At 45.2% G+C, this 57671-nt stretch carries 60 protein-coding genes and 3 pseudogenes (2 of these 63 running past the window's edge); 2 read left to right on the top strand and 61 right to left on the bottom strand.

The window, feature by feature from the left end:
* Nucleotides 1–234, bottom strand: the beginning of a protein-coding gene (locus tag VZF35_RS15720) for a sugar ABC transporter substrate-binding protein (RefSeq protein ID WP_407306306.1). It extends 1146 nt beyond the left edge of the window; only the first 234 of its 1380 coding nucleotides appear in the window; its start codon is at nucleotides 232–234; its stop codon lies beyond the left edge, outside the window.
* A gap of 133 nt (nucleotides 235–367) precedes the next feature.
* Between VZF35_RS15720 and VZF35_RS15715 the strand changes: the two genes are divergently transcribed.
* Nucleotides 368–1210 (top strand): HDOD domain-containing protein, encoded by an 843-nt coding sequence (locus VZF35_RS15715; RefSeq protein WP_407306304.1) that lies wholly within the window; start codon nucleotides 368–370, stop codon nucleotides 1208–1210.
* 20 nt (nucleotides 1211–1230) lie between these two features.
* Here VZF35_RS15715 and VZF35_RS15710 read toward each other — a convergent pair whose 3' ends face one another.
* The 20 genes and pseudogenes from VZF35_RS15710 to fabZ form a co-directional block, all read right to left on the bottom strand.
* A complete protein-coding gene (locus VZF35_RS15710; protein WP_407306302.1) occupies nucleotides 1231–2262 on the bottom strand; it encodes a hypothetical protein in 1032 nt (343 codons plus the stop codon).
* Nucleotides 2263–2406: 144 nt separating this feature from the next.
* Complete coding sequence (locus tag VZF35_RS15705; RefSeq protein WP_407306300.1) at nucleotides 2407–3588, bottom strand: S41 family peptidase; 1182 nt, start codon at nucleotides 3586–3588, stop codon at nucleotides 2407–2409.
* Between the two features lie 71 nt (nucleotides 3589–3659).
* Nucleotides 3660–4806 (bottom strand): annotated as a pseudogene (locus VZF35_RS15700) (murein hydrolase activator EnvC family protein).
* Nucleotides 4807–4975: 169 nt separating this feature from the next.
* Nucleotides 4976–5866, bottom strand: coding sequence for a permease-like cell division protein FtsX (ftsX, locus tag VZF35_RS15695; protein WP_407306298.1), 891 nt, complete (start codon nucleotides 5864–5866; stop codon nucleotides 4976–4978).
* Entirely contained in the window at nucleotides 5856–6542 is a 687-nt protein-coding gene (ftsE, locus tag VZF35_RS15690; protein WP_407306297.1) for a cell division ATP-binding protein FtsE, read from the bottom strand. Before ftsE ends, ftsX begins: the two co-directional genes overlap by 11 nt.
* 277 nt (nucleotides 6543–6819) lie before the next feature.
* Entirely contained in the window at nucleotides 6820–7758 is a 939-nt protein-coding gene (locus tag VZF35_RS15685; RefSeq protein WP_407306295.1) for a transketolase family protein, read from the bottom strand.
* Nucleotides 7751–8581: a transketolase gene (locus VZF35_RS15680; RefSeq protein WP_407306292.1), complete on the bottom strand. Its 831-nt coding sequence runs from the start codon at nucleotides 8579–8581 to the stop codon at nucleotides 7751–7753. The genes VZF35_RS15685 and VZF35_RS15680 overlap by 8 nt, the downstream gene beginning before the upstream one ends.
* Before the next feature lie 40 nt (nucleotides 8582–8621).
* A protein-coding gene (prfB, locus tag VZF35_RS15675) for a peptide chain release factor 2 (RefSeq protein WP_407306290.1) occupies nucleotides 8622–9726 on the bottom strand; the annotation gives its coding sequence in 2 pieces (ribosomal slippage) (nucleotides 8622–9656 and nucleotides 9658–9726; 1104 coding nt in all).
* A gap of 65 nt (nucleotides 9727–9791) precedes the next feature.
* The gene (secA, locus tag VZF35_RS15670; RefSeq protein ID WP_407306288.1) at nucleotides 9792–12296 is read right to left on the bottom strand and encodes a preprotein translocase subunit SecA; all 2505 of its coding nucleotides are present in this window, start codon (nucleotides 12294–12296) and stop codon (nucleotides 9792–9794) included.
* Between the two features lie 238 nt (nucleotides 12297–12534).
* Nucleotides 12535–13065, bottom strand: coding sequence for a ribosome hibernation-promoting factor, HPF/YfiA family (hpf, locus tag VZF35_RS15665; RefSeq protein WP_407306286.1), 531 nt, complete (start codon nucleotides 13063–13065; stop codon nucleotides 12535–12537).
* 161 nt (nucleotides 13066–13226) lie between these two features.
* Nucleotides 13227–13424, bottom strand: a complete 198-nt coding sequence (locus VZF35_RS15660; protein WP_407306284.1) for a cold-shock protein — start codon at nucleotides 13422–13424, stop codon at nucleotides 13227–13229.
* Nucleotides 13425–13736: 312 nt separating this feature from the next.
* Nucleotides 13737–14456, bottom strand: a complete 720-nt coding sequence (locus VZF35_RS15655) for an amino acid ABC transporter ATP-binding protein (protein WP_407306282.1) — start codon at nucleotides 14454–14456, stop codon at nucleotides 13737–13739.
* A complete protein-coding gene (locus VZF35_RS15650) occupies nucleotides 14443–15120 on the bottom strand; it encodes an amino acid ABC transporter permease (protein ID WP_407306279.1) in 678 nt (225 codons plus the stop codon). The genes VZF35_RS15655 and VZF35_RS15650 overlap by 14 nt, the downstream gene beginning before the upstream one ends.
* 326 nt (nucleotides 15121–15446) lie before the next feature.
* Nucleotides 15447–16253 carry a basic amino acid ABC transporter substrate-binding protein gene (locus VZF35_RS15645; RefSeq protein WP_407306277.1) on the bottom strand — a complete coding sequence of 269 codons (807 nt, stop codon included), beginning with the start codon at nucleotides 16251–16253 and terminating at the stop codon, nucleotides 15447–15449.
* Nucleotides 16254–16659: 406 nt separating this feature from the next.
* On the bottom strand, nucleotides 16660–16962 hold the full coding sequence (locus VZF35_RS15640) for a zinc-ribbon domain containing protein (protein ID WP_407306275.1): 303 nt from the start codon (nucleotides 16960–16962) through the stop codon (nucleotides 16660–16662).
* 64 nt (nucleotides 16963–17026) lie between these two features.
* Nucleotides 17027–17767, bottom strand: coding sequence for a ComF family protein (locus VZF35_RS15635; protein ID WP_407306273.1), 741 nt, complete (start codon nucleotides 17765–17767; stop codon nucleotides 17027–17029).
* A gap of 20 nt (nucleotides 17768–17787) precedes the next feature.
* On the bottom strand, nucleotides 17788–19488 hold the full coding sequence (locus VZF35_RS15630; RefSeq protein ID WP_407306271.1) for a DEAD/DEAH box helicase family protein: 1701 nt from the start codon (nucleotides 19486–19488) through the stop codon (nucleotides 17788–17790).
* Between the two features lie 44 nt (nucleotides 19489–19532).
* On the bottom strand, nucleotides 19533–19904 hold the full coding sequence (locus VZF35_RS15625; RefSeq protein WP_407306269.1) for a hypothetical protein: 372 nt from the start codon (nucleotides 19902–19904) through the stop codon (nucleotides 19533–19535).
* A 24-nt stretch (nucleotides 19905–19928) separates the two neighbouring features.
* Nucleotides 19929–21749: an O-antigen ligase domain-containing protein gene (locus tag VZF35_RS15620; protein ID WP_407306267.1), complete on the bottom strand. Its 1821-nt coding sequence runs from the start codon at nucleotides 21747–21749 to the stop codon at nucleotides 19929–19931.
* Nucleotides 21746–22183, bottom strand: a complete 438-nt coding sequence (gene fabZ / locus VZF35_RS15615; protein ID WP_407306265.1) for a 3-hydroxyacyl-ACP dehydratase FabZ — start codon at nucleotides 22181–22183, stop codon at nucleotides 21746–21748. Before fabZ ends, VZF35_RS15620 begins: the two co-directional genes overlap by 4 nt.
* Nucleotides 22184–22341: 158 nt before the next feature.
* Here fabZ and VZF35_RS15610 point away from each other — a divergent pair, with 158 nt between their 5' ends.
* The gene (locus VZF35_RS15610) at nucleotides 22342–23445 is read left to right on the top strand and encodes a glycosyltransferase (protein ID WP_407306262.1); all 1104 of its coding nucleotides are present in this window, start codon (nucleotides 22342–22344) and stop codon (nucleotides 23443–23445) included.
* 92 nt (nucleotides 23446–23537) lie between these two features.
* Here the strand turns inward: VZF35_RS15610 and VZF35_RS15605 are convergent, their stop codons facing one another.
* From VZF35_RS15605 to argS, 40 genes and pseudogenes are all read right to left on the bottom strand, one after another.
* The gene (locus VZF35_RS15605) at nucleotides 23538–24266 is read right to left on the bottom strand and encodes a WecB/TagA/CpsF family glycosyltransferase (RefSeq protein WP_407306260.1); all 729 of its coding nucleotides are present in this window, start codon (nucleotides 24264–24266) and stop codon (nucleotides 23538–23540) included.
* Between the two features lie 254 nt (nucleotides 24267–24520).
* Complete coding sequence (gene mreB / locus VZF35_RS15600) at nucleotides 24521–25504, bottom strand: rod shape-determining protein MreB (protein ID WP_308892800.1); 984 nt, start codon at nucleotides 25502–25504, stop codon at nucleotides 24521–24523.
* A gap of 202 nt (nucleotides 25505–25706) precedes the next feature.
* Nucleotides 25707–25955 carry a sporulation transcriptional regulator SpoIIID gene (spoIIID, locus tag VZF35_RS15595; RefSeq protein WP_009619498.1) on the bottom strand — a complete coding sequence of 83 codons (249 nt, stop codon included), beginning with the start codon at nucleotides 25953–25955 and terminating at the stop codon, nucleotides 25707–25709.
* A gap of 136 nt (nucleotides 25956–26091) precedes the next feature.
* Nucleotides 26092–26757 (bottom strand): murein hydrolase activator EnvC family protein, encoded by a 666-nt coding sequence (locus VZF35_RS15590; RefSeq protein ID WP_407306257.1) that lies wholly within the window; start codon nucleotides 26755–26757, stop codon nucleotides 26092–26094.
* An 80-nt stretch (nucleotides 26758–26837) separates the two neighbouring features.
* Nucleotides 26838–27773 carry a stage II sporulation protein D gene (gene spoIID, locus VZF35_RS15585; RefSeq protein WP_407306255.1) on the bottom strand — a complete coding sequence of 312 codons (936 nt, stop codon included), beginning with the start codon at nucleotides 27771–27773 and terminating at the stop codon, nucleotides 26838–26840.
* Between the two features lie 264 nt (nucleotides 27774–28037).
* Nucleotides 28038–29288, bottom strand: coding sequence for a UDP-N-acetylglucosamine 1-carboxyvinyltransferase (gene murA / locus VZF35_RS15580; protein ID WP_407306253.1), 1251 nt, complete (start codon nucleotides 29286–29288; stop codon nucleotides 28038–28040).
* A gap of 113 nt (nucleotides 29289–29401) precedes the next feature.
* Nucleotides 29402–30061 carry a YwmB family TATA-box binding protein gene (locus VZF35_RS15575; RefSeq protein WP_407306251.1) on the bottom strand — a complete coding sequence of 220 codons (660 nt, stop codon included), beginning with the start codon at nucleotides 30059–30061 and terminating at the stop codon, nucleotides 29402–29404.
* 534 nt (nucleotides 30062–30595) lie between these two features.
* Nucleotides 30596–31002: pseudogene (locus VZF35_RS15570) on the bottom strand (F0F1 ATP synthase subunit epsilon).
* 3 nt (nucleotides 31003–31005) lie between these two features.
* On the bottom strand, nucleotides 31006–32403 hold the full coding sequence (atpD, locus tag VZF35_RS15565; RefSeq protein ID WP_407306249.1) for a F0F1 ATP synthase subunit beta: 1398 nt from the start codon (nucleotides 32401–32403) through the stop codon (nucleotides 31006–31008).
* A 38-nt stretch (nucleotides 32404–32441) separates the two neighbouring features.
* A complete protein-coding gene (atpG, locus tag VZF35_RS15560) occupies nucleotides 32442–33287 on the bottom strand; it encodes an ATP synthase F1 subunit gamma (RefSeq protein WP_407306247.1) in 846 nt (281 codons plus the stop codon).
* A gap of 24 nt (nucleotides 33288–33311) precedes the next feature.
* Nucleotides 33312–34820, bottom strand: a complete 1509-nt coding sequence (gene atpA / locus VZF35_RS15555; RefSeq protein ID WP_407306245.1) for a F0F1 ATP synthase subunit alpha — start codon at nucleotides 34818–34820, stop codon at nucleotides 33312–33314.
* 4 nt (nucleotides 34821–34824) lie between these two features.
* Entirely contained in the window at nucleotides 34825–35391 is a 567-nt protein-coding gene (gene atpH, locus VZF35_RS15550) for an ATP synthase F1 subunit delta (protein WP_407306243.1), read from the bottom strand.
* Nucleotides 35388–35885, bottom strand: a complete 498-nt coding sequence (atpF, locus tag VZF35_RS15545) for a F0F1 ATP synthase subunit B (RefSeq protein WP_407306241.1) — start codon at nucleotides 35883–35885, stop codon at nucleotides 35388–35390. The genes atpH and atpF overlap by 4 nt, the downstream gene beginning before the upstream one ends.
* A gap of 111 nt (nucleotides 35886–35996) precedes the next feature.
* Complete coding sequence (gene atpE / locus VZF35_RS15540) at nucleotides 35997–36230, bottom strand: F0F1 ATP synthase subunit C (RefSeq protein WP_308892790.1); 234 nt, start codon at nucleotides 36228–36230, stop codon at nucleotides 35997–35999.
* A gap of 97 nt (nucleotides 36231–36327) precedes the next feature.
* A complete protein-coding gene (gene atpB / locus VZF35_RS15535; RefSeq protein WP_407314636.1) occupies nucleotides 36328–37050 on the bottom strand; it encodes a F0F1 ATP synthase subunit A in 723 nt (240 codons plus the stop codon).
* 385 nt (nucleotides 37051–37435) lie between these two features.
* A complete protein-coding gene (locus VZF35_RS15530; RefSeq protein ID WP_407306238.1) occupies nucleotides 37436–37666 on the bottom strand; it encodes an AtpZ/AtpI family protein in 231 nt (76 codons plus the stop codon).
* A 200-nt stretch (nucleotides 37667–37866) separates the two neighbouring features.
* Nucleotides 37867–38988: a non-hydrolyzing UDP-N-acetylglucosamine 2-epimerase gene (gene wecB / locus VZF35_RS15525; RefSeq protein WP_407306236.1), complete on the bottom strand. Its 1122-nt coding sequence runs from the start codon at nucleotides 38986–38988 to the stop codon at nucleotides 37867–37869.
* A 56-nt stretch (nucleotides 38989–39044) separates the two neighbouring features.
* On the bottom strand, nucleotides 39045–39518 hold the full coding sequence (locus VZF35_RS15520; RefSeq protein ID WP_407306234.1) for a deoxycytidylate deaminase: 474 nt from the start codon (nucleotides 39516–39518) through the stop codon (nucleotides 39045–39047).
* Complete coding sequence (gene upp / locus VZF35_RS15515; protein ID WP_407306232.1) at nucleotides 39515–40150, bottom strand: uracil phosphoribosyltransferase; 636 nt, start codon at nucleotides 40148–40150, stop codon at nucleotides 39515–39517. Before upp ends, VZF35_RS15520 begins: the two co-directional genes overlap by 4 nt.
* A 17-nt stretch (nucleotides 40151–40167) precedes the next feature.
* Nucleotides 40168–41424, bottom strand: coding sequence for a serine hydroxymethyltransferase (gene glyA, locus VZF35_RS15510; RefSeq protein WP_407306229.1), 1257 nt, complete (start codon nucleotides 41422–41424; stop codon nucleotides 40168–40170).
* Between the two features lie 23 nt (nucleotides 41425–41447).
* On the bottom strand, nucleotides 41448–42008 hold the full coding sequence (locus VZF35_RS15505; RefSeq protein ID WP_407306227.1) for a TIGR01440 family protein: 561 nt from the start codon (nucleotides 42006–42008) through the stop codon (nucleotides 41448–41450).
* A 29-nt stretch (nucleotides 42009–42037) separates the two neighbouring features.
* Nucleotides 42038–42487, bottom strand: a complete 450-nt coding sequence (gene rpiB, locus VZF35_RS15500; protein ID WP_407306225.1) for a ribose 5-phosphate isomerase B — start codon at nucleotides 42485–42487, stop codon at nucleotides 42038–42040.
* A 285-nt stretch (nucleotides 42488–42772) separates the two neighbouring features.
* The gene (locus VZF35_RS15495) at nucleotides 42773–43225 is read right to left on the bottom strand and encodes a low molecular weight protein arginine phosphatase (protein WP_407306223.1); all 453 of its coding nucleotides are present in this window, start codon (nucleotides 43223–43225) and stop codon (nucleotides 42773–42775) included.
* A gap of 9 nt (nucleotides 43226–43234) precedes the next feature.
* On the bottom strand, nucleotides 43235–43819 hold the full coding sequence (locus tag VZF35_RS15490) for a manganese efflux pump MntP family protein (protein WP_407306220.1): 585 nt from the start codon (nucleotides 43817–43819) through the stop codon (nucleotides 43235–43237).
* Nucleotides 43820–43882: 63 nt separating this feature from the next.
* Nucleotides 43883–44929, bottom strand: coding sequence for an L-threonylcarbamoyladenylate synthase (locus tag VZF35_RS15485; RefSeq protein ID WP_407306218.1), 1047 nt, complete (start codon nucleotides 44927–44929; stop codon nucleotides 43883–43885).
* Between the two features lie 5 nt (nucleotides 44930–44934).
* Entirely contained in the window at nucleotides 44935–45780 is an 846-nt protein-coding gene (gene prmC, locus VZF35_RS15480) for a peptide chain release factor N(5)-glutamine methyltransferase (RefSeq protein WP_407306216.1), read from the bottom strand.
* A gap of 78 nt (nucleotides 45781–45858) precedes the next feature.
* Entirely contained in the window at nucleotides 45859–46929 is a 1071-nt protein-coding gene (gene prfA / locus VZF35_RS15475; protein WP_407306214.1) for a peptide chain release factor 1, read from the bottom strand.
* Between the two features lie 17 nt (nucleotides 46930–46946).
* Nucleotides 46947–47834 (bottom strand): DUF1385 domain-containing protein, encoded by an 888-nt coding sequence (locus tag VZF35_RS15470; protein WP_407306212.1) that lies wholly within the window; start codon nucleotides 47832–47834, stop codon nucleotides 46947–46949.
* A 153-nt stretch (nucleotides 47835–47987) separates the two neighbouring features.
* Nucleotides 47988–48185 (bottom strand): 50S ribosomal protein L31, encoded by a 198-nt coding sequence (rpmE, locus tag VZF35_RS15465; RefSeq protein ID WP_407306210.1) that lies wholly within the window; start codon nucleotides 48183–48185, stop codon nucleotides 47988–47990.
* Nucleotides 48186–48352: 167 nt separating this feature from the next.
* Entirely contained in the window at nucleotides 48353–49339 is a 987-nt protein-coding gene (gene glpX / locus VZF35_RS15460; RefSeq protein ID WP_407306208.1) for a class II fructose-bisphosphatase, read from the bottom strand.
* Nucleotides 49340–49608: 269 nt separating this feature from the next.
* Nucleotides 49609–50247 (bottom strand): fructose-6-phosphate aldolase, encoded by a 639-nt coding sequence (fsa, locus tag VZF35_RS15455; RefSeq protein WP_407306206.1) that lies wholly within the window; start codon nucleotides 50245–50247, stop codon nucleotides 49609–49611.
* Nucleotides 50248–50268: 21 nt separating this feature from the next.
* Nucleotides 50269–51123, bottom strand: coding sequence for a class II fructose-1,6-bisphosphate aldolase (locus VZF35_RS15450; protein WP_407306204.1), 855 nt, complete (start codon nucleotides 51121–51123; stop codon nucleotides 50269–50271).
* Nucleotides 51114–51800: a hypothetical protein gene (locus VZF35_RS15445; protein ID WP_407306202.1), complete on the bottom strand. Its 687-nt coding sequence runs from the start codon at nucleotides 51798–51800 to the stop codon at nucleotides 51114–51116. The genes VZF35_RS15450 and VZF35_RS15445 overlap by 10 nt, the downstream gene beginning before the upstream one ends.
* Nucleotides 51801–51957: 157 nt before the next feature.
* The gene (locus tag VZF35_RS15440) at nucleotides 51958–52323 is read right to left on the bottom strand and encodes a response regulator (RefSeq protein WP_407306200.1); all 366 of its coding nucleotides are present in this window, start codon (nucleotides 52321–52323) and stop codon (nucleotides 51958–51960) included.
* Between the two features lie 18 nt (nucleotides 52324–52341).
* The gene (alr, locus tag VZF35_RS15435; protein ID WP_407306198.1) at nucleotides 52342–53553 is read right to left on the bottom strand and encodes an alanine racemase; all 1212 of its coding nucleotides are present in this window, start codon (nucleotides 53551–53553) and stop codon (nucleotides 52342–52344) included.
* Nucleotides 53554–53557: 4 nt separating this feature from the next.
* Complete coding sequence (locus VZF35_RS15430; protein WP_407306196.1) at nucleotides 53558–54640, bottom strand: lipid II:glycine glycyltransferase FemX; 1083 nt, start codon at nucleotides 54638–54640, stop codon at nucleotides 53558–53560.
* A 421-nt stretch (nucleotides 54641–55061) separates the two neighbouring features.
* Complete coding sequence (locus VZF35_RS15425; RefSeq protein ID WP_407306194.1) at nucleotides 55062–55292, bottom strand: hypothetical protein; 231 nt, start codon at nucleotides 55290–55292, stop codon at nucleotides 55062–55064.
* Between the two features lie 7 nt (nucleotides 55293–55299).
* Nucleotides 55300–56892, bottom strand: coding sequence for a CTP synthase (locus VZF35_RS15420; RefSeq protein WP_407306192.1), 1593 nt, complete (start codon nucleotides 56890–56892; stop codon nucleotides 55300–55302).
* 226 nt (nucleotides 56893–57118) lie between these two features.
* Nucleotides 57119–57562: a DNA-directed RNA polymerase subunit delta gene (rpoE, locus tag VZF35_RS15415; protein ID WP_407306189.1), complete on the bottom strand. Its 444-nt coding sequence runs from the start codon at nucleotides 57560–57562 to the stop codon at nucleotides 57119–57121.
* Nucleotides 57563–57632: 70 nt separating this feature from the next.
* A pseudogene (argS, locus tag VZF35_RS15410) lies at nucleotides 57633–57671 on the bottom strand (arginine--tRNA ligase) (it continues 1640 nt past the right edge of the window).

The raw sequence follows: 57671 nt of genomic DNA, 5'->3' as shown, positions 1-57671 counted from the left end.
TTGTACATCTTCCTTCTTGGCCAGGTCGTCGATACCTTTAGTAATAAGTAGTTTGTTGGGATCATCTTGATTTAATGAAACCGCCACAGTCACAGCTTTTCCTTTGCTGGCTGAAGAAGTTTTGTTCTTGTTGCCTAAAAGGGCTTGAAGACCACAGCCACTTACGGTTAAACTAAGACATAGACATAGGCATAAGCCACAGATAGTAACCAAGGTCCGCATTTTTTTTGCCATGGGAACGCTCCTTTCGAAGCTCCTTATTTAGTCATTAGTTTTCCCTTGTCGCCCAAAAAAATGCAGCTATTACTTCCAGTATCATCAACTTGATTCAGATCATTTAGAAATAGCTTAAAGGAGTGGTTTAAAATTGCCTATTAAATTAGAACATATTCTTAAGCGTGTTCATGCTCTTCCTTCTCTGCCAACGGCTGCGGTCAAGGTAGTTGCACTAACCAAAAATCCTACAACCACAGTTAAAGAACTAGAGACAGTTATAGGACAAGATCCTGCACTGGCTGCTGGTATGCTTAGGCAGGCTAACTCCGCCTATTACGGCTATGCGCGGCGTATCTCATCCCTCCAAGATGCTATCGTGATGTTGGGTTTTCAAGTAACTCAAGGATTAGCTATGGCCTCTGCAGTTGCTCCGATGCTTAAAACAACTCTTGTTGGCTATGACATTGATCAAGATGGACTCTGGAAACATTCCATGCTAACGGCTATGGCCGCCAAACGGCTGTGTCAATATTTGAAACTCTCCTTCGGTGAAATTGCCTTTACCACTGGTTTGCTCCATGACATTGGGAAATTAGTGATTTCCGTCTACATCCAAGAAGTGAATACCTATCTCTTGAAAAAGGTCCAAGAAGCTAAATTTTCCTATGTCGAGCTTGAAGAAAAGGTTATAGGATACAACCATGCTACGGTTGGCGGATTTTTAGCCAAGAATTGGAACCTTCCTGATGACCTTGTCGAAGGAATCTCCTTCCATCATTCTCCCTTAAACGCTCCTAACTATACCGAGTTGGCAAGCATCATTCACGTTGCCAATGGTCTCTCCAGCTTGCTTAACACCGGGGGTGGCGTCGACAGCTTTTTTAATCCCATCCAAAAAGAGATTCTAGACCGTTTAGCTTTGAAAGAAAACGACTTGGAACGTCTCCTGGCTGATATTGGAGAGTTTCTTGTAGACCCGGCAATCTTTGGGTAAAACCCAAATAAGTGTTTATCTCAAACCCATAGTTTCAAATCGCCTAAAACTTTATTGAGGACAATTTCCCGGTATTTATCCAATTGTTCAAAATCCATGGCTTCCATATAAATCCCTTTAAGTTGAGACCTATGTGTTTGCCACGATGACAATGTCTCAATTAACTTTTTGCCAAATGACCGTTCTAGACCTTGATCTCCTAAGTTATCCGGATTACCTTGCCAGATAGCTAAATGCCTTTCTGGAAAAACAATTCCAATCACTTCATCAGGGTTAAGCGGATGCAAGACGATTTCAATTAATTGCCCTAATTGTTGGGCCTCCCTTAAAACCCAGTCTAAGGCATCTAACGTCTCCTCTCCCTCAAGTCTAATTTGATCAAAATCCATCAGGAAATGGGGGGCAAGATTAAGCCACCCTTCAGACGTTAATCCGTGCAAAAAATAGGGATTAATAACGCTCTTCTGAAGAAGCCTCACAGCATTCTCAGCCAAAGGCCAAGGACCCGTGTGCTCTTTTTTTACCTTTAAGCGGGCCGAATTCCCTAGAATCCAAGACAAATCTTCCTCTTTGCGAGGTTTGGAAGCCCTTTTGACAATGAGAGAGTTTAGCTCAGCTGCCAGCTCTTCCTCAAGTGTCTGTTGAAGAGCCTGAAGCTGATCTTCAAGCTTCAAAATATGTACACGCTGTTTCTCAAGCATTTGTTCATCGCAGAAAAGATTAAAGTCAATAAATTTTTCTATGACCCCCGGAGCACGCCAGCGCTGGGGGGAGACTTCCATCACGTCCAGCATCGCCAATCCCATACGCGGCATAATAAAACCTGCCATGGAGTCAGGGTCCCGGGCTGAACGCATAAAATCAATGTCATAACCCCGATCTAACAATTCAAGGCCAATGACTTTGATTAAGGTTGATTTACCTGTCCCAAGCCCCCCCAGCAAGACGTAAGCTCTCTGCCAACTTGGCATCATATTGGGCAACAGAGAAATATATCCCCGTGTCGTTATCCCCTCGGCAAAGTAATGCCTCACACCAGTTTTATTTCCCATCCTTGCCAACCCCCGTTGTTTTTTATATCAGCGTAGTTTATGCAACTAACCGAACGAGGGTGAATCCTACGGTGAGGACTGACCAGGTTTATAAAAAACGAGGTTGTTGACAAACGTTCCAGTTTAATCAACAACCTCGTTAAATTATTTTAATTTCCCTTGTAGAGTCTGAACTGCTTTTAGAAGCTGAGGATCAAAATTCGTATCCGTCGGTGAAATAGTAGCCTGCTGACCCTTGCCAAGTTCCACCTTGACGTCTGGCTCGATGCCGATTTTATGAATTGAGAGCTTATTCGGAGTAAGATATTTGGCAGTGGTTAATTTGACGCTCGTCCCTGCATCGAGAGGGAAAATCGTTTGCACAATCCCTTTGCCAAAGGTCTTCACCCCAACCAACGTTCCCGTCTTCTCGTCTTTAATTGCCCCGGAGACAATCTCAGCAGCTGAGGCGCTTTCTTCGTTGACCAGAACGACCAAAGGCATTCCCAAATATGTCCCGGTGGCCATTTTCGTATCCACGTTTCCTTGTTTGTCTACAATATATACCACAGGACCCGAAGGAACAAAATAACTGGCAACTTGAACAGCTGCATTAAGTTCTCCGCCGTGATTGTATCGTAAGTCCAAGATAATTCCCTTAAATTTCTCAATGCTCATATTGGTTAGAGTATCTTTGAGTTCCGTTCCTGTATCTGAGGCAAATTGAGTAATGCTGATGTAAGCAATATCGGGGTGCCCGGGCAAGGCTTCTCCATCAACTGTTGGCACCGTTATGTTTTCTCTCGTTAAACTTACTGTATAAGTTTTGTTAGTGCTCTCACGGTACAAAGCTAAGACAACTTTCGTGCCAGGATCGCCGCGCATTAAACCGACTGCCTTATCTTGGTCCATACCGGCCGTGTCCGCATCATTAATCTTACTGACGACATCACCTGGCTCAATACCGGCCTTACTTGCCGGAGAATTCTTAATAGGGCGTAAAACCACAAGTTTTTTAGGATCTTTGAGACTGAGGACAATTCCTACTCCTCCGAACTTGCCCTCGAGAACTTGAAACAGTTCCTCGTTCTCTTTAGCATTCATATAGGTCGAATAGGGATCCCCTAAAATGTCGACTATTCCTTTCGTAGCCCCCTCAACCAATTGATCGGTCGATACCTTTTCTAAGTAATCGCTGCGAATTAGTTGTACGACGTGCACTAGACGCCCAACATTATCGACATTGGCGATCACGATTCCTCCGACCGTTGCTGTCACCAGCACGCAAAAAATCAGTAAAACGACCCCAACGTGTTTGCCTATTCTTTTCCAATTCCACTCCTGCACTCAAGTCAAACCCTTTCTTCAAGTCTTGCTCTATTATATGCTTATCCCCCTGCAGAAATACTGCATATCCTTTAGTTAGGGAAAAATTGCAGAGGATCCGTTGGGTTTCCGCCAACCCGTACTTCAAAATGCAGATGAGGGCCTGTGCTCCACCCAGTCGAACCTACATATCCAATGACTTGATTCGCTTTCACGGATTGACCTTCAGTGACATTTAATTTTGATTGATGTCCATAAAGTGAGGATACTGCATTGCCGTGATCAATGATGACCATATTACCATAGGCCTCATTCCATCCCGCCATAATAACTACTCCACTTCCTGCTGCGTGAATCGCTGTCCCCATTGAAGCTGCGATATCCGTTCCTGTATGTAAACTTTGTTTGTGAGTAATAGGATGAGTCCGCCAGCCATAAGGATCGCTGATCTCATAACAACCCGGAAGCGGCCAAGTGGATATAGTACCATCCCCATTATTCCGTCCAGCTTGTGCAGCCTGCAATTTGCGAATTTTATCATTCCAAGCATTGGCCTCGCTTTGCAAGCGCTCGACCTCTTCGTAAGAAGCTTGTAAGGCTTTTTGATTTTGATCCAGCGCCGACTGCTGTTGAACTTTTTTCTCATCAAGATCGGCACTGGCTTTTGCTGCCTGGATTCGAAGCTGAGCTGCTTGATCCCTGCGATTCTGCAGCTCTAGAGTTTTTTGCTCAATTTTCTCTTTTTGGTCCTGGATGTCCGTCAATAGCTTGCGGTCATTGGTTACTAATCTGTTGAAATACTCCATCCGTGTCAGAAGATCGCTGAGATCCGACGATTGAAAGAGTAGTTCTAAATAGCTGATTTGTCCACTCTCATAGATTCCCCGAGCCCTTTGTCCGAGGGCGGTGCCGTCGATCATCAAGTTCCTGCTTTTTCTGATCCAGTTCTTTCTGAGAGGCCTGAACTTGAGATTGGGCTTGGGCATAGGCAAGCTGTTTTTGGCTTAATTGGGACTGGGCCGCAGCAATTTGCGTATCGAGCAGAGTCAATTGGGCCTTTAGTTTATCAGCAGTATAAGTCAGTTTGTTCAGCTGACCCTGCGCTTGATCTTTTTGTTGAGTCACTGTTTTCTGCTGCTGAACTGCGTCAGTAAGATCGTTAGCTTGAGAGGCCACTGATGATGTTGTAAGCAGAGCGAGGCTCAGCGTCATTATTAAGATCACCTTTTGCTTAAACATACGCTCCCCTCCTAGAGTGGGATTTTCAAATCTATTGTTACAACAACATCGTCTTAACGAAAAACCTTAACGAGAAAAAACTTTCTTTATGTAATCTCAGCAGTGTCACGAGTGCTGGGAAAGGCTGATAGGCACCTTCCCAAGCACGGCGCGGCACTTTCTTTGTTATTTAGGTGCGGAGGAATTTTTGCAGGGAGACACCACTGCCCAGAGCTCCCATCGCCATTCCTGCCAACAAAAGTCCCCCCGTTACCTGGCGAAAGAGGACGGCATTGTTAACCACAGGCAGAAAGGTCAATGTAGATTGAATATAAATTATGATCCAATTGTAGCCCAAGCCAACGATAAGCGCGGCGAGTGCGCCTCCGAGAAGGCCAAGCACTAACCCTTCAATCAAAAACGGCCAACGAATAAAACCATTGCTTGCACCAACCAATTTCATGATCTGAATTTCACGTCGCTTTGAAAAAACATTCATTTTAACATTAATGGAAATAAGCACAATTGACGCTGCAGCAAAGGCTGCAACCACTCCAAAGCCAATCCACCTTAACCACTGAGTGAATTTCAAAAGTTTTTCCACATAATCCTGCCCATAGCGTACCTTATCGATCCCGGGCAACGCTGATATAGCGTCTGCTGTAGTTTTTACGTCTTGCGGATCAGTGACTTTAACCGTCAATTTATCCGGGAAAGGGTTGGTTCCCCCAAGGTCCGTCACCAAATTATTTTGAGCTCCGCCCATCGACTTACCAAAATCAGCCAAAGCCTCATCTTTCGTCACAATCGCCACAGAGGAAACTCCGGACATCCCTTGAATTTGAGTTTGCAGGGCTTGTACTTGGGAAGTCGTTGCGCTGTCTTGGACGAAGGCAGCAATTTCAAGCTGCGACTCAAAGGATTCGGCCATATTTGCAGCATTGGCCAGGAAAAATATCGAAAAGCCTAAAATTACAAGAGATACCATTACTGTCAGGACGGAGGCAATGCTTAACCACGGGTTGCGTTTCACCGAATAAACCGTGTCACGCAAAATATAACGGGCGGAATTAAGTGTCATAGCCATATCCCCCTACTTCTTCATCCCGTGCAACCCGGCCGTTTTCGATCGCTATAACACGTTTTTGCATTTTATTGACGATATTCCGAGCATGAGTAGCCATGACTATGGTCGTTCCTCGTTTATTAATATTGAAGAGCAAGTCCATAATTCCCCATGCCGTTTCCGGATCAAGGTTCCCCGTTGGTTCATCAGCCACTAACAGGGCCGGGTTATTAATAATGGCCCGCGCTACACAAACACGCTGTTGCTCCCCACCGGACAGCTCATGCGGAAAGGCGTTTTCCTTACCCGCTAACCCAACCTGCTCCAGCATGTTTCGTGTACGAGTTAGGACCTCTTTTTTGGCAACCCCAATCGCTTCAAGGGCGAAGGCCACATTTTCCTGAACTGTTTTATTCGGCAACAACTTAAAGTCTTGAAATATTACTCCAATGCTGCGCCGCAGATAAGGAACCTCCCGTTCTTTCATCCGAACTAGATTTTTACTGTTGATCTGCACTTGTCCTCGAGTTGGGATTTCATCTCTATAGAGCAACTTAATCAGTGTCGATTTACCGGCCCCACTCGGACCCACCAGAAATACAAATTCCCCTTTGCCAATTTTGAGATTGACATCCACGAGGGCTCTGGCACCGTTCGGATAAATCTTGGATACATTTCTTAATTGAATCATACTGTCCTCCTTGATTTTCTCAAGCCACGCCCTTTTTCCTATAACTCTTAGTTATTCGACACCTCTCGTGGATTTCCTGTTTGTAAATTTAGTCAAATCGAGGTTTTCTTGCTTGACTGCAGAGTAGTTTAATCGTTTCTCAAGAATGCTATATTTCAAAGGTTTCAAGCTATCAATCAACACAAATGGATTCAAATACCAAACTTTGAACATAGAAAAGGGGCGTAACAAACTAAGTAAGTTTTGTTACGCCCCTTTTCTATATAGAAGAAACTTCTTACTTTTTAGCTAAGACCTCATGAACCGCTTTAATGATACCCTCTTTCGTCAGACCATATTTCTCAAGCAGTTCATAGGGACGCCCGGACTCACCAAATGTATCTTTGAGACCGACGCGCACCATAGGAGTTGGCAGCTTTTCTCCCAGGACCTCGGCAATTGCACTGCCTAAACCGCCGATGATATTGTGCTCTTCCGCAGTTACGACAGCTTTCGTCGTTTTAGCTACTCGAAGTATTGTTTCTTCGTCGATAGGTTTCACTGAAGAAACATTAACGACACTAACACTGATTCCTTCAGAAGCTAGTAATTCTGCTGCTTCCAGAGCGATAGCCACCATCAATCCATTAGCCATGATGGCCACATCTGTGCCTTCTTTGAGTACATTGGCTTTCCCAATTTCAAAGTGGTAATCTTCACCGAAAATAACGGGCACTTCCAATCTTCCCATGCGTATATAGACCGGACCCTTGTATTCTGCAGCGGCTAAAACCATCTGGCGAGTTTCTTCTCCATCGGCAGGAACCAGGACCACCATGTTAGGAACAGCCCGCATGATCGCCACATCTTCGATCGCTTGATGGGAGCCGCCATCCTCTCCGACAGAGATTCCTGCATGGGTTGCAGCAATTTTAACATTTAATTTGGGATAAGCAATCGAATTGCGAATTTGCTCAAACGCCCGTCCTGTAGCAAAAACAGCGAAAGTGCTGGCAAAAGGAATTTTTCCTGCAGCGGCTAAACCTGCCGCAGTTCCTATAAGGTTTGCCTCAGCAATGCCCATATTAAAGAAACGTTCGGGATAGTTCTTGCCAAATTCGGCAGTCTTCGTCGACTTCGATAAATCGGCATCTAAAACAACGACATTAGGGTTTTCTTTTCCCATGACAACAAGAGCCTTGCCATAGGCGTCACGTGTTGCAATTTTATTAGCCAAGGGTTAACGCCTCCTCTCGTAATTCTTTAAGGGCTTGTTCAGCCTGCTCGGCATTCGGGGCATTGCCGTGCCAGCCTGCTTGGTCTTCCATGAAGGAAACTCCCTTGCCCTTTACAGTTTTGGCAATGAGAATCGTTGGTTTCCCTTTGATTTGCTTGGCTTCTGCAAAACCCTTTTGCAAGGCCTCGATATCATGGCCGTCGACTTCAATCACATGCCAGCAAAAAGCCCGCCATTTGTCAGCGAGTGGAGCCGTTGACATCACACTATCTGTCGTGCCATCGATCTGCAATCCGTTAAAATCCAAAATAGCCGTAAGATTGTCGAGTTTATAATGGGCGGCGGCCATGGCTGCTTCCCAGATCTGGCCTTCGGCCATCTCTCCATCCCCTAATAAGGCATAGACATGGTAGTCTCTTTTATCCAGCTTCCCAGCCAAAGCCATTCCATTGGCTGCAGAAAGCCCTTGCCCTAAGGAACCTGTCGACATATCTACGCCCGGAGTTTTTTTCATATCCGGATGTCCTTGGAGCATATGACCTGTTTGCCGAAGTCCTTGAAGTTCTTCTTTGGGGAAGTATCCCTTTTCTGCTAAAGCGGCATAAAGCACTGGAGCCGCATGTCCTTTCGACAAGACGAAGCGATCCCGATCGGCCCAATTAGGCTCTTGTGGATTTATTCTCATTTCCTGAAAGTAGAGGGTTGCCACAATATCAGCAGCGGACAGACTTCCCCCAGGATGTCCGGACTTCGCCGGCACCAACATGGAAATAATGTCTTGACGAATGACATTAGCTTTGCGTTTCAATTCAACTGTAGTCAAGTGATTCCCTCCTTTAGATCTCTGCCCTCCTGCGGCAGAACTAGTTCACGGTTTTAGTTTTCTGCAGATATGCAGCGATAAAGGGATCAATCTCCCCATCCATCACGGCTGAGACGTTCCCTGTTTCCACATTCGTTCGGTGGTCTTTAACCATGCTGTAAGGATGGAAGACATAAGAACGTATTTGGCTTCCCCAGGCGATCTCTTGTTGTTCTCCGCGAAGTTCTGAAATCTCATTCTCTTGTTCTTTGCGCTTTAATTCCAGCAATTTAGCCTGTAAAACCCGCATAGCCGCGGCACGGTTCTGTATTTGAGAACGCTCACTCTGACATTGGACTACAGTTCCAGTCGGTATATGAGTAATCCGGATGGCTGAATCGGTCTTGTTGACGTGCTGACCCCCTGCTCCGCCTGAGCGATAAGTATCCACCCTCAGATCTTCGGAATCAATCGTGATTTCGTCATCATCCGCAACTTCAGGAATCACATCGACCGAAGCAAATGAGGTATGACGACGACCGGAGGCATCAAAAGGGGAAATTCGCACGAGACGATGGACTCCTTTTTCGGACTTAGCATACCCGTAGGCATTTTCTCCGCTAAAGGACAGTGTCGCACTCTTAATGCCGGCTTCTTCGCCAGGCAGGAAATCCAAAGTCTCCACTTTGTATCCGTGATATTCTCCCCAGCGGCTATACATCCGGCAGAGCATTTGTACCCAATCCTGAGCCTCAGTACCCCCTGCACCGGCATGGAGCGTTACAATGGCATTACTTCTGTCATAGGGTCCAGACAAAAGAAGTTCTAATTCCAGCGCTTCAAATTTGCTTTGCAGTGCTTTAACGCCTTGTTCAACTTCCGGCTCAAGGCTTGAATCATCTTCTTCCGTCGCTAACTGCCAAAGTGTTTCTGTTTCTTCCAGTTCCTTTTTTAATTCATCATATAGTTTGACCTTACCTTGATGATGCGCCAAATCTTGCATAATCTTTTGGGCAAGGACAGAATCATCCCATAAATCCGGGCGATGGAACTCTGTTTCCAGAGCACTGATCTTTTCTATTCTCTGAGCGACGTCAAAGAGAAACCCTCAAATCTGCCAAGCGCACGTTTAATGTTTCCAGATTCTTTTTCCAATCAGAAAGCACTCTATTCACCCTTCCAACCTAATTTATAGTTATCTTTCTGTTGTTACTCAACAAATTTGCCCATTCTACTTTTTCTTTTCTGCTCCACAGCACTTTTTATATTTCTTACCGCTTCCACACGGGCAGAGATCATTACGTCCTATCTGTTCTCCCGTGTGCACCGGAGCACTGGGCTCCCCTTCATAACGATTCTCTACCACGTTACGCGGCTGTTCAGACACTTCTTCTCGAACTTGAGGAGTCACTCGCACAACATAACGAACAATATCGTCTTGAATTGAGTCGATCATGGCCTGGAACATTTCAAACCCTTCACGACGATACTCAACCAATGGATCTTTCTGACCATAGGCTCGCAGACCGATTCCTTCACGCAGCATGTCCATAGCATCCAGATGATCCATCCATTTGCTGTCCACCACTTGCAGCATAACAGCACGTTCAACCTCACGCATTAATTCAGAGCTAAACTGCTCTTCTCGACTTTTGTAAAGCTCTTTCGCTTTATCAAGCAACATCTCTTCAATTTCTTCGCGCGAAAGATCCGCAATCTTTTCCGGATCCAGATGAATCCCCGGCAAATAAAAATTCTCTACATAATCAGCAAGGCTGGCCAAATCCCATTCTTCTGGGAAGGGACTCTCACCGCTAAACATGGTAATACTATCTCGTACTGCTTTTTCGAGCATATCACTGATATTTTCATTGAGATTTTCACCCATTAACACGGCTCGACGCTGGGCGTAAATAACTTCGCGTTGTTGATTCATGACATCATCATAATCAAGCACGTGTTTACGAATATCAAAGTTACGATTCTCTACACGACGTTGAGCAGTTTCGATGGAGCGGGAAATCATTCGGGAGGCAATCGGCATAGAGTCATCCATCCCTAATTTATCCATGATTCCCATAATATTTTCCGCACCAAACATGCGCATCAAATCGTCTTCTAAAGAAATAAAGAATTGAGTCGAACCCGGGTCCCCTTGACGCGCCGCCCGACCTCGCAATTGGTTATCAATCCGGCGAGATTCATGCCGTTCGGTGCCAATGATGTGTAACCCCCCTAGTTCAGCAACACCCTCGCCCAAAATAATATCTGTACCCCGACCAGCCATATTGGTAGCAATCGTGACCATCCCAGGCTGTCCTGCTTCAGCGACAATCTGGGCTTCCTTTTCATGATATTTGGCATTAAGCACCTGATGGGGAATTCCTCGTCGTTCTAACATATCACTCAAATGTTCAGATTTCTCAACGGAAACCGTCCCGACTAGGAGAGGCTGGCCTTTAGCATGACGTTCAATGACGCTTTCTACAACGGCTAAAAATTTTCCTTTTTCCGTACGATAGATGACGTCCGGCTCATCCTTCCGAATCATTGGTTTATTGGTCGGGATTTCTACCACATCAAGTTTGTAAATCTTCCGAAATTCAGGTTCTTCCGTCATGGCTGTCCCTGTCATACCGGAAAGCTTACTATACATCCTGAAGTAATTCTGAAATGTAATGGTTGCTAGAGTTTGGGATTCTTTTTCGATTTTTACGCCTTCTTTAGCTTCAATCGCCTGATGTAATCCCTCACTGTAACGGCGCCCAAACATTAACCTTCCCGTAAATTCGTCAACAATGATGACCTCTCCGTCTTTGACCACGTAATCACGGTCTCGTTTGAAGAGGGTATGAGCTTTTAAAGCCTGGTTAACATGATGAGCCAACTCAGTATGAATATCTTCATACAGATTTTCCACTCCCAACATGCTCTCGACTCGACTGACCCCTTGTTCAGTTAAGGTTACCACTCGTTCTTTTTCAATGACCTTGTAGTCCTCTTCAGCTTTTAGCCGGGGAATAATCATAGCTACTCGAAAATAAAGTTCGGTAGGCTTGTCCGCCTCACCGGAAATAATCAAAGGAGTTCTTGCTTCATCAATGAGGATGGAGTCGACCTCGTCGACAATCGCATAATTTAGTTCGCGCTGAACAAGTCCATCAGGACGGGTAACCATATTGTCCCTCAAATAGTCAAAACCAAACTCGTTGTTAGTCCCGTACGTTATGTCAGCAGCATAACTGCTGCGACGCTCTTCATAATTCAAACCGTGAACGACGAGGCCGACCGTTAAGCCCAGAAAACGATGGATCTGCCCCATCCACTCGCTGTCACGTCGTGCTAAATAATCATTAACCGTTACGACATGAACACCACGCCCTGTCAGGGCATTCAAATAGGCTGGCAAAGTAGCTACAAGAGTTTTTCCTTCCCCAGTGCGCATTTCAGCGATTCGCCCATCATGAAGTACCATACCCCCAATCAACTGCACATCATAGTGCCGTTGATTAATAACTCTTCGACCAGCCTCTCTCACGACTGCAAAGGCCTCCGGCAATAAGCTATCCAAACTCTCCCCTTGATCTAAGCGTCCTCTGAACTCAAGTGTTTTGCCGCACAGCTCGTCATCACTCAGTGCTTGGATCTTCGGTTCGAAGCTATTAATCACTTCAACGCGCTTTTGATATTTCCTAATTTCTCGCGCATTATCGTCAAATAAATTCAATAAGCCCATTATATCCACCCTTCTTCAATCTTGTGTATTCATAATTTTAACATTCTAGAGAACCCACTGCAACTGAAGCGGGCGATTTAGGCATGGGATATTCTTCCATAAACATCTAAAAGGCCCGCTAAGCGGGCCTTGCGCTTGATTATTTACCTATCAGATTCTTCTTCACCTTAAAGGACTTTTGTGATTGTCGTATTATCTAAGAACAAAATAGTTTTTCTTTCATAGTAGTTTCCTCTGATTAATATTGGGGCTGAAGCAGACCATAGTCGCCATTATTGCGCAGATAAACAACATTCATTTCGTGAGTTTCTGAATTCGTAAATACAAAGAACGTGTGCCCGACCAAGTTCATCTGCATAATGGCTTCCTCGACGGACATAGGCTTCACTGGGAATTTCTTATTTCTTACGACTTCCTCACGCGGCTCTTCATTCATTACCGGAGTCTGCTTCGGTTCGTGATCCTTTAAGACCTTAGAACGCATTCTCTTATTAATTCGTGTCCGATATTTATCGATTTGGCGCTCTAGTTTTTCGACTACCATGTCGATGGAAGAATACATATCCTCAGTTTCTTCTTCTCCGCGTAAAATTATCCCATGGATCGGAGCAGTTACCTCCACACGATGTCGATCGCGCTCCACAAGCAAGGTGACTTGAACGTCCATAAACTCGTCGGAAAATTTCTCAAGTTTGCCCACCCGTTTTGTGACATATTCTTTTAGCGCATCTGTTAGTTCGATATGTTTACCCCGAATAATGATGTTCATATTTCAACCCCCTTTTTAAGATGGCATATATGTAACATTCCCGATTTCTCCAAAAAATCCTGCTAATTTAAAACTTTTACCCCGGATATTTTTCAATAACCAAAAGAGAGAATCGTTTTAAATAAAAACGATTCTTTCTACTCATCGCCTAATTCTTTTAATTAACGAACCATCACATTAGAAGCTTGTTCCCCGCGCGGTCCATTGACAACATCAAACTCAACATTCTGACCTTCTTCAAGCGTACGAAATCCTTCTCCGATTACGGATTGAAAATGGACAAAAATATCTTGGCCATTTTCCTGTTCAATGAAACCATAGCCCTTCTGTTTGTTAAACCATTTGACTTTACCTAACACAAAAAATACACCCTCCTTGATTGTTATAGCTCTAAGAAAATTTTTAGAGCTATAAACACTTACTTTAGGAGGATAACCAACTTTGAGGAAGTCTAAACGTCAAGGGAGGGACTTGTATGACACAGCGCTCAGTCTTACGACGCAGAGCAAACTAACGTTCAAGCTCCTTGTTGCTTCCGGGAACGGGGTGCCCCGTATCTGGGGTCAACTCGCTTTCACGAAGTTTGCTGGGCTGCCAGCTCGTCAGCGGCGTAACTTGCTGACGCGTGCAGAAAAGCGCTCCTCCCCCCACATGCTACCCAAAAAGCTCCTTTAAAGTATCTTACTTAAAAACGCCTGTGTTCGAGGATTCTTAGGATTAGTGAACACTTCGTTCGGCTCTCCCTCTTCCATGATGATCCCCTCATCCATGAAAATAACGCGATCTCCAACTTCACGAGCAAATCCCATCTCATGGGTCACAGCCACCATAGTCATGCCCTCACGCGCTAGATCTTTCATAACCGAAAGGACCTCTCCGACCATTTCAGGATCTAACGCCGAAGTTGTCTCATCGAAGAGCATAACTTTTGGCTTCATAGCTAAAGCCCGGGCAATAGCAACCCTTTGTTGCTGACCGCCTGAGAGACGATCTGGGTATTCATGGGCTTTATCGGAAAGACCAACTTTTGCCAGCAGCTCTAAGCCAATCTTTTCAGCTTCGGCTTTATTCATATTACGTACTTTTACAGGCGCCAAAACGACATTCTGAATCGCAGTCATGTGTGGAAATAAATTAAAACGCTGAAATACCATCCCAACTTCTCTGCGAATCGCATTGACATTCACTTCAGAATTAAGCGGGATACCATCGACGATAATTTCACCTTTGGTCGGTTCTTCCAGCTTGTTGAGGCACCGCAAGAACGTACTTTTTCCTGAACCACTGGGGCCAATGACCACCACAACCTCTTTTTCACGGATATGACAGTCTACCCCTTTAAGTACTTCAAGCTTACCATAGGATTTGTGCAAATTTTTAACGTAAATCATTTTTGCCCAGCCTCCTCTCCATATAGGCAACCCACTGAGAAATCAACTGGGTCATCACAAGATAGTACAAAGCAGCCGCAATATACATGGGAATTGGTTGGAACGTTCGTCCTGCAATAATTTTAGCACTATAAAAGAGTTCTTCGATGGCAATAATCGACAATAAGGAGGAATCTTTCAGTAAAGCGATAAACTCATTTCCTAATGGAGGAATTACACGTTTAAACGCCTGCGGAAGGATCACATAGCGCATGGCTTGAGCATGAGTCATACCCAATGAGCGAGCAGCCTCGCTTTGACCTCGATCGATTGATTGAATTCCTGCTCGAAAAATCTCCGCAATATAGGCTCCCGAATTCAGGCCCATGGCAACAATACCAGCGATATACTGATAGTTATCAGGGAGTGTTTGCCAATGAAGGAGTTTCGGGATTAAAAAGTAGACCAAAAAAATCTGAACCAATAAGGGAGTACCCCTAAAGAAATCTATATAAATAATAGCAGCTCCACGAAAAATCTTCACTCCGGATAACCTGCCCAGAGCCATAAAAAGCCCAATAACAACCCCGATGGCAACCGCCCCTGCTGTAAGTTCCAATGTGAGTAATGCAGCGCGGTTCAGTATAGGGATGCTATCAATCGCTGCCTGCCAGTTCAATCCCACAGAAAATCCTCCTTAAATATCATTTTTGTAAATTTATAATAAAGTGAGCAAAAGAAAATGGTAACAGGATTCTTCGGTTTTCGCAATCGCTGTCTAAAATTATACATACTACCTTAAATTTATACAAGCCAAAAAGCATGTAAAACATTGGTACGTGAACATGTATACAATTGACGCGACAACAGTTTAACCATTTAATATAAATTAACTTAGCTTGAGCCAAGCCTTGTGAGAACCGGATCGCTAGTTCTCACAAGGCTTGGCTGCCAAAAAAGAAGGCACTTATAAGTTAAGCGCCTTCGTCTTCTCTGGTTTTGAGTTATTTTTTAGAATTTTGGAGCATCCTGTTTGAACCACTTTTTATAGATAGCATTGTACGTGCCATCATCCATTAATTTCTTCAAGGAAGCATCCATTTTATCCGCTAACTCTTTATTTCCTAATTTCATCGCAATTCCATAAAACTCCGGATCTACATTTGCTTGAACCGCATCAATCTGAGCGTTGGCATTTTGGGTCTGGAACCAGATGACGACTGGACCATCGGCGACAACAGCATCTAATCCACCATTGAGCAAATCATTAATCGCATCTGGGGTTGTGTCATATTTCTTAGGAGTAATTCCTTTAGCCTCAACATCAAATTGACCTGTTGTGTTAAGCTGCACCCCAACTTTTTTTCCTTTTAGATCCTCTAGAGTCTTAAAATTAGATCCTTTTTTCATGGCGATATACTGCACGGCTTTAAAATACTTGTCACTAAAAGTTACGCTCTTGGCGCGGTCATCCGTGATAGTCATAGCAGAAATTACAGCATCATACTTTCCAGCTTGCAAAGCGGTAATCAAACCATCGAAAGAAGCTGTTTCAACATTGACTTTATACCCCATGTCCTTTCCAAGAGCTTGAATAAGCTCCATATCGAATCCTGTTGGTTGCTGCTTTTCATCCATAAATTCAAACGGTGCATAGGTGATATCAGATCCTACCTTCAGAACCTTCTCCGTGGGAGCAGGAGTCGTTGAAGGTGTTTGGGATGGTGCCGGCGTGCTGGAGCTTCCGCATCCTGCCAGAGCAAATAGACTTAAACTAAGTAATCCAGCCAAAATTAGACGAAACTTTGGTTTAAACATTACAATTCTCCTCCCTATTTTCCGTGCTGACATTAAATTAATTCCCTGAAGCAAGATCGAGACTAATATACATCAGCTTATCCTTGTGGTTCAATTATACATACACATGCATATTTACTCAATACCTAATTTCTTACTTCATATGTAATTATAGAGTTATTTTAAGCAGCCGTCTTAAATAATCCTGCTCCTAATTTATTTTGTTGGCAAGTTCTCCGAGTTATCCCCCAAAGTTACACACAACTAGCTGTGGATAATGTGGATAAGTGTCAGAAATACGCTTTTCCTCGTGATGTGCTTGTGGGTAACTTTATTAGCGCTTAATCACAGCTTAAAAGAAAAAAAGCACTGGTCAACTTAGTCAACCAATGCTTGTCATTTCAATTATTTAAGTTAAAATGGCGAATTAATATTGTTCGCGAGCAGGACGATGATGTTGATAGCACTCACGGCAATATACGGGGCGATCGGATGTCGGTTGGAAAGGAACTTGAGTTTCCACACCACAGTCCGCACAAACTACAGTAAACATTTCACGTGATCTGCCCTCTTGGGAATTACGGCTTGCTTTGCGTGCATTGCGGCACTCGCGGCAACGTTGTGGTTCATTTTCGAACCCTTTTTCAGCGTAAAATTCTTGTTCTCCGACTGTAAAAATGAAAGTAGCTCCGCAGTCTTTACATACTAGATCTTTGTCTTCAAAGGCCATGAAAGATATTCCCCTTACGTAAAAAAATGTAATAGGCTCTGCCCATCCACTTGTTATTATAACGCTAATCAGACGAAGGCACAAGTACTTTTTCGAGCCCGGCAGCCAGGCACAAGCCATAAATTGCTTTAGTTCCGCTTCCTCGCAATACCTCGGCCACAGCTTCTAAGGTAGAGCCTGTGGTTGTTACATCATCAACAAGCCATACATCTCGCCCTTGAAAAGAATCCTGTTCTTGGAGTACAAAAGCACCTCTTAAGTTAAGCAGTCGTTCTTGACGAGATAGTAAAACTTGAGGTGAGGTTAACGTTACTCTCTCCAAGCCTTGAAGTATCGGCAAACCCAGTTCCCAGTGCAATATCGAGGCAATAACTTCAGCCTGATTAAAGCCTCGTTCTGCCAATCGTGTTGGGTGCATTGGCACAGCTGCAACACCATCGACAGCAGGCAGTGATTTGATGGCCCAATCTGTTAAAGGCTGAGCAATTTCTCTAAGACGCCAGGGAGTTGAACCAAATTTTAGTTCTTGAATAAATTTCTTTAGACCACCTGAATAATGTCCCCAGGCAATCACTCGATCAAGCTGCTTGGGACCCTTGCCAGCCTCGCAATCCCGGCAAATTGCTTTTTCGGGCACAATTAGTTTACCACATCTCAGACAACGTCCTAATTCTGGATGAAGATATTCTCTCGTGCAGTTCGGGCAAACTGGGCCATGCTCTCCAGTACAGAGCACACAAGTGGACTCGTCCGTATACCATAATGCCCGAGCAAGTTTAGCGCCTTCTTTGGCGAGCATCATCATAAACTCACTCCTTATAGGCGTCAATCAATAAGCCCCCGTTCCAGAGCTAACCGATTTTGCGCTTCAATCCAACGAATTGCCGTCTTCATGCTCGGTGACTCCAGTTGAGACATGAAGACTACGCTCCCAACCGGGTTTTCTCGAGTTCTTCCCACCCTTCCAGCCATCTGGACCAGCGCACGTTCATCAAATATAGAATGATCGGCGGCAAGGACCACAACCTGTATCCGCTCAAGAGTTATCCCTCGTTCTAGAATGGTTGTACTGACAAAGAGATCGAATTTATTTTGACGCAGCTTTTCAAGTTTGGACAAGCGTCCTGGATCAGAACTATAACTGCCGTCAATATGCCATCCAGGAAAATATCGGCTAAAATGATTGATCCACGGCTGAATCCAGGAAATCTTAGGAACAAATACCAAGATTGGTCCCTCTTGACGTAATGCTTCAAAGCAACCTTTGTTAAGCGTGGGATTCTCTTTTAAATCGAAGGCATGGGGATATCTTTCGATGGTGGGTACAGGCAGCGGGAAGCGATGATGGCGCGCAGGAAGTTGGATAAGACGCATATCCCCTTGTTGAACCTCCTTCAACCCCTGGGCTGAGGGTGTAGCCGTCAGATAAAGCAGTTTTCCGTCGGGACGTAAGGCCTGAGTTACCCCCCACTCTAAGGCACGGCTTCCTTGATAAGGGAAGGCATCCATCTCATCGAGGAAAATGACATCAAACGCCCGCCAAAATTTTAAGACTTGATGGGTTGTCGCTAAAACCATCCCGCCGCTTTGGAATCTAATGGGAGCAGAGCCCATCAGCACTTGAATGGAAAGTCCGGGAAAGTCTCGTTTCAGCCTTGGAGCTACATCATGAATAACGTCTTGACGAGGCGCAGCAAAAAGCACTGATTTTCTTTGATTGAGTGCCCACACAGCGGCGGGAAAACACACTTCTGTCTTTCCTGAACCGCATGCCGCCCAGAGAAGTGCTTTGTTCTGAGACACATCGCTCATAAATTCCAAGACTTGTTCGCCTGCAAGCCGTTGAGCTTCGGTCAACGGCCAATGAGGATGAAAGGAGACCTCTTTATGGTCCTCAAGGAGTGTACGATGGTCACGATAAAGAACTTCCAGGGATGTGCTTGAGCCGAGGGCCTTACAACTGGGACAAGTTGCAGCCCTTCCAAAATAGCTCGGCCACTCTTCGACATCTCTTTCCCCGCAACGTTGACATTGCCAGCCTCTGCCTTGGGGTTTCACGGCAGGGACCCACTCAGCCTTCTTCCTTTCAACGTTAACATGGGCAAATCTAATAATTGTCCCCTCTTCCAGCTTAAGCTCAAAGGACAATGCTCTTAGATCCCCAAGAGAAAGTTGTCTGCCTCGAACAAGACGATCAAAGGCCTGATAATGGGGATCTGTCATTTCTACCCCTTCAGGCACCCTAAGACTTGATGAAACAATACTTTCCTCCCAAATGAGGTCCCGGCTGTACCAATTCTGTTCTCTAAGCACCCTAAGGACCTTTGTTTTGGAACGATCGCACTTATTTCCTCTAGAGCAAAGGTCGAAAAATGTCCGCCTTTGCATTTGATCTTGAAGGGCTTGAATCACTGATAGGGGCAGCGGTGTATTCAGATAGCTGACACCAGAATTTAGCTTGTCCATCTCTCGAAACGGAGAGAAGCTGACGTCGCCACCCTCATTTAACGTCAGGAAAAAGCGCATAGGAACCCTCTTTTCTTATTCTCCCCTTCGACGATTATTGCTCTCTAATCGCCACTGCCATCACCCTGTTGACTTGTATAAATTTCAATATCCGGAAACCGACGCTGCAAACAAGTTAAGTATTTCTCTCTTGGCCCTACTACCGTGCTTTGATCTATACGAACTTCAACCCAAACAGGAACTCTATATTTTTCCCTCAGATGAGGAAACCTTTTCTGAAGGTCTCCGAAATCCTTCTCAAGTTCATTCTCTCCTGATTCTTTCCAGTCATAATATAACCTATGTGTACCATGGCTAAGATCTTCTTTCATGGATTGAAGAAATCTCTCAAGCTTCGGCGGAATATTCCATTCCCATTGAGAATTCATGTTCCACAATAAGATAATTAACCCTAAGACAAGACCCCATAAAAGCATCCTGACTCACCTCCTGCTTACAACTTATGTTTTCGGCAGGGGTTGCGTGAATTGTCTTTGACGTGCATATTCAGCTAAAAGGTTGATATGCTGTGACGGACGGAATTCTTCGTAACCTTTCCAAAGGCTCCTGTCATAGTTATTAAGGCGCCCCATACGTTCTTCAATTCTCCGAGGGACATTTTCTACCCATTGATAGAGCCTTTTAGCAACTTCTGGCTGTGTCGAGCGTTTCTTCTCGGCAGCTTCCCAAACAAGGGACTGGGCCCATTCATACGCTTCTAAGTCAAATGGCTGCCAAGAAAGTGCTTTCTCTACATGTTTCAAGCCGTTGTCTGTATCCTCATGCCTGAATGATAGCTCTGCCTGTTTTCTTAAAATGGTTATCTGTGTCTGATCCCAATTTAAACTTTGCTCCCAAAAAACCTTGCTTTTAGCCGGGTCCCGTTCAAGCCATTGAAGAGCTAGTTTATTCCATGCCTGTTCCCTCTCTAGGAAAGAAGGATTGACAAGGGCATATCCGCTAATAAGACTCATGCAAAGACTTAGCATAAGAATACCTTTAGTTAACATATTAAAGCCAAAAGTGCTTCTTTCAAAGGAGACAACGAACGTATGGGAGCCGTTCTTCTGAAGACACCCAAAAAGCATCCAAAACAAACATCCCAAGGCACCAAAAGAAAAATCTGCGTCTATGAGGCTATGGGCCATTAGAAAAATCAAAACCATCCACAGCCGATCCTCAATTGAAGCTTTCTGAAGTTCTCGAGGAGAATTATGTCGCTGAATCCTTTTCCCTCGATTTTTCAGAAAATCATAGAGTGTGAAACCGCCCCATATTCCTATACTAATAATTCCCCAAATCCCCTGATTCAGTAAAACATTGATAAAACCTGAATGCGGATCTGAAGTCCAGTATGGAACGTGTTGAACTGTCGGAAAGGCCATCCACCCTCCAGCTCGAGGGAATCCCCTGAAATACCAGGCCATTCTAAGCCCGTCCTGATAATAGGCAAGTCGTTCCAACCAGCTTGTAGAGGAAAATCCCCATGTTATAAGATTCTCCCAAGCAGACCGATATCGAAATGCCATCAAGATTAAACCGACAATTCCCAGGAACATCGCCCCAATTTTAACGGACAGTCTAGGTAAGGTTCCTGTCCTTCTCGGGCGCTGTTGCCCGAAAAAGGAATAAAGGTATCCTTGTTCAATCCAGCTCAAAACCTGTTGCCCTAGATAAACTATTAATAATAGGCCCACCCCCGCACGAGAGCCTGTACATAATAAGGATATTCCTAAGAATAGTTTCACTGCTTTACGGTTCAAACAAAGTAAGAGAGCTGCACCTAAAAATACGGCTGTTGCATTAGAATATCCGAACACAGAACTTAACCGGCCACCAATTTTTCCGGCCCAGGGAAGCCATCCCCAGAATGCTACTGCTAATCCGATGAACACTATCCATTGGGCTAAACGTTCTTTAGCCAATTCATCTTCAGAAATCCTTCCCCCTAGGCGAAATATATACCATAAAATGCCCCAGCGTATGACTTCAATCAAGCCATCTTTTACTCGGATCGGATAAATAAGACCGAGCGCAGAGCATAGGATCATACTTAAAAACAGGACATCCGTCGAACTTGCTGTGACCTTTAGTTTTAAAAGAGACTTAATTCTTCTTGAGGGGTAAGACTTTAAAGTATAGAGTGATAAGGCAAACGCCAAAAAGAACCATCCCTGTGCAAAATATAAGCCATAGATCACACTAAACATTAAAAAAAAGGCTAGGAGGCGTTCTGTTTTGCTCCTAGCTTTGGTGACCTGTTGTTTTGTTAGTCCAATCACTGCTCAGCGTTCTTCTCAAGGAAAAATTTCAAGATCCCTTCGACAGCCAGCTCTTCCCCCACATATGCTTTGCCTTTGGCAACTCCAAAAGTTTTGCGCAATTTAACAACCTCAACCTCTAGACGTAACTGATCTCCAGGAATCACTTGCCTTCGTATTTTAACTTCATCTAAACCGGCAAACAGCCCTAAGAAGCCGGCATACTCCGGTTTTTTTAAGATGGCTACGGCTCCAACTTGAGCCAGTGCCTCTAAAATTAAAACACCTGGCATAATAGGATGTCCAGGGAAATGTCCCTGAAAAAAAGGTTCATTAATCGAGACATTCTTAAGGCCAACGGCCCTTTTCCCTTCCTCTAGTTCTATGATACGATCTACTAATAGAAAAGGGAAACGGTGCGGAATAATCTCCTGGATCTCTTGACTTTGAAGCACTAAAATTCCTCCTCGAATCTATCCAATAGGATGCTTGCAGTTAGGTATCCGTTTATCATATCATGAGAATAGATAGTTCTCTGTTCTTATAGATTAATACCTTAACCCTTATACCTAGTATACCCAAGTTTCCGGTTGAAGGGAAGATGACAACTCTTATGGAAAAGTACAAAATTTTACATATTATTGGCGGAGGAGAAATCGGCGGCGCTGAACAGCATGTCCTGACCTTACTGGAAAACTTAGACCGCTCTCGATTTTCCCCTTACTTAATCTGCCTTACACCAGGGCCATTCGCGGCTTTAGCTGAACCTACAATCCAGACTCAAACCTTTGCCATGCGCCACCCTCTTGACCTTTCCCTCCTCCCCGGCCTTATGCGTTGGATTCGGCGACAAGACATTGACCTTATCCATACTCACGGCTCTCGAGCCAATCTTCTGGGAAGAGTTGGAGCTAAACTTCTCAGACTGCCCAATGTAACCACCGTACACAGTTCTCTCGCTCATGACTATCTTTCCCCACGGTCGGCACGTCTTGCTCTTGGGCTTGACCGTATCACTCTCCCATTGACTACGGGCATTATCACCGTGTCCCAATATCTTTCCGACGAAGTCGCTTCCAGAGGCGGAAAACACATAAAAACCATTTATAACGGGCAAGCCCCTGTACCCCAAGCCGATTATTCCTTTTCACGGAACCAGTTTCGCAAACAATGGGGAATTCCCGACGATGCTCTCGTTCTGGGAACCATTGGCCGCTTGCACCCCACTAAAGGACAAATCGTTTTAATTCAGGCAGCTCACCAACTTATCGAAAAATTTCCGAAACTTCACCTATTGATGATTGGAGACGGACCGATACGATCAGTTCTGGAGTCCGAACTTAAGAAGGCTTCCCTTCCTTATACTTTAACAGGCTACCTTCCGAAGGCTTACGAGGCACTCCCGACAATGGACCTCTTCGTACTGCCTTCCATAAGTGAAGGCATGGGCCTGGTCCTTCTTGAGGCCATGCAAATGGGCGTACCAATCGTGGCCAGTGCAGTTGGGGGAATTCCGGAGGTTGTCCGTTCAGAACAAGACGGGTTACTTGTAACACCCGGGAATGCAGCGGAACTCGCTCAGGCCTGCACCTCAATTCTAGAAAACTCTGGTCGAGCTAAGTCCTTAGTTTCGTCTGGGAATAGGCGCTGGCTGGAGTTTTCCATCGAAGGTATGGTCAGGGCGACCGAAGAAGTGTATAAGTCCTTACTTAGCTAATTGACCGCCTCTTATACAAACTACCTTAAGCAAAAAACGAGTTGCGTTTATGCCAACTCGTCTTTTTGCCTTTTTAAATCAATGCCGAAATGTTAAGAGTTCGAAGAATACCTCACCTTTTGACAGAGGACCCTAAGCATAAAGCGTGGTAAAACTGTTTGGCGTCTCCAACGCCAGGGTTCTTTCAATAAACGGTAAAGCCATTCCAGGTGAAGCTCCTGAATTCGCCTGGGAGCACGCGTGACTACCCCTGCAAGCGCATCGAAGCTTCCTCCTACACCAATACCTACCTTCGCCAAGTCTGGATGTTCGGCAAGCCAAAATTCCTGCCTTGGAGCACCTAAGCCAACGAGCAGAACATCCGGCTGAAATTGACGAATTTCTTGCAATATCTTCTGCTCTTCCTGAGGGCTAAAATAACCATGCCTTGTACAACATTTAATTCCAGGGTAGTCCGTAGAAATCTTGTAAGCGGCTAGTTCCGCAACTCCTGGTTTCCCACCTAAGAAATACATCCGCCACTTTCCAGCGGAGGCTGCTGGAAAAATTGCCTGGACCAAGTCAATTCCGGTTACACGTTCCTGAACCTGGGTCCCCAACGTTCGGGCAGCCCAAACTACGCCAATGCCATCAGCAGTAATAATGTCCGCTGAATTTATAACTTGCTTAAGTTCGGGATTGTGCTCAGAAGCATAAATCATCTCGGGGTTCGCAGTAACAACGCGCAATGCCCTCCTGTCTTGAACCGCACATCCTATTTTCTCAACGGTTTCCGACATGGAGTATGTATCTACGGTTACCCCCAGAATCGTCACTCTCACAAGAATCTTCCTTTCGCTAAGATACTTATCCTATTTGAACACTCTCATTGCTCTATGCTCTGATTATTATCCGGAATCCAGCGGACCTTGACAATAATCCACCCTCAACCTTGATAGTGGAGGGAACAAGCGATTTCCCCTTAATGACAAAGTCCAAGGAAAGGAACCCTTATCCGAACATAACCCTTATTCGGATGAGGGCACTTACCTCGGACAACAGGTAAAGCTAGTGCATGAATCTATGAAATTCTAGCCTAAAAGCACCCATTTAATACTTTGCCCGTACCCAGGGCTACACAGGAGATAGGATCTTCTGCTATGCTGACCGGAAGCCCTGTTTCTCGGGAGAGGCGGGTATCGAAACCATAAATCAACGAACCCCCTCCAGTCATGATAATCCCCTTGTCAAGAATATCCGAAGATAGTTCAGGAGGGGTCCGCTCAAGGACTTCCTTAACTCCAGCGACAATAGCCTCAATCGATTCTTCCAAGGCCACATAGCACTCCTGAGAATTAACCTTCACAGTTTTAGGCAACCCTGTGATTAAATCCCGACCACGAACATCAATGTCCGCTGCAGGACGCCCCTCAGGAATAGCAGCCCCAACGGCAATTTTAATTTCTTCAGCCGTACGTTCTCCAATCATTAAATTGTGTTCTCGCCGAATATACCGACTGATGGCCTCATCAAATTTGTCGCCCCCTACACGGAGACTGCGTTTTGCTACAATTCCATTAAGAGAAAGGACCGCAATATCCGTGGTCCCGCCTCCTATGTCTACCACCATGCTTCCAGTTGGCCCAGAAATATCTAAACCTGCGCCTAATGCCGCTGCATAGGGTTCTTCAACCACCTTTACGTCTTTAGCTCCAGCCTGATAAGCCGCTTGCTTTACGGCTCTTTGTTCCACTTCGGTCACCCCTGAAGGAATACAGACGACGACACGCGTTCTGAAAAAGGGCAATCGCTTCGCCCCAGCCTTTTCTAAAAAGTATTTTAACATGAGTTCGGTCGTCTGATAATCAGCGATTACCCCATCACGCATCGGGCGAACCGCCACAATATTTCCTGGGGTACGCCCAATCATCAAGCGGGCTTCTTCTCCCACCGCAATTCGTTTCGTCGAGTTGCGGTCAATAGCTATTACTGAAGGTTCGTGCAGCACGATCCCTTTTCCCTTGGCATAAACCAAGACACTTGCTGTTCCTAAATCTATTCCTAAGTCTATTCCAAACATTTGCGGAGATACCCCTTTCATCATCAATAGCTTGTCCAGTTTTGATTCCAAATATATCATCAAATAGCATAATCTCCCTTACGGGAGATCTGCTATTTTTACTAATAAATTCGTGATTTAATCGCTAAATCCTTTGTGATTCACAACTTTTTTACACGTTCTCTTTGTTCCTTTATCTCCCAATTTATCTTCCAATGGTCTGTTAATTCTCCTGATATTTCTTTCTAGTTGCCTCTCCTCCTCGAATATGACGTTCTGCCTTGTTTGTTTCTAGAATGTGTTTGACTTCCATGGACAGTTTCTCGTTGACTAAGGGTAACCGTTCCGTCACATCTTTATGTACAGTACTCTTTGATACACCGAAAACATCAGCCGTCTGCCTTACTGTAGCACTCGATTCCAAAATATAAGTCCCTATATCGAGTACCCGTTTGCGAATATATTCTTGCACGCAGAGTCCTCCTTTCGTCCACATGTGTAGTACATTTATATGCATTCTTAATAAAAAAAGACATCCATAAATGGATGTCCTCATATGGTAAATACTGTGTTCTCTGTCAATCTTAGTCCTTCCAACGGATTGTAAATTATATCGCACCTTCACTTGTTCCAACAATTTGAACCTTATTGTCATGCCATACCTCATAATGGAGTTGGGATTGATGATTGACCCCTTCTCCTCCTGGGAAAAATCCTACTTGCCCTAACGCTGCTTGCTTTTCAACAGTCTCTCCAACCTTGACCCGAAGATTATCCAAACCTCCATAGGTGACCACCCAACCATGCCCACAATCTAGAACGACTTTCTGTCCTAAGAGCGAATCTGTCCCGGCATATACGACCTTACCCCGATGAGTTGCGCGAATGATTGTCCCCTCAGGTTCTGAATAGTCCTGTCCTGAGTGAAAAATATAGCTTTCTAAAGTTTCAGAGTAATAGTTTCCGATTCCTCTCAGAACTTTTCCATGAACAGGGCTTGGAAAATCCGCAATAGATTCGGGAGGGCTTTTCGTCGTTCCTGCCAATTCCTGAGTTTTTGATTCTACGTTTAGTCCTGTTGCTGGACTTTGTTGATTTGGGCTTATTCCTTGTGCAACCACTGGCTGAGCCTTTTGTTTCATCAATTCTGGCCCACTTTTTTTAGATACATTTGATAATGCCTCGATATAACCCACGCAGAGAATCAGGCCTCCCATTAGGAGCGAGCAGCTCCAGACCAGAATCCAGCTCCAGGATCCTTTCCAACGAATCATTCCACTCACCTCAAGAACTATCGTTGCCGAATCCTCCAGCTTTTAGTCGTTCCTCTACCTTGATGACTCTCAATTCTCATCTAAGGCTCTATCTTAATAATTTTCGCCCCTGGGTAAAAATGCCCTAATATTTCTTCTGCTTTCATGTTTTTCCCCGCCATATCATTCGCTCCCCATTGGGACATTCCTACTGCATGACCATTACCATACGCTGTGATTATGAGATGATCTCCTTGAACGATTGCCTCGAGGTCTGTGGAAGGCAAGCCCAACAACGTTCGCAGTTGGGTTCCCTCAAATACTTTGCCTAAAACCCGTACTGTCTTGACTCTTCCTGCCGAGGTTCTGCTCAATATATGGAAGTCCCCTTCACTGAAACTATGGGATATATTGGAAATAGCCAGTTTTTTACTCAGTTCCTCTTTACTAAAGCTAAAGCTTTTCACATAACGTTCCAAATTCGTTTCCCCTGAACTTACGTTTTGCAAATAGGAACGAGGAGAACTCCATACCTCTTCGGATCTCTCTGTTGGCTTTCTTCCGCTGCTGCTGTGATAAAATGCATCAATATACTCTCCATTGGCCACGAGCACCAGGCCACGGGTCTCATTCACTGCCTTTTGCAATTTTCCACGATAGCGCATGTAATTTAACCAACCCCATTTTTCTTTGATTTGGGCATCCGATAACCAGGCTTGTGTCTGAACTGTGGTATCCACATCATACTCTCTATTTGCTGACGCCCGTTTCGCATATTGTTTAACGGCATAGGTCCGTGCAGCTATTGCTTGAGCCTTCAATGCTTCCAGCTGAAATTCCACCGGCATTTCTGCTGCCACAACGCCCAGGAGATACTCTTCAAGCGGTATTGAAGAAACTTTTCCATCAGACATTAATACTCGAATTTGCACATCGTTTGTTGTCACGTTCTCTTTCTGCCAACGTAATACACTCCAAGGGATTATTAAGACGATACATAATGAAAGTGCAATAAGCCACACCCATTCCCTTTTCATTCTATCCCTCCAATTGTCCAAGCCTTTTTACAATCTATGCTGAAAGCTTTTCGAATATGGCTGAACGAATTAAAAAGAAGAAGTCAGGTCTCATAAAGAAAACTTGGTTGGTGCCCGAAGACACTGTCTTCGCACTTGTTAGCCTCTGGCGAAGGCGGTTGCCTAGTTGCTCTTATACTTTCTGGTTAGTATAAACAAAGATGGGGTGATAACAAATACGTTTGTTATCACCCCATCTTTGTTTATAGGTTAGAAATAAATGCATTAATCTTCACGAACAATATTTCCCCCGATGCGGGAAAGTTTTTCTTCTACCTTTTCATATCCACGATCGATGTGATGAATTCCTCGGATTTCTGTAGTCCCTTCGGCCGTCAGGGCAGCCAATATCAAGGCAGCTCCAGCTCTTAAATCGGTTGCTGTGACAGGAGCGGCATTAAGGCGTTGGATTCCTTGTACCACCGCGCTTCTTCCCTCGATTTTGATCTCGGCTCTCATCCGCTTTAATTCGTCAACATGCATGAACCTGTTTTCGAACACTGTTTCCGTTATTAACCCTGTACCTTTTGCCCGAGTAAGAAATGCCATAAAGGGAGCCTGCAGATCTGTGGGGAATCCTGGGTGAACCTGGGTTTTTATATCAACCGCATTATAAATTCCATCTCCACTGATTCGAATCCCATCCCCTTCTTCGGACATGTGAATTCCTGACTCTTCCATTTTAGCCATTAATGGCTTAAGATGATCCGCTATAACATTCTGTACCAAAACATCTCCACCGGCCGCTGCGACCATCAGCAGATAGCTCCCCGCCTCGATTCGGTCAGGTATTACGGTATGCGTCGTACCGTGCAATTCACGAACCCCTTCGATATGAATGATGCTCGTCCCAGCACCGCGGACTTTTCCCCCCATTTCATTTAGAAAGGTTGCTAAGTCCACAATTTCCGGCTCTTGAGCAGCATTTTCAATTAAAGTCGTTCCTTGAGCCAAAGCTGCTGCCATCATTATGTTTTCCGTAGCTCCAACGCTGGGATAGTCTAAGTAAATCCTGGCACCCTTGAGCCCTTTAGAGGACACATCAAGAAAACCATGATCCATTTTAACTTCAGCACCTAAAGCCTCTAAGCCTTTAAGGTGCCAGTTAATTGGACGGGAACCGATGGCACATCCCCCTGGATGAGAAATACGCACATGTCCTTGTCGGGCCAAAAGTGGACCCATCGTAACGATAGACGCTCTCATCTGGGAAACTAGGTCATACGGTGCCTCGATACATTCTATCGAACTGGCTTGGATATTAAGAGTTGAGCCATTGCGCGTAACGTTGGCCCCCAAAGCCGAAATCACTTGATTCATAACGTTTACATCTAATAAATCTGGAGCATCCTCTAGTCGAATGGGTTCGGCGCAAAGCAAACTCGCAGCTATAATCGGCAGTACAGCATTTTTAGCTCCACTTACGGTAATCGTCCCCTCAAGCTGTTTACCACCAGTGATTTTAAGCTTACTCAAATTTTGAAGACACCCCCTTGTTCTAGGTTTAATGAATAGCACAGCTAACTATTATTCTCTCTACCTAGTAATTTCTCCTGCATGATTTCGACTTATTTCTTCTAAAAGCGATCTTAAAATTCTTCTAATAACACTGGGATTGCTAAAACCGTTTGTCCATTTGAGACTTCTCCACGACTAAGTAGTTGCAGATTAATCCTATCATTTCCAACCTTCACACTTGAATTAATTTGGGGTTCACAAGCCGCAATAGAAACCAGGTTATCAGAAAGGGCCCACTCAACCGGCTGTGCTTGAATGTGACTCAAAAAAGCTGAAATATCAAGTCTTTCTGGAATTCGTTCGTCTAAGTAAATCCTGCCACCTTCCTTGGCAATGTTTTGAGCCATTATAGTATACCATGTATATACCTGATGTTCCTCACTTTTATCAAGAATACTTTCCCCGGATATTGTAATTGCTTTTTTGCCATTTCCTGCTTGTAGTTCTTTATAGTCCCACGTCCAATTCTTTAATGGAGGATCTGGCAACTGATCAAACGTACCTTTAGTGCCATCGAACCATATGACCATCTTAACCGTTGCTTTTTTGCTTGCAACCTGCTGAGAATTTAAGAGCAGGGGGATCGTAGTGTCGGTAAGATGTTCTACTGGTGTTTGATTCCTAATCAGTGAAACGTTAGCATTCAAGTTAAGTACCATAAAGCATACCAGGGCAACAACTATTATTTTTGAAGAGCCCCTCAAGGAATATTGAGTCGTAAATGTCAACATGATGAACCTCTTTCTCACCTTTACTCATCTTTAGTTTTACCAAATCGTGAGAAAGCTAACGTAATTATTGCGAGCTCAATAAATTTTCTCTTTAGTTACTCTGACTTATTCATTATTATGGTTCTTTTAATTGTTTCAAATTCCAATACACTGTATATGATTAACAAATCTCTTTTAAAAACTAACCTAACTGTATAAATTGAGACTTATCCTTTATCAAATAGCTGCTGCCGCTATATCTCAACAGCTATCTGAGTCCTGCAGCAGTTACATTTAAGAATCAGAGATCAGTCGGTAATGGCGATGATAATAAGGAAAACTTGGCAGGCGGCCGCCTAGTTGCGCTTATGCGCAGGCCATGGATGACCGAGTGTCCCTAAAGCCAAGGATGACGAGAAGGGACCTGTAGAAAGTATTTAACGAAGTTATACCTTCTGACAGTAGAAAAAAGGACCCAAAGGGGCCCTTTTGGCATATGAATGAATACAGTTTTTCAGCGTTAAGATAAGATCATTGAAATGAACGTCGCTTAACTTATCTTTTGTCTTCCGAGGCGCCTATACGAGCCACAGCTTTGCGCATGGCGATCTCTGCACGTTTTACGTCAATATCACTGCTAGGTGCCGACAAACGCTTAGTCGCACGTTCTTTCGCCGCAATGGCACGTTGAAGATCGATTTCTTCGCTCAATTCTGCAGTGTCTGCAAGGATAGTTGCAGCGTTGTCAGCAACTTCCACAAATCCGCCTGCTAAAGCAACTCGCTTGATTGTGCCGTTGAGCGTGTAACGCGCAACACCAATACTAAGACCTGCAATTAAGGGTGCGTGGTTAGGTAATATTCCTGACTCACCTGCCCCCCGGGAAGTACAACAAACTCTACATCTTCTTTCAGAACGTCTCCCTCTGGGGAAACAATGCGAAGTGCAAATGTTCCAGCCATGGCTTACGCCCCCATTTTCTTGGCTTTTTCGATAACCTCTTCAATGGGGCCCACCATAAGGAAGGCTGCCTCTGAAATGTCATCGTATTTCCCGTCCGCAATTTCTTTAAAGCCACGAATTGTTTCCTTCAAGGGCACATACTTTCCAGGAGTCCCTGTGAATACTTCTGCAACACTGAATGGTTGAGACAAGAAACGTTGGATTTTACGAGCCCGCGCTACGATAAGTTTTTCTTCTTCAGAAAGCTCATCCATACCAAGAATTGCAATGATATCCTGCAACTCTTTGTACTTTTGCAGAATTTGCTGAACTTGACGCGCAACAGCATAATGCTCTTCACCAAGCACTAATGGTGAAAGAATCCGTGATGTTGAGTCCAAGGGGTCCACAGCAGGGTAAATCCCAATTTCAGTAAGGGCCCGGGACAAAACCGTTGTAGCATCTAAGTGAGCAAATGCTGTTGCCGGAGCAGGGTCAGTCAAGTCATCAGCAGGCACGTAAATAGCTTGTACGGATGTAATAGACCCACTACGAGTGGAGGTAATCCGCTCTTGCAGTTGACCCATCTCTGTTGCCAACGTTGGTTGATAACCAACGGCCGAAGGCATCCGGCCGAGCAGAGCTGAAACCTCAGATCCAGCTTGCGTGAAGCGGAAGATGTTGTCGATAAAGAGCAACACGTCTTGACCTTGTTCATCACGGAAGTATTCCGCCATAGTCAGACCTGTTAAGCCTACCCGTAGACGAGCTCCGGGTGGTTCGTTCATTTGACCGAACACCATGGCGGTCTTATCGATAACGCCAGACTCTTTCATTTCGTGGTAAAGGTCATTTCCTTCACGAGTCCGCTCACCAACACCGGCGAATACGGAAATACCACCGTGTTGTTTAGCAATATTGTTAATGAGTTCCATAATTAAAACTGTCTTACCAACACCGGCACCGCCGAAGAGTCCGATCTTTCCACCCTTAGAATACGGAGCTAGTAAGTCAATAACTTTAATACCGGTCTCCAATATACGGGTAGAAGGCTCTTGATCTTCGAAAGCCGGAGCTGGACGGTGAATAGGATAATTGGTATCGGACTTAACATCCCCTGCATTATCAATAGGCTCTCCCAAGACACTAACCATCCGTCCTAGGGTCGGCGATCCGACGGGGACTGTAATGGGTGCACCAGTGTTTATAGCATCGATGCCCCTTTGCAGACCATCGGTCGAGGACATGGCAACACAACGTACTGTGTCATTCCCGAGATGCTGAGCTACTTCTAAAGTAATATTAATGTTCTTCTCGGGAACCACAACCTTAATGGCTGTATATATCGCCGGCAGTTCATCGGGCGCAAACGCAACGTCAACTACCGGTCCCAAAACTTGCAAAACCTTGCCGTTCTTCACAGGCGCGAAACCTCCTTATTGGGTTTTTCCGGCAGCTTTTACTCTAAAGCAGCTGCTCCACCGACAATTTCAGATATTTCCTTAGTAATCGCCGCTTGTCGGGCTCTGTTCATAGCCAGCGTATAACGGTCAATCATATCCCTAGCGTTATCTGTTGCTGCGCTCATAGCCGTCATCCTAGCCCCTTGCTCACTTGCTTTTCCTTCAAGGATTGAGCGAAAGATCTGTGTCTCAACATATTTCGGTAACAAACTTGCAAGGATCTCATCAGGCGACGGTTCAAAAATATACTGTTTACCATGTTTGCCTTCCGGCTTTTCGATCGGAAGTAACTTGACTTGTGCGGGTCTCTGGTTAATTGCGCTTACGAATTCAGTATACATGAGATAAACTTCATCCGCTTCGCCCTGCACATAAAGTCGCACCACTTCCTGCGCTATTTCTTTCGCTTGATTATAACTTGGATCATCTCCAAGCGCTACAAACTCAGCCAAAAACTCAATTTTACCGCGTCGGAAGAAATCCCGACCTTTACGGCCTACCGTCACCAACTTAACTTCTTGCGGTGTTTCGGCAATCAAACCACTGGTCTTCCGAATCAGGTTCGCATTATACCCTCCGCAGAGACCACGGTCTGACGTAATTAACACATAAACCACCTTTTGCACAGGCCGCTTGACTAAAAGCGGATGAACTGTATCCACGGGAGCCTGTGATAGGCGTTCCAAGACCCCTTGCAATTGGCGGGCATATGGACGGGCAGCGTTAAGTTTTTGTTGGGCTTTTCTGAGTTTGGCCGCGGAAACCATTTTCATCGCCTTGGTGATCTGCTGCATATTGCGTACGCTGCGGATCCGGCGACGAATATCGCGTACTCCTGCCACCTCATTCACCTACTCCTTTTTAATCTAGGCCACAAACCCCTGTTTGAATTCATTAATGGCTTTCTCAAGTTCGGCGGTCATTTCGTTGGAGAGCGCCTTCTCGGTGCGTATTTTAGCCAACAGGTCAGCCTTTACGGAGCGCATGAAGCGCAGGTATTCTTGTTCAAATTTCCCAATTTTCTCAACATCAATGTCATCAGTAAACCCTTTAACCGCCGCATAAATAACGACAACTTCTTCCTCAACGGGCATTGTGGCATACTGATTTTGTTTAAGAATTTCCATAGTCCGTTTTCCACGATTCAGACGCATTTGGGTAACTTTATCCAAGTCAGAACCAAATTGAGCAAATGCTGCCAATTCACGATAGCTAGCGAGGTCCAAACGAAGCTGACCAGCAACCTGTTTCATAGCTTTAACTTGTGCGCTGCTACCTACCCGGGAAACGGAAAGACCAACGTTGATCGCTGGCCGGAAGCCGGCGAAAAAGAGGTCTGATTCCAAAAAGATCTGACCATCAGTAATGGAAATAACGTTAGTAGGAATATAGGCTGAAACGTCACCCGCCTGAGTTTCAATAATCGGAAGTGCCGTCATTGACCCTCCGCCAAGTTCGTCAGAAAGCTTGGCAGCGCGCTCCAAGAGGCGGGAGTGGAGGTAGAAAACGTCTCCAGGATAGGCTTCACGTCCGGGTGGGCGTTTGAGCAGCAGTGAAAGTTCACGGTAAGCAACCGCTTGTTTGGAAAGGTCATCATAAATAATCAGAACATGCTTGCCGTTATACATGAACTCTTCACCCATTGCAGCACCTGAGTAAGGCGCGATAAAGACCATTGGTGCAGATTCAGAAGCGGTAGCAGCTACGACAATCGTGTATTTCATTGCATCGTGTTCTTCTAATTTCTGAACTACGCTGGCAACTGTGGATGCTTTTTGACCAACAGCTACGTAAATACAAATCATATCTTGACCTTTTTGGTTAATGATCGTATCGATAGCTACGGCAGTTTTACCTGTTTGGCGGTCACCGATAATTAACTCACGCTGACCACGACCAATCGGAACCATCGCATCAATCGATTTAAGGCCGGTTTGCATAGGCTCATGCACGGATTTCCGCGCAATAACCCCTGATGCCGGAGATTCAATCGGACGGAACTTATCGGTCACGATCTCTCCTTTGCCATCAATGGGCTGACCAAGAGCATTAACAACGCGGCCTATTAAAGCCTCGCCTACAGGAACTTCCACAATCCGTCCTGTTCTCTTAACTTGATCGCCCTCTTTAATCCCTGTAAAGGGCCCAAGAATAACGCAACCAATATTATCTTCTTCAAGGTTCATTGCCATGCCATATACATTACCAGGAAACTCTAAAAGTTCACCGGCCATGGCCTTCTCTAAACCATAAACACGAGCGATTCCGTCTCCAACCTGGATAACTGTCCCGACATCTACGATATCGACAGCTGAGTCATAGCGTTCAATTTGCTGTCTGATAATAGAACTGATTTCTTCTGGCCGCAAGTTCATCCTGTTATTTCACCCCTACTTCCTGAGGTTTCTCTGAGGTTCTGCGTAAATCCTCACGCATTTTTGTCAAAGCATGAGCTATGGTTCCGTCCATCACACGATCTCCGATCTGTATGAGAACCCCACCTATGAGTTCACCTCGAACTTCGCTTTTAATGCGGACGTCTTTTCCTGTCATTCGACTAATGGCCTTCTTGAGATCATCAAGCTGAGAAGCACTCAGTTCAATGGCACTAGCGACTTTGGCTTCCACAACTTGACGGGCTTCATCCGCCAACCTCGAAAACTCACGCTGAACGAACGGTAAGAGATTTTCCCTCTTCTTGTCAATTAACAAATAGAAGAAGTGACGTGTTACTTCACCAAATTCATCTCCCAATAATTTATCCATAATGGACTTTTTGACACTCAACGAGATATGAGGATGAAGTAAGGTACTTTTAACTTGTTCATTCTCTTCTATTAGCTTTGTAAGTTCACGCAGATCAGCATCTATGGTATCAAGGGAGGTCTCGGAAGCAATTTCAAACAAGGCCTGAGAGTACCTGCGAGCAAGTGATCCATTTATCATTGCATTTCCCCTACTTCTTGAATGAATTGTTCAATTAGATCTCCTTGACCCTTAATATCTAGTTTTTGACGAATAATCTTTTCTGCCACAAGAACTGAAAGATCTGCAACTTGTGACTTAACTTCGGAAATCGCGCGATCTCGTTCGCGTTCAATATCTACAAGGGCAGATTTCTTGATTTTCTCAGCTTCCTCGTGGGATTCAGCTAAGATTTCAGCTGCACGTTGTTCGCTCACCTTTGTGGCTTTTGCTATCACTTCTTGAGCGTCCTGACGAGCCTTACGCATCTCTTCTTGATATTCGCGTTTTATTTGCTCAGCCTGTTTTCGTTCATTTTCTGCCTGAGAAATCATGGATTCAATATGAGTCCGTCTTTCTTCCATAATTGACATCAACGGGCCCCATGCCTTCGCTTTAAGCAGCCAAACGAGTAACAGGAACGATAAGACCGTAGCCACTAACGTATAGTCAAATTGAATAGGATTCCCACCCAATGGTCTACCCCCCTCTCGAGTCTGATTGACGTCGGGATGATTTTTTTCAAGGGGGAACTTGCGTCCCCCCTTGATTAAGATAGGCGTAATCCGTTAGCCCATCAAACGAACTTACTTCACAGTAAACATCAGCAACAGACCAACGACCCAGCTAAGGAGTGGCAAAGCCTCAACCAAGCCAACACCGATGAACATGGTGGATTGTAATGTAGCTTTAGCTTCTGGTTGACGAGCAATGCCCTCCACCGTTTTGCTAATAACATTACCATTACCGATTGATGCACCTAAGGCTGCAAGTCCAGCAGCGATTCCTGCACCAAGTGCAGCAGCAGCTTGCGGATTCATAAAGATTTTCCTCCTTTCTTAATTCCGATAAATATTAAGAATTATTCCCTCAGTGATTACTGAGCATCACTGAAAACTAACCCATGAAATTAATGACTTAATGTTCTGAGGGTGTCACAGCCTGAGATATATAAGCTGTCGTCAATACCGTGAACACGTATGCTTGAATGGCTCCAATAAAGATACTAAAGGCCAGCCAAATTACCTGCGGTATTATCCCTGGAAGAACACTGAATCCCGGCAGCATCCAAATAACCTTGACGAGAATTTCGCCTGCAAAGATATTCCCAAATAGACGAAAGGCAAGCGTCAATGGTTTAGCAAGCATATCGATGATGTGAATGATCGCAAATACCTTGAACGGTTCCACAAAGTGATGGAAATAATGAAGCCCTTTGGTTTTGACTCCCAAAAATATAACCATTAAAATGGTTAACAAAGCTAGAGCCCCTGTAACATTGATATCTGAGGTGGGTGCCGCCGAAAAGTATTCTTTTGCATCAAAGATTTTGTCCAACTGGGCAAAGTGTATATCAAAATGTTCAAAAAGTCCAAACGTTAAGTTCGGGATCACACTGACCATATTGGAAAAGAAGACAAACATGATCAACGTTAGCAAATAGCCCAGAAGCGGGCGCCCCTGTTCATAGTTCATATTATCAGATACTAAGTTTTTGACAAAATCTACAATCCATTCCAAAACATTCTGCATTTTACCTGGCTTGCCACTGGTGAGATGTCGGACCCCTAAAAAACAAAAAATTAGAATAGCAGCCATCACAAGCCAAGTGTTGACTAAGGTTCTCGCGTGAAAGGTCATACTCCCTAAGTGCCAGAGAACTGTTTCTTCACCCACTTTTTTCCTCCCCCTTTCTCCTTGAATTCTTTGTATTGCAACGGTGATGAATGAAACAATCAACCCCACAGCAATCCCAAAAGCTAAACTCAAAAGCCAATTTCTTTGAAAGCGCCCAACAGCAGCGACAACAAGTGTGACCACTCCTAATCGCGAAAAAAAGCTGCGGCGCATCTTGCTAATTGCTGAACGAATATCAAGCTCTGAACTAATCAGCGTATCATGGTAAACCCATATTGTATAGCCGAACCCAGTCCAGTACCCAATTAGGCTGCCCAGCAAATTTTGATAACCCGTTACTGCGAATCCCAGTAATATACATGCAGTTCCGCTCCAAAAGGCTATTAAGCTACTTCTTATTATCATCAGTTGCCCACTCTTTTAAACTAATTACTAAAGAAATTGCACCCAATGCCAGCCCACCTAACATTAAGCCAATAGTCAACCACGGAAAAGTTCCCCAACGGGCATCAAGATTGCGCCCTAGGAAAAATCCCCCTCCGACAAGTCCAGCTAACGTAGTCGCAATACTCGAGCCTATGGCAACTGCTTTTTGCCATGATCTTATTTTCCCCGCCACATTTATTCGCCCTTTTCTATGTACTTGTAACTACTTTCGCGAGGTTGAACTTCTAGCTCCTGCTCTTGTCAACTAGCAAGATTATTCATAATATTCTCTTCAGTCTTCTTCTGATAGTTTTCATTGATTTCTTCCTTATTGTAACATACTTTAGCACGACTTTGTGCTTATTTATACATAGTATATTTCTATCGTCATATTCAATTTCCTATGACGATTTTAGCGATTCGTTCTCCGGAATGTCCATCTCCATAAGGGTTACTAGCTGTTGCCATTTTCTGATAAGCGTCTTTGCTGCTTAGAAGGCGCTTCAGTTCCATAAAAACGCTGTCGTATTCAGTCCCAACAAGTGAAACAGTCCCCGCTTCCACAGCTTCAGGCCGTTCAGTTGTATCCCTGACCACTAAAACTGGTATCCCCAATGAAGGTGCTTCCTCCTGAATCCCACCTGAATCTGTCAAGATCAAATGCGAACGTGCCATTAGATTTACAAATGGCTCATAGTCCATGGGTTCAATAAGAAAGACTCTAGGGTTATTCCCCAATACCTCAGTCACTACTTTTCGGACCTTGGGATTTTTATGGACTGGGAACACAACATGGGTATCGGGAAAGGCCTCGAGCATACTTTTCAGAGCCTGATAAATTTGACGCATCGGTTCACCGAGATTTTCCCTTCGATGGGTTGTGACGAGAACCATCCGGGAGGTTTCCCCCTGCTTCACAATGGATTGGATTTCAGGATCAAGAAAGCTATAATTCGGCTCTACCGTCGCTAACAAAGCATCGATCACCGTGTTGCCCGTTACAAAGACTTTTTCTGGAGCTATTCCTTCTTGTAAGAGATTTCTTTGAGCCGTTTCAGTCGGAGCGAAATGAAAGTCCGTCAAAACACTTGCCAGCCTGCGATTCATCTCTTCTGGGAAAGGCGAATACTTATTGCCTGTACGCAAACCAGCTTCTACATGTCCAATTGGGATCTGAGAGTAAAAAGCTGCCAGAGCGGCCACAAATGTGGTTGTTGTATCTCCGTGTACCAAAACAAGATCAGGTATTTCGCGCTGAAAAACCTCCCGTAACCCATTAAGGGCACGTGTTGTAATTTCCGTTAACGTTTGCCCCTGCTTCATAAGATTGAGATCAAAATCAGGAACCATCTTAAACAATTTTAAAACCTGATCTAACATCTCACGATGCTGAGCCGTCACGGTGATCTGACAGTGAATTGATTCATTTTGCCTAAGAGCCTGAATCACAGGAGCCATCTTGATTGCCTCTGGGCGTGTGCCAAACACCACCATCACTTTTTTTCGATTGATCACATGTTTACTCCCTTCGATTGAATATCATCAATTGATTAGGAGGGATGAGGAAAATGCTATAACTTTGAGATATCTTCCTCAAAGTGTATCAACTCAAGTCCTGCTTCCTTAGCCATGTCCACAGCCAGTTGATCCGGATAGGGATAATGGTAGAACACTCGTTTAATTCCAACATTAATCAGCAACTTCGTACAAAGAACGCAAGGCTGATGAGTTGTATAAAGGTCTGCTCCTGTAATAGCTACTCCATGCTTGGCAGCCTGTACCAAGGCGTTTTGCTCCGCATGTACAGCACGGCAGATCTCATGGCGTTCCCCAGAAGGGATGCTTAAGCTCTGCCGTAAACAACCGATCTCATCGCAATGCTGGAGTCCCGAAGGACTCCCATTATATCCTGTACACAAGATTTGCTTGTCCTTGACCATCACTGCCCCAACCTGACGCCGCAAACAGGTTGAGCGCTCTGAAACTACATGGGCCATTTGCATGAAATAGCTGTCCCAACTTGGGCGTTTTCCCTGAACCTTCATTTTGTTCCAAACAAGCGGTCCCCTGCATCGCCGAGTCCGGGGATAATATATCCATGATCGTTCAGTCGTTCGTCGACCGCTGCAACAAAAATGTCAACATCAGGATGCGCAGTTTGCACAGCTTTTATACCTTCAGGCGCAGCAATCAAACACATTAATTTAATATTTTTAGCACCGCGCTCTTTTAAGAACATGATGGCAGCTGAGGCTGAACCCCCTGTGGCCAACATCGGGTCAATAACGATCAGATCCCGTTCAGCGATGTCACTGGGAAGTTTGCAATAGTATTCGACAGGAGACAGAGTTTCCGGATCCCGGTACAGTCCAACATGTCCGACCTTTGCCGCAGGAATCAGCCGGAGCATACCATCAACCATTCCTAGCCCTGCACGAAGTATAGGCACTAAGCCAACTTTTCGACCAGCAATCACTTTGGTTCTGGCAAGCGCCACCGGAGTTTGCACTTCGACTTCCTGAAGGGGAAAATCACGGGTTACCTCATAGGCCATCAACATCGCAACTTCCTCTACAAGTTCCCTGAATTCCTTTGAACCTGTTTTTTCATCGCGAATTAAGGACAACTTATGTTGAATTAGTGGATGGTCTAGAACTTGAAGTTTTGCCTTTGCCATGGTACTGGTTTCAACTCCTAATCTAAATTAGCGTATAAGGGATACTCAGTACATAAAGCACTGACAATTCCCCGTGCCTTCGCTAGTTTATCAGGTTCGTGATGTGAGGTCAAGGCAAGGTCTATTGCCTCAGCGATTTGAATCATTGCCTGTGGGGTCATGCCCCGAGAGGTAACCGCTGGGGTACCGACCCGAATTCCACTGGTCACAAAGGGGCTCTCTGTCTCAAACGGTATCGTGTTTTTATTGACCGTGATACCTACTTCGTGGAGAATATGCTCAGCCTCTTTCCCCGTTAATCCCTTTGGCCGCACATCCACAAGCATAAGGTGATTATCCGTTCCTCCCGACACTAATCGGAATCCCTTTTCCACAAGGGCCTCGGCCAGAGCTCGGGCATTTTCTACAATTCTCTGCTGATACTCTTTAAATTCCGGCTTAAGGGCTTCTCCAAAGGCCACCGCTTTAGCAGCGATAACATGCATTAGCGGGCCCCCTTGAATTCCAGGGAAGATAGCCTTGTCAATTGCCTGGGCGAATTCTTCCTTACACAGAATTAATCCTCCGCGCGGACCTCTCAGGGTCTTATGAGTTGTCGAAGTCACAAAATGAGCGTAAGGCACCGGAGATGGATGGAAGCCGGCAGCCACAAGCCCTGCGAAATGAGCCATGTCGACCATAAATAAAGCGTTAACTTCATCGGCGATTTCTCGCAATTTGACAAAATCTATAACCCGGGGATAGGCGCTTGCCCCTGCAACGATCAACTTAGGATGATGTTCATGAGCCAACTTCCGAACCATTTCGTAGTCAATTCGTTCTGTTTTCTCATCAACCCCATACGGCACAAAATTGAAATAAACTCCAGAGATATTTACTTGGCTGCCATGGGTCAAATGTCCCCCGTGAGATAGATTCATACCTAAAACGGTATCTCCGGGTTTTAACACGGCAAAATAGACTGCCATATTGGCTTGAGATCCTGAATGAGGCTGAACATTGGCATGTTCTGCACCAAAAATTTTTTTGATACGGTCTCTAGCTATATTTTCAACGACATCAACGTATTCACACCCACCATAATATCGTTTTCCCGGATACCCTTCGGCATATTTATTAGTAAGAACTGATCCTTGGGCCGCTAAAACTGCCCGACTGACAAAATTCTCAGAAGCAATTAGTTCAATCGTCTGCCTTTGGCGGTTCTCCTCTTGTTCGATTGCCTTCGCAACTTCTGGATCCTGTGGTTTTACCCATTGATTGACATAGTCCATGATGTTTCGCTCCTATCGTTAAGTTATTCGTACACTGCCCGGGGACCACCAATAAGGCGCGGGCGGGTGCGGGCCAGAGTTAAATGAGCTTCTCCTAGTTCTTTAACATGGATCCTTATAGGAATTACGACCGGACGCAAATGCATGCCGATAAAAGTATCTCCGACATCAATACCTGCATGCCCTTGTATGCATTCAACCATAACCGGTGAAGAGAACAACTCCCAGGCCTTAACCGTCATTGCTCCTCCGGCATGCAGCGCAGGACGTACTGTAACGATCTCTAGGCCATAGCGTTCGGCACAGGTTTCTTCTACCACTAGAGCTCTATTAATATGTTCACATCCTTGGACGGCTAAATAAATACCCTTCTTACGGACATGATCCAATAATGGCGGCAGTAATACCTCGGCAACATCCAAACTGCTTCCTTGCCCGATCCGGTGCCCAAACACCTCACTGGTACTACACCCTATAACGAGGATCTGCTCTGAACGCATCGTTACCTGTTGAAAGAAACCGTCCAATATCTCTTCCCAGTCTTTCGCCAATTCTTGAAGCTTTTGCGAAGCATCTTTTTCCACGAGCAAAATCCTCCTTCCATGACTGAGGCTCAGATTTTCTTGCTGAGTTCAATTTCAGTGATCAGATTGATACGCCGAGCATGTCTCCCTCCAGCAAATTCCGTTTTTAAAAAGATATCCACTATGTCAAGCGCAAGTCCCACACCTGTTACTCTGCCGCCTAAGGCTAACACGTTAGCATTATTATGTTCTCGGGCCATCCTTGCAGAAAACGTCTCAGTACAGACGGCGCAGCGAATCCCTGGAAGTTTATTTGCGGCCATGGAAATACCCTGCCCCGTTCCACAAATAGCAATCCCCAAATCAGCTTCGCCCTTAATGATCGCATTACCTACGGCAAAACCATACATAGGATAATCTACAGATTCGTTTGAATGAGTCCCTACATCTTGAATTTCAATACCTTGTGCCTCTAAGTGGGTACGAATGGCCTCTTTAAGTTCATATCCACCATGATCTGCTCCTAGCACAACTCTCACGTCAATTCCTCCATCTCTTCTATGTAATCAGTGAGTTCTACAACTAGTTACGAAATCCCTGCAAAAACCTGTAGAAAACTTGGCTAACAAGTGCGAAGACAGTGTCTTCGCACTTGTTAGCCTTGGCGAAGGCGGCTGCCTTAGTTCCATTTATGTTACAGTAAGTATGTAACGTAAGTTGTACTTTCTGATCCGTATAAAAAATAGCGACAACGTCGCTAGTGTAGACATCTTTTATCCATCTTATGCTTGCCCTACAATTTTGAAGAAATTACATTTTAATGCTTAATTGTCACCTGAAGATATCAGCTGATCTTTCACGAAACTTAGTAACTCTTCAATCTCCAACGCTGTCTGACGATATTCAGAGACAGATCCCATCCAGGGGTCCCGAATATCTCGCCGTTGTCCTCCCCATCCCCCTAAGTAGCGAATTTTTTGAACAAATTGTGGAAACCGTCGTTTAAGGCTTTCTTCTTGAGACTGAGTCATTGGTATAATCCAATCTGCCTCTGTCAATAGCTCAACGTTAATTCGCCTGGAGCGGTGAGCCGATAAATCCATGTTGCGTTCTTTAAGAACCTCTAAGGCTTGAGCGCTCGCTTTCTCACCTTCCCAAGCTTCCATTCCCGCTGAACTTACTTGAATTCCCTCTCCAAATAGTTCACGGGCTAGTCCTTCAGCCATTGGACTTCGACAAGTATTACCCGTGCATATGAATAACAACTTTAATGCCATGATGCCACCTCAAAAAAGCAATTTAATTCCAATCAAAAACAAGGCCAGGCCACCGAATAGTTCTGCCTTATCTCCCAGGCGCGTACCCATTACTCGCCCCAAAACCAAACCGATCCCGGTCATTAAACCTGCTATGAGGCCAATTACCGTCACTGTAATCAAGATATTGACCCCAAACGTTCCCAGCGAAAAACCAACACTCAACGCATCTAAACTGACACTGGCCGCCAAGACATAAAGACTCCATCCCCTATAGGAAATGTCCATGAATAAATTCTTTTGCAGCATGGCTTTTTTAGCCTGACTGAAGGAAAAATGCTCTTTCGTCGGGCGATACACCTTGTAAAGCATATGCCCTCCTAAGCCGATAATCACCAAGGCACCAATCCAACTCGCAAATTGACCAAGAATTGTACCCAAAGCTTGACCTAACACCATCCCACACAAAGGCATCACCACGTGAAAAGCGGCTACTACTAAAACTAATTTCAGCATTAAACGTCTCCTGATCCCAGACAAGCCAATCGCTAACGATAAAGAGAATGCATCACTGCCTAAGGCAATTGCCAAAGCGATAACCCATGCTAAATTCAATACCCTTCCCTCCGTTCTCACTATGTATATGCTACGGAAAGGGTCGATTAGACGGGATTAAGCCTAGATGTATTCAATCCTTTGACCTGCTGCTTTCTGCAGACGGTTCATGACTGCGGCCCCTAAGCCCGCCTCTTCTATTCCTTCAGCCAAAATTAAACCCATACCTCTCTCATCGCAGAGCCGAAGTCCCTCAAATAAACTCCCGGCTACTTCTTCCGGTCGATCTTTAGACCCCAGCACAAAAAGAAGATCTGGAAGAAGGGGGTGTAAAAACGGTGCGCTCTCCAGGGTGCAAAGGATTCCAACTTTTTTTAAACGTGCATGTCCACGCCTAATTTCTTGGTCCATACGCTGTACTACATGTTCAGAAGAACCCACCAACAATATCATCTCCCCTTGGGGAGCATAGTGTCGATATTTCATACCGGGCGCTTTGGGAGCTTGGTTCTCCCTAGGAGTATCCACCCGAACTTCGCCGAGAAGTTCTTCCAGCTGTTCCCTGGAAATCCCGCCCGGACGCAGAATCATCGGTACATCTCCGCTTAAATCGAGCACCGTTGATTCCAGACCTACCGAACAGGCCCCAGCATCAAGAATCAGGGGTATTTTCCCCTTCATATCCCGCCAGACGTGGCTTCCGCTTGTCGGGCTCGGCTTTCCTGATTTATTAGCACTTGGTGCCGCTATGGGCAGGCCAGCCTCTTCGATTAAGCGCAGAGCCACCGGATGGCTCGGCATACGCAGCGCGAGGTGGGGTAACCCCGCCGTTACCACATCCGGAATGACAGAATTTTTTTTCAATACTAACGTTAACGGGCCAGGCCAGAAATGCTGAACACATAACTCTGCTTCTGCTGTCCAACCATCTACCAATGTGTCCGCCATAGCTCGGCTACAGACATGCACGATCAGGGGATTATCCTGTGGTCTCCCTTTGGCCGCAAAAATCTTGGCGCAAGCCAAAGCATCAAGAGCGTTAGCCCCTAACCCATAGACCGTTTCTGTTGGAAAAGCCACAAGCTCTCCAACTTGCAGCCAATGTGCACCTTCTTGAATAAGTTCGATTTCTGGGCAAATCCCATCAATATAGATTCGTTTTGTCTGCATCTATGTCACCTCGCTAAGATCACCCGGTCTCGTCCTGCTAAGTCCGGGAACACCTGGGTAATAAAACCCTTCTTTTGAAAAATTTCTCCGACAGATTCCGCTTGATCCCAGCCGATTTCTAACAAGAGTTTGCCCCCCTCATTCAGGAGGGATCTAGCTTCTTCAGCCAGTCGGCGATAAAAATCCAAGCCATCTTGTCCACCTAAGAAGGCCATAGAAGGTTCTCGAAAAATCTCCGGAGCACACTGGAGATAATCATCCATCGTGACATAAGGGGGATTGGAGATGATATAGTCCCAACTCTCTCCTCGGATCGGCGCAGCGAAATCCCCTAAGCGCCACTCCACCGTGACGCCTAGGTTGACTGCATTCTCACGGGCTACCGCCAAGGCATCCGGGGAAAGGTCCGTTCCCACAACCTCTGACTTAGGAGAATAATGGGCCATGGAAATAGCAAGAGCTCCACTTCCAGTACAGAGATCCGCAACCTTAATTATCTGCCTTGGCTTTCGCCTTTCTTCCGAGCGCACTAATTCGAGCCACGTTTCGACCAATGTCTCACTGTCTGCACGGGGAATAAGCACCCGTTCATCAATATAAAACGACAGACCCATAAACTCTTGGCGTTTTAAAATATATTGAAGAGGTTCATGTTCTGAACGTCGAGTTATCCACTCTTGAAAGGCAATCTCCTCATTTTGGCCCAAAACCCGATCCCGTTCAAAATAGAGTTTGTCTCGCGTAACGTTAAGAACTCCGGCCAGTAAGAGATCTGCATCAAAGCGGGGATTTTCGATGTTCTTTGCAGCAAGCCGCTCTTCTCCCCAACGCATTCCTTCCAGTACATTCAAAATCAGCTAGACCTCCTACTTGGGGTTCATGTTTGAGATTCGAAGATTTCTTTTAAAATGGCAAAGGCCACCGTGATTCTAGGCTGTCTCCTTTTTTAAGCGTTCAGCCTGGTCTGTAGTGATCAAAGCTTGGATAATTTCCTCCATATCTCCCGCTAAAATTGTCTCTAGGCGATGCAGCGTTAGACCTATACGATGGTCTGTCACCCGCCCTTGAGGGAAATTATAAGTCCGAATCCGCTCACTTCGATCTCCTGTACCCACTTGACTTCGGCGCTCGGAGGCTTGTTCCCCGATAGCCTCTTCTTGGGCTTTCTCCAGAATGCGAGCTCGCAATACACGCAGTGCCTTCTCCTTGTTTTTAAGCTGAGACTTCTCATCTTGGCAAGTGGCAATAATCCCAGTCGGCAAATGGGTAATTCTTACCGCAGATTGAGTAGTATTGACACACTGTCCTCCCGGTCCGCTGGAACAGAAAATATCAATCCGCAGATCGTTGGGATTAATAGAGACCTCTACTTCTTCTGCCTCTGGTAGGACAGCAACGGTTGCTGTAGAAGTGTGAATTCTTCCGCCAGATTCCGTCGATGGAATCCGCTGAACTCGATGAACTCCACTTTCAAATTTCAACTTGCTGTAAGCTCCATAACCTTCCACAATAAAAATAACCTCTTTATAACCGCCAATATCCGTATAACTGGCGCTGAGAACTTCCGTTCTCCACCCCTGACCTTCAGCATAGCGAGTATACATCTTATAGAGATCTCCCGCAAACAAAGCCGCTTCATCACCACCCGCTCCTGCTCGAATTTCCATAATGACATTTTTTTCGTCATTCGGATCTTTCGGCAAAAGCAAGACTCTCATGGTTTCTTCTAATTTTTGGGATCGGCTGCGCAATTCCTCTCGCTCTTGCTCAGCCATTTCCTGCATTTCAGGGTCAAGCTTTTCTTGCAGAAGATTTTCCGTTCCTTCTAACTCACGCAAGACATCTTGGTATTCTCGAAACGCTGTAACAAGGTTTGTCATGCCAGCCTGTGTTTTAGCAAATCTCTGCCACTCCGTCTGATTAGAAATAATCTCCGGATCGCTGAGAAGCTCTGTAAGTTCATCATATTTCCGTTCTATTTCATAAAGTTTCTCTAACATAATTCACACCCCAAAATTTACGTAAGTTCTTGACCTGAATCTAAGACGCCTTTCAAAGCAGCTAAGGCTACCTCAAGCTGGGCATCATCTGGCTCACGAGTCGTTAATTTCTGCAATAGTAAGCCCGGAACAATGAGCCAATGAAACCATGGTGATTCTAAATGCCGTGCCGAAAATTTCAAAATTTCATAAGCGATACCAGCCACTAACGGCATCAGCAACATACGCGAAAGAATGCGCCACCACAAGGGATGCAAACCAACGAAGGCAAAAACGAAGATACTTACAACAACCACGATCAACAGAAAACTCGTCCCGCAGCGCGGGTGCAATCTAGGAAACGGACGCGCATTTTCCACTGTTAGTTCTTTTCCAGCCTCATAAGTGAAAATCGCTTTATGCTCAGCACCATGGTATTGAAAAACCCTCTGAATATCTTTGAGCCGAGAGATAATCACAATATAGATAAAAAATACTGCTAACCGTATTGCTCCTTCTAAGAGGTTTTGCCAAAGGGTCCCTGTTACTTTTCCTTGAAGCAGGTGAGCTATACCTGTTGGCAGACCGACAAAAAGCAACAAACCCATACCAAAGGCCAAACCGATCGTTAAGGCCAATTCCCAGAAACCAAGTTCTTCATCCTTTTCACCCTCTTCTTCCCCCATAGAACGGTTGGCCGAGAACGTTAAGGCACGCGTTCCAACGACCAAAGAGTCTACGAGTGCCACAAACCCCCGAATCAAGGGTAATTTAAAGATTGATTTTGTGGCCCAAGGATGGATTTTGACACATGTAACCTCAATCTCGCCATTTGGCAGCCTGACCGCAATAGCACTTTCATGAGGCCCACGCATCATAACTCCCTCTATGACCGCCTGACCACCATATTGGACTGGTCTATCCATCCTCAGCTCTCCTTACGTTTGATTTTCCTACAGGCCCTAATAAATTATGCTTTTTCAAAGAGACACGTGCCATCTATCATCATACCTCATTATTTACGCAAAAAGCAGAGCTTGCGCTCTGCTCTTCCACCAGCAACGACCGCAGGCCGTTGTTTACATCCCATATTTCTTTTTAAACCGATCAACCCGTCCGCCGGCATCGACAAACCGCTGTACCCCGGTGTAAAAGGGATGGCATTTCGAACAAATTTCCACTTTGATGTCTTTCCTGGTACTTGCTGTATGAATAACTTCTCCGCAAGCACATGTCACAGTGGTTTGTTCGTATTTCGGGTGAATTTTTTCTTTCATGTCTTCACCTTCTTTCCCATTTGGATCGAGGCGCTTTTTTTGCCGCACCCGTTCATGACACGATTCCAGTCAACTCTTACTATTCTAGCATAATAAATATTACAAGGTCAAGAGTCTACAAATCTGTTTTATACGTTGGTGTTATTGTATGCAACTTTACATCAATGTTATACCGGGTTGTCAATACAGCCTTTCATGGCATACTGGGGTTTCTTGTCAAAGCGGTGCCGTGCCTCGATAAAGCGAACGGTACCGGATTTTCCTCGAATAACGACCGTGTGGGTTAAAGCACCTTTGGAGGTAAACGTTACGCCCCGCAACAAAGAGCCTTCTGTAATTCCGGTTGCTGCAAAAAAGACATCATCACTGCTTACCAAATCATCCATCGACAATAATTTATGGACATCCTCAATTCCCAGAGCCTTTGCCCTGGCAACGTCCTCTTCATTTTCCGGCCACAGGCGTCCTTGCATTTCCCCACCCATGCACCGCAGGGCAGCGGCAGCCAGAACTCCTTCCGGCGCTCCGCCAATCCCCATCATCATATCAACACCCGTATCTTCAAAGGCACAGGCCACAGCGGGAGAAACATCACCATCTGTAATAAGCCGAACTCTTGCTCCGCAAGCGCGAACTTCTTGAATTATTTTCTGATGACGAGGTCGATCTAAAATCACAACCGTCATATCGCAAATGCTTTTTCCCAACGCTTTAGCTACGTTGGAAACATTCTCTGCTACAGAGGCATCTAAACTAATCTTCCCCGCAGCAGCCGGACCAACTGCGATTTTGTCCATATACATATCAGGAGCGTGCAATAAGCAGCCTTTTTGAGCGATAGCCACAACAGCAATAGCCCCGGCTACCCCTTTAGCCACGATATTTGTACCTTCCAACGGATCTACAGCAACATCTAATTCCGGGCTTTCCCCATTACCAACGCGTTCACCAATATAAAGCATTGGGGCTTCGTCCATTTCCCCTTCCCCGATGACCACTGTTCCATCCATATGAATCGTATCAAATACCGCTCGCATTGCTTCAACTGCAGCATTATCCGCCGCTTCTTTATCACCCAGCCCCACCCAGCGCGCCGACGCTAAAGCAGCAGCTTCTGTAACCCTAGCAAATTCCATCGTAAGTTCACGTTCCAATTTTATTGCCCCCTTTTATTTTTCAGTAACTTGTCCAGTTATTCACATTCCAACTTTGATACACGTTTTCCAAGTCTCAATATGTATCACATTTGCTCTCATCAATCTTATTGTGACATACTTTTAGGGTGTTTTCAACCGCTCCATACTAGAAGATTAAGGTTAACTTTACAAAAATGTTGGCATCAGCCAATCCGTTACCCGATTAGCTGATGCCACAAATATTATCCTCTTAAGAAACAATTCCCATGATTCCTAGAGGTTTAATTTTATTTTTTTCTCCAATCCGCAAGAAACTTTTCAATCCCAGCATCCGTCAGAGGGTGGCGAAATAGCTGTCTCAAGACAGAAAAGGGCACCGTCGCATAATCCGCGCCTAACTTGGCCGCTTCTGTAACATGAACTGGATTACGAATACTCGCGGCGATGATCTTAGTTTCGATGTTATGGACTTGGAAGATCTCGCACAGATCTGCCACTAAGTTTAGCCCATTCTCTCCGATATCATCAAGGCGTCCCAGAAATGGACTGACATAGGTAGCCCCTGCTCTTGCAGCTAATAGTGCTTGGTTGGCAGTGAAAATAAGAGTAACGTTCGTTTTAATATTCTCAGCGCTTAGGCTCTTTACAGTCTTGAGCCCTTCCTCAGTCATTGGAATTTTCACAACGATATTGGGATGAATTTTCGCGAGATCATGAGCCTCACGAAGCATACCCTCATAATCAAGGGCAATAACCTCTGCACTAATCGGGCCATCGACAATCCCTGTAACAGTGTTCAGCAGTTCGTAAAAATCTTTGCCTTCCTTGGCTACCAGGCTGGGATTCGTTGTAAGCCCAGCAATCACACCCATATCCCAAGCTTTTTTTATCTCATCGAGATTTGCTGTATCTAAAAAAAACTGCATGACATTGCCTTCTTTCTCGGATTAAGCTTTTCCATTACTGCCAAAAACTCTAATCTTTTCACGGATTATTGCAGTCGCAGCTTCCCGGGCTGGCCCCAACATTTTACGAGGATCAATTTCCTGGAGATTTTCTTCAAGCACTTGGCGGGAGGCCCGGACAAAGGCTTCGCGAATATTCGTATCAATGTTAACTTTGCAGACTCCTCGGGAAATTGCTTCGCGGAGTGCATCGTCCGGAACACCGGAAGAGCCATGCAATACAATAGGCGTTGTCACTCGTTTCACGATCTCGGTTAAGCGGTCAAAATCCAGTTTTGGAATCCCTTTATATTGGCCGTGGGCCGTCCCTATGGCAATGGCTAAAGCATCAACCTTCGTGGCCTGTACAAACTGTTCTGCTTCTGCAGGATCTGTGAACAGAGCTTCACGTTCACTAACCGTGATGTCATCTTCTGTTCCCCCGATCTTGCCCAGCTCAGCCTCCACAGAAAGTCCTAACGGTCGTACTGCTTCAATGACCTTGTTCGTCAAAGCAATGTTATCATCTAAAGGAAGCTTAGATCCATCAATCATTACGGAAGAAAAGCCGTTGCGGGCGCACTGCATAACTTGGGCAAAACTAGTCCCATGGTCTAAGTGCAAGGCGATCGGAACCGATGCCCTTTCCGCAGCTATTCTCGTTAAAGCTGTTATGTACTCAATTCCCGCATACTTGATAGCACCTTGACTTGCCTGAATAATGACAGGTGCATGTTCAGCCTCTGCCGCTGCCACAATCGCTTGTACGATCTCCATGTTATTACAATTAAATGCCCCTACTGCATAATGCTCTTTTTGTGCTTTTTCTAATAACTCCACCATAGAAACTAACGCCATTTTTCTTCCTCCTTATTAGTTTTAGAGAGATGCTGACCACGCAGCGGACTGTTAATCCTCCAAGTCTTATTTTCTTCCAGATACATTGAATTTATGCCTTCAACTTGTCGAACATTATCTGCGCTGTCTGCATAAATAACTCCCACTGCTTCACAACATTCACAATATAGCTCGATCCGATCCGGCAATAACTCAAACGATAACTGATGATTGCCACAAGCACAGCCTAAATCTCCTTGCTTGGCCAGTAAGTGAAGGTGATCCAAAATACGGAGCATCACTTCCGGGTTTTCAAACTCCTCCTGATAACCCAACTCTAAAGCCAATTCCCCAATGGATTTTTCACGTTCATGACATGCCTGGGTGACTTTCTGCTTTGGACCAATATATCCCACCGAAGCCTCCACCGTAGGACAAGTAAGCGGCAAAGCCTCTTTGCCCCAAATGGCATGACGGTTTAACTTTAAATAATGTGTCTCCCCACAGTAAGCACAAGCATAACTGATATTGAATTGCTGACGGTTCCGGCTTGCCACTGACATCAGCTGTCGGCCGCAACCACAATGCAGAATCTTACGTCCTTGTTGAGAAAATGCAAAGAGAGAGAGAGCATGAAATTCTAGCTCCCCACATTGGGAGCACTGAATTGCTATAGTCGTGTTTGTCGTTAGAATCATATTTCCCACCTCTTCCTACAACTTATACTTCGTCATGTAAGAAGATTTTCCTGCCATAACCCAACAAAAAGTGTTAGGCGAGAGCAATTGCTCCCGCCACGATTTAAAAAACTATTATAAATACCCTGAATTGAATCAGATCCATCAAATTACATTGTTAACTAATCGTTGTTAAAATCTCCCGTACCCGCTCTCTCAATTCGAATAAATCAAAGGGCTTCCCCATATAACAGAGAATTCCTAAATCCTTTGCCTGCTCCATATTCTGGATATCACCATAGGCTGTCATCATAATTACACCAACTTGATGATTCAAGGCACGTATCTGTCCCAAGGTTTCCAAACCGTTCATTCCAGGCATTTTCATATCCATCAAGATAAGATCAGGTCCAAACGATTCAAATAACCGCAGGGCTTCTACGCCGTTAGCAGCCATTTCAACCTCATGTTGATCCTCCCGAAAGGTCTCGAACAGCAGCCGCCTTACCCCAAGTTGATCATCGACAATAAGAATTTTAGCCACATGCTACATCCCTTTCCCTCAAGTTTCTGTCATGGAGGAATATTCTGTATATGCTGGCAAAACTCCTTCTTTTATAACCCGTTTTGACAATATTTGTTCACCATGTCGATATATTCGAGGGATTCTGGCATTTGCCACTGTTCGGCGCAAGGGAATTCTTACCTCATCCCCTAAGGAACAGTTTAACATTCCAATATCAAGCACTGTAAGCTGCATCCCTATCTTCCCAGCAACGCGCACAGATTGGCCCTTCAACTCCACTCGTTCCTGACCTATTGATATTCCGAATAACGCGGCAAAATTCTTAAGGACAATTTTCAAAAAGTCAATTCCCCCCTGGGGAACCAGATGAGGCACCAGCCCAAAACCATCTGCATATCCCACAGGAATTACCGCTAATTGCGTCTCAGACTTAGTGCGATAAATACTTTGGTATCCTACATATGTCCCCTTAGGGACCTTACGCAATTGAGAGATTTTACTTTTAGCGGCCCAAGGATCCCGCAGCTTAATTTTCCCGCTAAATCCCGGTCCAGGATAATGCCCCACCAATAAAGTACCAATTCGCACAAAGTCATGATGCCACTCAGGGTAATCCAGAAATGCTGCGCTATTGCACACGTGTTGCCAAGGTGAACTAATTCCCAAAGTATTTAAACGAGCTAATGACGCCTGGAACCGTTCATATTGCGCTGAAGTAAACTGCTTGTCCTTTTGAGCTGCTCGGGCAAAGTGAGTATAGGCTCCCTCAACCCGAATATGAGGAGCACAAGCCAAAGCCTCAGCCAGCTCAGCCAGCTCGGAAGGCCAAAATCCCGTCCGTCCCATACCGGTCTCCAGTTTAAGATGGACTTTAACTTTCGGAAAACCCTCTTGTTCCAGCTCTAAGCTTACCTCGTTCAATGTCTTGATCCAAGAGACTTCAGACAGTGTCAAGTGTAATTCCGCTTTTATCGCTTCAGGCCATTCTGCTTTGGTCGTTGGACCCAATACCAAAATGATCCCCTTGATGCCATGCTCTCTCAAGATAAGGCCCTCATCAACTTTTGTAACAGCAAAGGCCTCGCATCCGGCCTGCTCCAAGGCCCTGGCCACTTCAACAGCACCCAGGCCGTAAGCGTCAGCCTTAACCACAGCCATACATCGTGCCCCAGGCCTAAGATGCTTGATGATTTCATGATAGTTTTCCACGACAGCATCAAGATCGACCTCAATCCAGGTTCCCGTCATGACCTTATCCCCTCCGCGCTCTCCGCAACTTGCCAATAATTCCCTTAACGACATCTGAGTAAATCGGTTCTAAATGATTCCATAAGAAATAAATAAGCGGGCGATAAACTAAGTCCCATTCTCCAATGAATTCCGTATACTCTCCATTGAACCCTTTTTTGAAGCGATAAAGCCCATAGAGCGGATTATCCTCCGTCAAATGCCCCGGAACCCCACGGAAATCATAAAGCGTGCAGCCCAAAGATTTCGCCCAGCGAATCATTTCCCATTGGATTAAGTAATTAGGCATGACATTTCGATGCGCATTCGATGATGCCCCATAAATATACCAAGCTTTATCTCCGATAACAAAAGCCAAAGTTCCGGCGATAACCTTCCCTTCAAATTCCCCGATGAACAATTCCCCTAATCCCACAGGAACTAAAGAATCATAAAGATCTTCAAAATAAGAATAAGCCCGTACCAAGAAATGGTCGCGCTCGGTCGTCTCTTTTAAAACACGATAAAACTCCGGTAAATCAGCACGTGTTCCCCGTCGTATCCGAACTCCTTTTTTCTCAGCCAGACGAATGTTATAGCGTGTTTTCTGCTGCATATTTGCTAATAACGTGGCCTCATCGGGAGAAATATCCAACCGAAATACATATTTGGGCTGAACTCCTTCAAACCCCTTGCCGCTCTCAGCAGAGCGGAATCCACGGGAAACTAAAAATTGTTCCAACTCTTTTTCCGAGGAAGGAACATCCGGATCGACTTTAAGAAAAATAGCCCCTCGTTTCTTCGCTAACTTACGAATTTCCGCCAACACGAAATCGAACAGAGCCGTATTCTTCCAATCCAATACCGGACCACGTGAAGCATAAAAAATAGGAGTTCCCACGACGGGAATTTTACGCTCCAGAATCGAGACAGCCGCTACAATTTCCCGGTCTTCCTCAACAACCAGCCTCCAGGGCACCCATCCTGTACGGCTCTTAATCTCTCCCCATTCCCAAGACTGGAGCACATGACCCTTTTGATGATGAGCTAAAAACGTATTAAAGCGAGATTGTTCGCTTTGATCAATCCATCGTGCCACATAAGCCATCGGTCTATTCCCCTCCTCTTCCCATTCTTACCAGGGTTTCATCCGCCTAATCAAATAACTCATTATTACACAGGAAGAGCCCATGCAATCCCCTTAATCCAAGGCTCAGCAGAACTCTCCTAAGTTAGATTCCATAATTATCTCTTGTATGTATGAATTCGAGGCAAGCCTTTCGATAAACGTTAAAGTAAGCTACCCCTCGCTTCTCATCAAGACTAGGGACGCAGTGTCATACGAGCGCAACATATCTCTGCTAAGCAACATTACGAATCTCAGAAGTTGCCCTCAAAACAAGACGGTGCACATGAAATGTGCCGTCTCCCAAAAAGCCACCGTTCGAGCAAGAGTACCAGACCATCTCCAAAGAAAGCCCCAACCATCCCAAGACCAGGGACGCAGTGTCACACGAGCGCGACGTCTTTTACGTAAGCAGAACAGCAAACTCCGTGAAAGCGACCCTAAACACGGGGCAGTGCACAAGGATGTGCACTGCCGCCATTGCGCCAAGGCCCCCTCCCGCCATCCTTGGCTCCGGGGGCACTTGGCCATCCATGGCCGGCGGACGGCGCATATGGCGGGCACCCCGCTCCCCTAAGACAAGAGCTTGAACGGTAGTTTGCTCTGCGTCGTAAGATCGAGCGCTGTGTGACACAAGTCCCCTACTTTAAGGCCGCCCCAATAAACTCTCGGAAAAGTGGATGAGCACGATTAGGCCGAGATTTAAACTCCGGATGGAACTGAGAAGCAACAAACCAAGGGTGATCCGGATATTCTGTGATTTCCACAAGACGGCCATCGAGAGACGTCCCCGAGAAGCGTAAACCAGCAGCTTCAAGTTCAACACGATACTGGTTATTCACCTCATAGCGATGCCGATGGCGCTCATAGATCACTTGGTCTTGATAGGCTCGATACGCTTCACTGCCTTCAACCAACTTCGCCGGAGATATCCCTAAACGCATCGTACCGCCTTTTTCTTCAACATCCTTTTGCTCGGGAAGGATGTCAATGACCGGATATAAAGTATCGGTATCGAATTCCGTACTGTTGGCATTCTCCATCCCGCAAACATTACGGGCAAACTCGATAATCGCCGTCTGCATACCTAAACATATCCCTAAAAAAGGAACTTTTTGTTCCCGGGCATAGCGGATTGCCTCAATCTTTCCTTCAATGCCCCTGTTTCCAAACCCACCTGGAACAAGAATTCCGTCGACCCCTTCGAGATACTTTTCGGCAGATTCTTCTTCTATATTCTCTGAGTTAATCCAGCGAATTTTAACCTTAGCTCCGTGCTCTGTTCCTGCCGAACGCAAAGCCTCAGCAACGCTTAAGTAGGCGTCAGGAAGGTCAACATATTTGCCAACAATGGCTATCTCTGTCTCCAAGGTCGGAGACTTAATTCTTTCCACCATAGCTTTCCAGGCCGTCATATCTGCAGGAGGAGCCTCAATTCCCGAACGGCGGAGGACAATATCATCAAGCCCTTCTTTCTGAAGCATTAAAGGAACTTCGTAGATCGTAGCGGCATCCAGACCAGGGACAATAGCCTCTTGCTCAACATCGCAGAGTAAGGCTAACTTTTCTTTCATTTCTTTCGAAAGTTCTTTTTCTGAGCGACAAACAATAATAGTCGGTTGAATTCCAATTCCTCGCAGTTCTTTCACAGAGTGCTGGGTCGGTTTGGTTTTCAATTCACCCGACATAGGCAAATAAGGGACTAGAGTGACATGTATGTAAATGACATTCTCTAGGCCAATATCATTTTTCATCTGACGAATAGCCTCTAGGAAAGGCAATGATTCAATGTCTCCAACCGTACCTCCGATTTCAGTGATCACAAAATCCGGATGACTTTCCCGGGCTACACGATAGATTCGTTCTTTGATTTCATTAGTAACATGGGGAATAACCTGAACGGTACCTCCTAAATAATCCCCTTTACGTTCTTTGCGAATAACGGACCAGTAAATCTTTCCCGTTGTAACATTGCTGTTTTTGGAAACTGGTACATCAATAAAGCGCTCATAATGGCCTAGGTCTAAGTCCGTCTCTGCCCCATCGTCCGTTACAAACACTTCACCGTGCTGATAAGGACTCATCGTTCCAGGGTCAACATTAATGTAGGGATCAAATTTTTGAATAGCTACTTTCAGGCCCCTATTTTTCAAAAGACACCCCAGAGACGCAGCTGTGATCCCTTTACCCAAGGATGATACGACACCGCCCGTCACGAAAATAAATTTTGTCATGCGCTTTACCCTTTCCTTTCAGAGCTTTAAATATGACCGTACAAAACACATAAATAAAGCTAGTCTGCAACTGCACTAGCTTTAGTTTATCTCAGAAAGACCTTGCGGCGTGGATAATCCAACGCCACTATGCTTCTTTCCTGTATCCTATTCATCTATTTTAGCTAGACTTCCAAAGGATGTCAAGCTGACATCCTTTGGAATATGTCATCATACACCTTTGCTCTTACCATTTTTCCTCGGAGGGTTCCTCAGTGGTATCCTCAAAGGCCTCATCCATCTCCAACGTGTCTTCATCTAAAATATCGTCTTCCAATTCTTCAGTATCAACATCTGACTTGTCGTCATCACCTGAAACCTTATTCATCAAGGTGATTGAAGACGATCGCCGCGATACTTTTGCCGGTTCCCAAACCTTAAGGCCCCATTCTCCACGGCCAAGAAATGTGAATCGCGTATCAAGATTAATCTTTGTCAACGCTTCAGCAATTCTTATGGCCTCCCGAGAGATACCCAAACGTTGGAGTACTTCTTCTATTAAATTATGATAATGCATAGGGTTGCCTTGGGCTTTTAGAACCTCATAAGCAATATCTGCTTCTGTCGGCTTATCGTTTTTACTTAAAGAGTGGGTCAAAGCTCCACCGCCCTTCGTCTTTTTGAATATCACTATATTCGGCCCACCCCTAAATATTTCCTGCTTGTCGATAGTTTAAACATAAATTTAATAGAAAGAAAACTCACATTTTTTCCGGGGCCGATACGCCGAGAATTCCTAA

The organism is Desulfosporosinus paludis (assembly GCF_045689965.1).
Lineage (GTDB): Bacteria > Bacillota > Desulfitobacteriia > Desulfitobacteriales > Desulfitobacteriaceae > Desulfosporosinus > Desulfosporosinus paludis.
This window is presented reverse-complemented; position numbering and strand designations above follow the sequence as displayed.

Bases quoted from the DNA above. Each gene is read 5' to 3' on its own strand.
- VZF35_RS15450 (WP_407306204.1), bottom strand. From the start codon at position 51,123: ATGGCGTTAGTTTCTATGGTGGAGTTATTAGAAAAAGCACAAAAAGAG.
- VZF35_RS15645 (WP_407306277.1), bottom strand. From the start codon at position 16,253: ATGTTTAAACCAAAGTTTCGTCTAATTTTGGCTGGATTACTTAGTTTA.
- VZF35_RS15710 (WP_407306302.1), bottom strand. From the start codon at position 2,262: ATGGGAAATAAAACTGGTGTGAGGCATTACTTTGCCGAGGGGATAACG.
- ftsX (WP_407306298.1), bottom strand. From the start codon at position 5,866: ATGACACTTAATTCCGCCCGTTATATTTTGCGTGACACGGTTTATTCG.
- VZF35_RS15445 (WP_407306202.1), bottom strand. From the start codon at position 51,800: ATGATTCTAACGACAAACACGACTATAGCAATTCAGTGCTCCCAATGT.
- mreB (WP_308892800.1), bottom strand. From the start codon at position 25,504: ATGTTTGGAATAGACTTAGGAATAGATTTAGGAACAGCAAGTGTCTTG.
- atpE (WP_308892790.1), bottom strand. From the start codon at position 36,230: ATGAATCCGCAAGCTGCTGCTGCACTTGGTGCAGGAATCGCTGCTGGA.
- spoIID (WP_407306255.1), bottom strand. From the start codon at position 27,773: ATGAAAAGGGAATGGGTGTGGCTTATTGCACTTTCATTATGTATCGTC.
- glyA (WP_407306229.1), bottom strand. From the start codon at position 41,424: ATGGACTATGTCAATCAATGGGTAAAACCACAGGATCCAGAAGTTGCG.
- atpB (WP_407314636.1), bottom strand. From the start codon at position 37,050: ATGACCTTTCACGCGAGAACCTTAGTCAACACTTGGCTTGTGATGGCT.
- ftsE (WP_407306297.1), bottom strand. From the start codon at position 6,542: ATGATTCAATTAAGAAATGTATCCAAGATTTATCCGAACGGTGCCAGA.
- VZF35_RS15495 (WP_407306223.1), bottom strand. From the start codon at position 43,225: ATGGCATTAAAGTTGTTATTCATATGCACGGGTAATACTTGTCGAAGT.
- upp (WP_407306232.1), bottom strand. From the start codon at position 40,150: ATGGCAAAGGCAAAACTTCAAGTTCTAGACCATCCACTAATTCAACAT.
- VZF35_RS15610 (WP_407306262.1), top strand. From the start codon at position 22,342: ATGGAAAAGTACAAAATTTTACATATTATTGGCGGAGGAGAAATCGGC.
- VZF35_RS15625 (WP_407306269.1), bottom strand. From the start codon at position 19,904: ATGCTTTTATGGGGTCTTGTCTTAGGGTTAATTATCTTATTGTGGAAC.
- fsa (WP_407306206.1), bottom strand. From the start codon at position 50,247: ATGCAGTTTTTTTTAGATACAGCAAATCTCGATGAGATAAAAAAAGCT.
- alr (WP_407306198.1), bottom strand. From the start codon at position 53,553: ATGACGGGAACCTGGATTGAGGTCGATCTTGATGCTGTCGTGGAAAAC.
- VZF35_RS15635 (WP_407306273.1), bottom strand. From the start codon at position 17,767: ATGATGATGCTCGCCAAAGAAGGCGCTAAACTTGCTCGGGCATTATGG.
- hpf (WP_407306286.1), bottom strand. From the start codon at position 13,065: ATGAACATCATTATTCGGGGTAAACATATCGAACTAACAGATGCGCTA.
- VZF35_RS15485 (WP_407306218.1), bottom strand. From the start codon at position 44,929: ATGCAGACAAAACGAATCTATATTGATGGGATTTGCCCAGAAATCGAA.
- VZF35_RS15520 (WP_407306234.1), bottom strand. From the start codon at position 39,518: ATGAAGGTTCAGGGAAAACGCCCAAGTTGGGACAGCTATTTCATGCAA.
- atpA (WP_407306245.1), bottom strand. From the start codon at position 34,820: ATGAACTTGCGGCCAGAAGAAATCAGTTCTATTATCAGACAGCAAATT.
- VZF35_RS15430 (WP_407306196.1), bottom strand. From the start codon at position 54,640: ATGGCTTATGTGGCACGATGGATTGATCAAAGCGAACAATCTCGCTTT.
- prfA (WP_407306214.1), bottom strand. From the start codon at position 46,929: ATGTTAGAGAAACTTTATGAAATAGAACGGAAATATGATGAACTTACA.
- secA (WP_407306288.1), bottom strand. From the start codon at position 12,296: ATGGGCTTATTGAATTTATTTGACGATAATGCGCGAGAAATTAGGAAA.
- VZF35_RS15630 (WP_407306271.1), bottom strand. From the start codon at position 19,488: ATGCGCTTTTTCCTGACGTTAAATGAGGGTGGCGACGTCAGCTTCTCT.
- VZF35_RS15655 (WP_407306282.1), bottom strand. From the start codon at position 14,456: ATGATTTACGTTAAAAATTTGCACAAATCCTATGGTAAGCTTGAAGTA.
- rpmE (WP_407306210.1), bottom strand. From the start codon at position 48,185: ATGAAAGAAAAAATTCACCCGAAATACGAACAAACCACTGTGACATGT.
- VZF35_RS15470 (WP_407306212.1), bottom strand. From the start codon at position 47,834: ATGGATAGACCAGTCCAATATGGTGGTCAGGCGGTCATAGAGGGAGTT.
- atpH (WP_407306243.1), bottom strand. From the start codon at position 35,391: ATGATAAATGGATCACTTGCTCGCAGGTACTCTCAGGCCTTGTTTGAA.
- VZF35_RS15420 (WP_407306192.1), bottom strand. From the start codon at position 56,892: ATGACAAAATTTATTTTCGTGACGGGCGGTGTCGTATCATCCTTGGGT.
- VZF35_RS15575 (WP_407306251.1), bottom strand. From the start codon at position 30,061: ATGTTGACATTTACGACTCAATATTCCTTGAGGGGCTCTTCAAAAATA.
- VZF35_RS15640 (WP_407306275.1), bottom strand. From the start codon at position 16,962: ATGGCCTTTGAAGACAAAGATCTAGTATGTAAAGACTGCGGAGCTACT.
- VZF35_RS15590 (WP_407306257.1), bottom strand. From the start codon at position 26,757: ATGATTCGTTGGAAAGGATCCTGGAGCTGGATTCTGGTCTGGAGCTGC.